This is a genomic window from Ruegeria sp. BJ6 (genome assembly GCF_056537885.1).
The window spans coordinates 57,672-114,369 of sequence record NZ_JBQFSG010000009.1 but is presented as its reverse complement, the minus strand read 5'-3'; the positions used below and the strand labels follow the sequence as shown (position 1 = coordinate 114,369).

Annotated in this window: 53 protein-coding genes and 2 tRNA genes (2 of these 55 only partly in view); 31 read left to right on the top strand and 24 right to left on the bottom strand. The window is 56.3% G+C overall.

What is annotated here, in order from left to right; genetic code table 11:
• A protein-coding gene (locus ACR0D6_RS17320) for an SDR family oxidoreductase (RefSeq protein ID WP_480766420.1) crosses the window boundary here: on the bottom strand, positions 1–447 show its 5' portion. 303 nt of this gene lie to the left of the window's left edge; 447 of the gene's 750 nt are visible here — the first part of the coding sequence; it begins with the start codon at positions 445–447; the stop codon falls past the left edge of the window.
• Positions 448–603: 156 nt separating this feature from the next.
• Here ACR0D6_RS17320 and ACR0D6_RS17315 point away from each other — a divergent pair, with 156 nt between their 5' ends.
• Positions 604–780: a LysR family transcriptional regulator gene (locus ACR0D6_RS17315; protein WP_480766419.1), complete on the top strand. Its 177-nt coding sequence runs from the start codon at positions 604–606 to the stop codon at positions 778–780.
• A 328-nt stretch (positions 781–1,108) separates the two neighbouring features.
• On the opposite strand, the gene ACR0D6_RS17310 is transcribed toward ACR0D6_RS17315, so the two are convergent.
• Complete coding sequence (locus tag ACR0D6_RS17310) at positions 1,109–1,831, bottom strand: GntR family transcriptional regulator (RefSeq protein ID WP_480766418.1); 723 nt, start codon at positions 1,829–1,831, stop codon at positions 1,109–1,111.
• A 132-nt stretch (positions 1,832–1,963) separates the two neighbouring features.
• Between ACR0D6_RS17310 and ACR0D6_RS17305 the strand changes: the two genes are divergently transcribed.
• From ACR0D6_RS17305 to ACR0D6_RS17295, 3 genes are read left to right on the top strand one after another with little or no spacing between them, the layout of a single operon-like run.
• Positions 1,964–3,049, top strand: coding sequence for a TRAP transporter substrate-binding protein (locus ACR0D6_RS17305; protein WP_170653031.1), 1,086 nt, complete (start codon positions 1,964–1,966; stop codon positions 3,047–3,049).
• Between the two features lie 52 nt (positions 3,050–3,101).
• A complete protein-coding gene (locus ACR0D6_RS17300; RefSeq protein ID WP_480731400.1) occupies positions 3,102–3,602 on the top strand; it encodes a TRAP transporter small permease subunit in 501 nt (166 codons plus the stop codon).
• On the top strand, positions 3,595–5,145 hold the full coding sequence (locus tag ACR0D6_RS17295; protein WP_480766417.1) for a TRAP transporter large permease: 1,551 nt from the start codon (positions 3,595–3,597) through the stop codon (positions 5,143–5,145). The genes ACR0D6_RS17300 and ACR0D6_RS17295 overlap by 8 nt, the downstream gene beginning before the upstream one ends.
• 188 nt (positions 5,146–5,333) lie before the next feature.
• Here the strand turns inward: ACR0D6_RS17295 and ACR0D6_RS17290 are convergent, their stop codons facing one another.
• Complete coding sequence (locus tag ACR0D6_RS17290; RefSeq protein WP_170653025.1) at positions 5,334–5,711, bottom strand: winged helix-turn-helix transcriptional regulator; 378 nt, start codon at positions 5,709–5,711, stop codon at positions 5,334–5,336.
• 180 nt (positions 5,712–5,891) lie between these two features.
• On the opposite strand from ACR0D6_RS17290, the gene ACR0D6_RS17285 reads away from it, so the two are divergent.
• Entirely contained in the window at positions 5,892–6,656 is a 765-nt protein-coding gene (locus tag ACR0D6_RS17285) for a nuclear transport factor 2 family protein (protein WP_480766416.1), read from the top strand.
• 252 nt (positions 6,657–6,908) lie between these two features.
• Here ACR0D6_RS17285 and ACR0D6_RS17280 read toward each other — a convergent pair whose 3' ends face one another.
• The 6 genes from ACR0D6_RS17280 to ACR0D6_RS17255 all read right to left on the bottom strand — a co-directional run bounded on the left by ACR0D6_RS17280 (position 6,909) and on the right by ACR0D6_RS17255 (position 16,258).
• Positions 6,909–8,402 carry an ABC transporter permease gene (locus ACR0D6_RS17280; protein WP_480766415.1) on the bottom strand — a complete coding sequence of 498 codons (1,494 nt, stop codon included), beginning with the start codon at positions 8,400–8,402 and terminating at the stop codon, positions 6,909–6,911.
• Positions 8,399–9,454: a quaternary amine ABC transporter ATP-binding protein gene (locus tag ACR0D6_RS17275; RefSeq protein ID WP_480766414.1), complete on the bottom strand. Its 1,056-nt coding sequence runs from the start codon at positions 9,452–9,454 to the stop codon at positions 8,399–8,401. Before ACR0D6_RS17275 ends, ACR0D6_RS17280 begins: the two co-directional genes overlap by 4 nt.
• A gap of 66 nt (positions 9,455–9,520) precedes the next feature.
• The gene (locus ACR0D6_RS17270; protein ID WP_480766413.1) at positions 9,521–10,480 is read right to left on the bottom strand and encodes an ABC transporter substrate-binding protein; all 960 of its coding nucleotides are present in this window, start codon (positions 10,478–10,480) and stop codon (positions 9,521–9,523) included.
• Between the two features lie 199 nt (positions 10,481–10,679).
• Positions 10,680–11,444: a sulfotransferase-like domain-containing protein gene (locus ACR0D6_RS17265; RefSeq protein WP_480766412.1), complete on the bottom strand. Its 765-nt coding sequence runs from the start codon at positions 11,442–11,444 to the stop codon at positions 10,680–10,682.
• A 9-nt stretch (positions 11,445–11,453) separates the two neighbouring features.
• Positions 11,454–13,868: a GcvT family protein gene (locus tag ACR0D6_RS17260; protein ID WP_480766411.1), complete on the bottom strand. Its 2,415-nt coding sequence runs from the start codon at positions 13,866–13,868 to the stop codon at positions 11,454–11,456.
• Entirely contained in the window at positions 13,865–16,258 is a 2,394-nt protein-coding gene (locus ACR0D6_RS17255) for a GcvT family protein (protein ID WP_480766410.1), read from the bottom strand. The genes ACR0D6_RS17260 and ACR0D6_RS17255 overlap by 4 nt, the downstream gene beginning before the upstream one ends.
• 162 nt (positions 16,259–16,420) lie before the next feature.
• Between ACR0D6_RS17255 and ACR0D6_RS17250 the strand changes: the two genes are divergently transcribed.
• From ACR0D6_RS17250 to ACR0D6_RS17240, 3 genes are all read left to right on the top strand, one after another.
• Positions 16,421–17,398 (top strand): LysR family transcriptional regulator, encoded by a 978-nt coding sequence (locus ACR0D6_RS17250; RefSeq protein WP_480766409.1) that lies wholly within the window; start codon positions 16,421–16,423, stop codon positions 17,396–17,398.
• Between the two features lie 110 nt (positions 17,399–17,508).
• Entirely contained in the window at positions 17,509–19,029 is a 1,521-nt protein-coding gene (locus ACR0D6_RS17245; RefSeq protein ID WP_170652998.1) for a trimethylamine methyltransferase family protein, read from the top strand.
• Positions 19,026–20,345, top strand: a complete 1,320-nt coding sequence (locus tag ACR0D6_RS17240; RefSeq protein ID WP_480766408.1) for an aspartate aminotransferase family protein — start codon at positions 19,026–19,028, stop codon at positions 20,343–20,345. The genes ACR0D6_RS17245 and ACR0D6_RS17240 overlap by 4 nt, the downstream gene beginning before the upstream one ends.
• A gap of 295 nt (positions 20,346–20,640) precedes the next feature.
• On the opposite strand, the gene ACR0D6_RS17235 is transcribed toward ACR0D6_RS17240, so the two are convergent.
• Together ACR0D6_RS17235 and ACR0D6_RS17230 are read right to left on the bottom strand one after the other, a co-directional pair.
• Positions 20,641–20,717, bottom strand: a tRNA-Pro gene (locus tag ACR0D6_RS17235).
• A 147-nt stretch (positions 20,718–20,864) separates the two neighbouring features.
• The gene (locus ACR0D6_RS17230; RefSeq protein ID WP_480766407.1) at positions 20,865–21,980 is read right to left on the bottom strand and encodes a THUMP domain-containing class I SAM-dependent RNA methyltransferase; all 1,116 of its coding nucleotides are present in this window, start codon (positions 21,978–21,980) and stop codon (positions 20,865–20,867) included.
• A gap of 300 nt (positions 21,981–22,280) precedes the next feature.
• Here ACR0D6_RS17230 and ACR0D6_RS17225 point away from each other — a divergent pair, with 300 nt between their 5' ends.
• From ACR0D6_RS17225 to nqrF, 6 genes are read left to right on the top strand one after another with little or no spacing between them, the layout of a single operon-like run.
• A complete protein-coding gene (locus ACR0D6_RS17225; protein ID WP_480766406.1) occupies positions 22,281–23,624 on the top strand; it encodes a Na(+)-translocating NADH-quinone reductase subunit A in 1,344 nt (447 codons plus the stop codon).
• Positions 23,625–23,629: 5 nt separating this feature from the next.
• On the top strand, positions 23,630–24,838 hold the full coding sequence (locus ACR0D6_RS17220) for an NADH:ubiquinone reductase (Na(+)-transporting) subunit B (RefSeq protein WP_480766405.1): 1,209 nt from the start codon (positions 23,630–23,632) through the stop codon (positions 24,836–24,838).
• Positions 24,831–25,646, top strand: coding sequence for a Na(+)-translocating NADH-quinone reductase subunit C (locus tag ACR0D6_RS17215; protein WP_480450317.1), 816 nt, complete (start codon positions 24,831–24,833; stop codon positions 25,644–25,646). Before ACR0D6_RS17220 ends, ACR0D6_RS17215 begins: the two co-directional genes overlap by 8 nt.
• Entirely contained in the window at positions 25,646–26,299 is a 654-nt protein-coding gene (locus tag ACR0D6_RS17210; RefSeq protein ID WP_170652958.1) for an NADH:ubiquinone reductase (Na(+)-transporting) subunit D, read from the top strand. Before ACR0D6_RS17215 ends, ACR0D6_RS17210 begins: the two co-directional genes overlap by 1 nt.
• On the top strand, positions 26,299–26,907 hold the full coding sequence (nqrE, locus tag ACR0D6_RS17205; protein WP_010441340.1) for an NADH:ubiquinone reductase (Na(+)-transporting) subunit E: 609 nt from the start codon (positions 26,299–26,301) through the stop codon (positions 26,905–26,907). Before ACR0D6_RS17210 ends, nqrE begins: the two co-directional genes overlap by 1 nt.
• Positions 26,908–26,917: 10 nt before the next feature.
• Positions 26,918–28,141 carry an NADH:ubiquinone reductase (Na(+)-transporting) subunit F gene (nqrF, locus tag ACR0D6_RS17200; protein ID WP_170652955.1) on the top strand — a complete coding sequence of 408 codons (1,224 nt, stop codon included), beginning with the start codon at positions 26,918–26,920 and terminating at the stop codon, positions 28,139–28,141.
• 40 nt (positions 28,142–28,181) lie between these two features.
• Here the strand turns inward: nqrF and ACR0D6_RS17195 are convergent, their stop codons facing one another.
• Together ACR0D6_RS17195 and ACR0D6_RS17190 are read right to left on the bottom strand one after the other, a co-directional pair.
• A complete protein-coding gene (locus tag ACR0D6_RS17195; RefSeq protein ID WP_480766404.1) occupies positions 28,182–29,204 on the bottom strand; it encodes an NAD-dependent epimerase/dehydratase family protein in 1,023 nt (340 codons plus the stop codon).
• A 130-nt stretch (positions 29,205–29,334) separates the two neighbouring features.
• Complete coding sequence (locus ACR0D6_RS17190) at positions 29,335–30,087, bottom strand: creatininase family protein (RefSeq protein ID WP_480766403.1); 753 nt, start codon at positions 30,085–30,087, stop codon at positions 29,335–29,337.
• A 78-nt stretch (positions 30,088–30,165) separates the two neighbouring features.
• Between ACR0D6_RS17190 and ACR0D6_RS17185 the strand changes: the two genes are divergently transcribed.
• A complete protein-coding gene (locus ACR0D6_RS17185; RefSeq protein ID WP_480766402.1) occupies positions 30,166–30,774 on the top strand; it encodes a helix-turn-helix domain-containing protein in 609 nt (202 codons plus the stop codon).
• 55 nt (positions 30,775–30,829) lie between these two features.
• On the opposite strand, the gene ACR0D6_RS17180 is transcribed toward ACR0D6_RS17185, so the two are convergent.
• Positions 30,830–31,600, bottom strand: coding sequence for a transporter substrate-binding domain-containing protein (locus ACR0D6_RS17180; RefSeq protein WP_170652946.1), 771 nt, complete (start codon positions 31,598–31,600; stop codon positions 30,830–30,832).
• A gap of 126 nt (positions 31,601–31,726) precedes the next feature.
• On the opposite strand from ACR0D6_RS17180, the gene ACR0D6_RS17175 reads away from it, so the two are divergent.
• The 4 genes from ACR0D6_RS17175 to ACR0D6_RS17160 are packed head-to-tail and all read left to right on the top strand — an operon-like array spanning position 31,727 to position 34,661.
• Positions 31,727–32,467, top strand: a complete 741-nt coding sequence (locus ACR0D6_RS17175; protein WP_170652944.1) for an amino acid ABC transporter ATP-binding protein — start codon at positions 31,727–31,729, stop codon at positions 32,465–32,467.
• A gap of 9 nt (positions 32,468–32,476) precedes the next feature.
• Positions 32,477–33,238 carry an amino acid ABC transporter permease gene (locus ACR0D6_RS17170; RefSeq protein WP_170652942.1) on the top strand — a complete coding sequence of 254 codons (762 nt, stop codon included), beginning with the start codon at positions 32,477–32,479 and terminating at the stop codon, positions 33,236–33,238.
• Between the two features lie 11 nt (positions 33,239–33,249).
• A complete protein-coding gene (locus ACR0D6_RS17165) occupies positions 33,250–33,591 on the top strand; it encodes a carboxymuconolactone decarboxylase family protein (protein WP_480450321.1) in 342 nt (113 codons plus the stop codon).
• A 2-nt stretch (positions 33,592–33,593) separates the two neighbouring features.
• Complete coding sequence (locus ACR0D6_RS17160; RefSeq protein WP_480766401.1) at positions 33,594–34,661, top strand: aromatic ring-hydroxylating dioxygenase subunit alpha; 1,068 nt, start codon at positions 33,594–33,596, stop codon at positions 34,659–34,661.
• A gap of 1 nt (position 34,662) precedes the next feature.
• Here the strand turns inward: ACR0D6_RS17160 and ACR0D6_RS17155 are convergent, their stop codons facing one another.
• Positions 34,663–35,769: a hypothetical protein gene (locus ACR0D6_RS17155; RefSeq protein WP_480766400.1), complete on the bottom strand. Its 1,107-nt coding sequence runs from the start codon at positions 35,767–35,769 to the stop codon at positions 34,663–34,665.
• 143 nt (positions 35,770–35,912) lie between these two features.
• On the opposite strand from ACR0D6_RS17155, the gene ACR0D6_RS17150 reads away from it, so the two are divergent.
• From ACR0D6_RS17150 to ACR0D6_RS17130, 5 genes are all read left to right on the top strand, one after another.
• Positions 35,913–36,494 carry a peroxidase-related enzyme gene (locus ACR0D6_RS17150; RefSeq protein ID WP_170652934.1) on the top strand — a complete coding sequence of 194 codons (582 nt, stop codon included), beginning with the start codon at positions 35,913–35,915 and terminating at the stop codon, positions 36,492–36,494.
• A 159-nt stretch (positions 36,495–36,653) separates the two neighbouring features.
• Positions 36,654–37,832, top strand: a complete 1,179-nt coding sequence (locus ACR0D6_RS17145) for a YcaO-like family protein (RefSeq protein WP_480766399.1) — start codon at positions 36,654–36,656, stop codon at positions 37,830–37,832.
• A complete protein-coding gene (locus ACR0D6_RS17140) occupies positions 37,829–39,175 on the top strand; it encodes a TfuA-like protein (RefSeq protein ID WP_480766398.1) in 1,347 nt (448 codons plus the stop codon). Before ACR0D6_RS17145 ends, ACR0D6_RS17140 begins: the two co-directional genes overlap by 4 nt.
• A 35-nt stretch (positions 39,176–39,210) precedes the next feature.
• Positions 39,211–40,506: a gluzincin family metallopeptidase gene (locus ACR0D6_RS17135; RefSeq protein ID WP_480766397.1), complete on the top strand. Its 1,296-nt coding sequence runs from the start codon at positions 39,211–39,213 to the stop codon at positions 40,504–40,506.
• A gap of 154 nt (positions 40,507–40,660) precedes the next feature.
• Complete coding sequence (locus ACR0D6_RS17130; protein WP_480766396.1) at positions 40,661–41,548, top strand: pentapeptide repeat-containing protein; 888 nt, start codon at positions 40,661–40,663, stop codon at positions 41,546–41,548.
• Positions 41,549–41,609: 61 nt separating this feature from the next.
• Here the strand turns inward: ACR0D6_RS17130 and ACR0D6_RS17125 are convergent, their stop codons facing one another.
• From ACR0D6_RS17125 to ACR0D6_RS17110, 4 genes are all read right to left on the bottom strand, one after another.
• Positions 41,610–43,373 (bottom strand): adenylate/guanylate cyclase domain-containing protein, encoded by a 1,764-nt coding sequence (locus tag ACR0D6_RS17125; protein WP_480766395.1) that lies wholly within the window; start codon positions 43,371–43,373, stop codon positions 41,610–41,612.
• 97 nt (positions 43,374–43,470) lie between these two features.
• Positions 43,471–44,115 carry a GNAT family N-acetyltransferase gene (locus tag ACR0D6_RS17120; protein ID WP_480766394.1) on the bottom strand — a complete coding sequence of 215 codons (645 nt, stop codon included), beginning with the start codon at positions 44,113–44,115 and terminating at the stop codon, positions 43,471–43,473.
• 289 nt (positions 44,116–44,404) lie between these two features.
• Positions 44,405–45,808, bottom strand: coding sequence for a sulfotransferase family protein (locus tag ACR0D6_RS17115; protein ID WP_480766393.1), 1,404 nt, complete (start codon positions 45,806–45,808; stop codon positions 44,405–44,407).
• 30 nt (positions 45,809–45,838) lie between these two features.
• Complete coding sequence (locus ACR0D6_RS17110) at positions 45,839–46,960, bottom strand: glycosyltransferase (protein ID WP_480766392.1); 1,122 nt, start codon at positions 46,958–46,960, stop codon at positions 45,839–45,841.
• A gap of 129 nt (positions 46,961–47,089) precedes the next feature.
• Here ACR0D6_RS17110 and ACR0D6_RS17105 point away from each other — a divergent pair, with 129 nt between their 5' ends.
• Positions 47,090–47,854 carry a metallophosphoesterase gene (locus ACR0D6_RS17105; RefSeq protein ID WP_480766391.1) on the top strand — a complete coding sequence of 255 codons (765 nt, stop codon included), beginning with the start codon at positions 47,090–47,092 and terminating at the stop codon, positions 47,852–47,854.
• Positions 47,855–47,893: 39 nt separating this feature from the next.
• Here ACR0D6_RS17105 and ACR0D6_RS17100 read toward each other — a convergent pair whose 3' ends face one another.
• Positions 47,894–48,418, bottom strand: coding sequence for a CBS domain-containing protein (locus ACR0D6_RS17100; RefSeq protein ID WP_170652916.1), 525 nt, complete (start codon positions 48,416–48,418; stop codon positions 47,894–47,896).
• Between the two features lie 123 nt (positions 48,419–48,541).
• On the opposite strand from ACR0D6_RS17100, the gene ACR0D6_RS17095 reads away from it, so the two are divergent.
• The 4 genes from ACR0D6_RS17095 to ACR0D6_RS17080 all read left to right on the top strand — a co-directional run bounded on the left by ACR0D6_RS17095 (position 48,542) and on the right by ACR0D6_RS17080 (position 51,824).
• Positions 48,542–48,727, top strand: coding sequence for a hypothetical protein (locus tag ACR0D6_RS17095; protein ID WP_170652914.1), 186 nt, complete (start codon positions 48,542–48,544; stop codon positions 48,725–48,727).
• 65 nt (positions 48,728–48,792) lie between these two features.
• Positions 48,793–49,818, top strand: coding sequence for an FAD:protein FMN transferase (locus ACR0D6_RS17090; RefSeq protein ID WP_480766390.1), 1,026 nt, complete (start codon positions 48,793–48,795; stop codon positions 49,816–49,818).
• A gap of 15 nt (positions 49,819–49,833) precedes the next feature.
• Positions 49,834–50,064, top strand: a complete 231-nt coding sequence (nqrM, locus tag ACR0D6_RS17085; RefSeq protein WP_480450345.1) for a (Na+)-NQR maturation NqrM — start codon at positions 49,834–49,836, stop codon at positions 50,062–50,064.
• Positions 50,065–50,150: 86 nt separating this feature from the next.
• Positions 50,151–51,824: a sulfatase-like hydrolase/transferase gene (locus ACR0D6_RS17080; RefSeq protein WP_480766389.1), complete on the top strand. Its 1,674-nt coding sequence runs from the start codon at positions 50,151–50,153 to the stop codon at positions 51,822–51,824.
• Positions 51,825–51,827: 3 nt separating this feature from the next.
• On the opposite strand, the gene ACR0D6_RS17075 is transcribed toward ACR0D6_RS17080, so the two are convergent.
• The 4 genes from ACR0D6_RS17075 to ACR0D6_RS17060 form a co-directional block, all read right to left on the bottom strand.
• A complete protein-coding gene (locus tag ACR0D6_RS17075) occupies positions 51,828–53,249 on the bottom strand; it encodes a pyridoxal phosphate-dependent decarboxylase family protein (protein WP_480766388.1) in 1,422 nt (473 codons plus the stop codon).
• Positions 53,250–53,252: 3 nt separating this feature from the next.
• Positions 53,253–54,392 (bottom strand): DUF819 family protein, encoded by a 1,140-nt coding sequence (locus ACR0D6_RS17070; protein ID WP_480766387.1) that lies wholly within the window; start codon positions 54,390–54,392, stop codon positions 53,253–53,255.
• Positions 54,393–54,525: 133 nt separating this feature from the next.
• Positions 54,526–55,140, bottom strand: coding sequence for a cupin domain-containing protein (locus ACR0D6_RS17065; RefSeq protein ID WP_170652901.1), 615 nt, complete (start codon positions 55,138–55,140; stop codon positions 54,526–54,528).
• A gap of 149 nt (positions 55,141–55,289) precedes the next feature.
• Positions 55,290–55,374: transfer RNA gene (locus ACR0D6_RS17060), tRNA-Leu, on the bottom strand.
• Between the two features lie 700 nt (positions 55,375–56,074).
• Between ACR0D6_RS17060 and ACR0D6_RS17055 the strand changes: the two genes are divergently transcribed.
• Both ACR0D6_RS17055 and ACR0D6_RS17050 read left to right on the top strand, forming a co-directional pair.
• Positions 56,075–56,590, top strand: a complete 516-nt coding sequence (locus tag ACR0D6_RS17055; RefSeq protein ID WP_480766386.1) for a hypothetical protein — start codon at positions 56,075–56,077, stop codon at positions 56,588–56,590.
• Between the two features lie 3 nt (positions 56,591–56,593).
• A protein-coding gene (locus ACR0D6_RS17050; protein ID WP_170652899.1) for a dynamin family protein crosses the window boundary here: on the top strand, positions 56,594–56,698 show its 5' end (the start). 1,908 nt of this gene lie beyond the right edge of the window; the window shows 105 of its 2,013 coding nt (coding positions 1–105); it begins with the start codon at positions 56,594–56,596; the stop codon falls past the right edge of the window.

The window sequence follows — 56,698 nt, the reverse complement described above, 5'->3', positions numbered from 1 at the left end:
GGATGAGATGTTGACGAATGCACCGCCGCCCTGTTCGATCAGGATCGGCGTGACAATGCGGGCGATCTTGACGACGTTCAGCACATACATGTCCAGACTTTCGTGCCAGAGCTCGTCGCTGAGTTCCAAAAGTGGCCCGTCAAAGTCAGGATCGAAGCCGACAGTTTTTATGGCTTCAGGTACCGTTCCTCCATGACCCATATTGCTGACGATTGCATCTATACGGCCATACTTGCTCATGGTGGCGTCGATCATCGCCTGCAGATCGCCAACATCCAGCACAGAGCCGCGGCGGCCAATACCCCCAAGCTCCTCCGCCAATTCCACAGACCGGTTGGAGGGGGACATCAGCGAGACCTTGTAGCCTGCTTTTGCCATCTCGATGGCACAGCCCCGGCCAATGCCTTGTCCGGTCCCCGTCATCAGCGCGACTTTAACTTCGGGCATGGTATGTCCTTTCTTTGGGCGGGTGGTGTGATGTTTCTTTGAGTTGGATCCAGTGTAGCTCCAGCCAATTGGTGGCACCTATCGAGTATTTTGGACATTGCTGTTAGTTTTTCTCACATGCCGGAAAACCTCAGACACCTTCGTGCCCTTTAGGTCTTGGATGAATCTGCAACCCACTCCAACCCGACCAAGGCAGCGGATGTCCCGAACGTCACCCACGGGGCAATCAGCCGGCAAATCAAGTTGCAGCAGCTGTATCCCGGCGTGACGCTTTTTCATCGGCGCCCCAATAGGGTGGAGCTGACCAAAGCTGGGCTGCTCAAGTCGGGCTGAACGTTGATCGGATCAATTCGCAGAGCATCAAGTATGTGGATAGTGCCGTTCTGCTGGAGGCGGCAATAGACGGACAAGGCGTGGCATTGGCAAGACAACTGCAGGGGGAGAGGGACTTGAAGCTTGGCCGGTTAATCCGCCTGGGTGAAAGCTGTGTTCCATTGGGTCGCGGTCTTTAATTCGTTTGTCGACTCGGCGACCAAGATCGGGTCACGGTGAGAATTTTCAAGAAGTGGCTCATGTCGATTGGAGCTTTGTGTCTTAGTCGAAACTGACTGTAGAGTGCATATTGGAGAATGCTATTACTACACTCTGTTGAACACTAAGTTCAATTTGCCTTCGCCACCAACTGATACCCGGGCTTTGCTATCGCTCGAACCATCGTAATCGGAGCGCCATTGATCCAGGTGGTTCGTTCCATGACAAACAGGGCTTCGTCGACGTCGGATGCCAATAGTTCAGCCTCTTGGTGGGTTGCTCTTTTGGCAAGGAAGCGAACTTCACAATCGCTGTAGGGACGGTTTCGGATCAACCATTCGTTCGCGCTTTCGCGGCTGAGATCAACATCCAGAATTTCTGGCGTGGTTTCATGGGCAATCCATCTGTCTTCGAAGATGTAAGGCTGTTTGTTGGCCATGTGCAAAGCCGTGACGTGCAGCATCTCTGTCGGTTCGGCCAGTCCGAATGACGAAGCAACGCGCGGGGGCGAAACGAGAATTTCACGAGATACCAGAAAGTAACTGTACTCATTTCCAGCCGCCTCGATTTCCAGCCGAGTTATCGGAATATCAAAGGTCGTGCGTGTAATCGGGTGAAGTGTGATCGTGGTGCCACCCTTGCGGCGTCGGTTTACGGTCCCGCTCTGAGCCAGATCAAGCATGGCACGTTGGACGGTCGTTCTTGAGCAATCAAATTCGACTGCAAGTTCCTGATCATTTGGCAGTTTTGCACCAGGCAAAAGTTCACGTTCCAGCACCCGCCGCCTGATTTCGTCTCGTATGTCTACCCAGTTTTTACCCATGGTCAGAACCCGTACTTTTTTCGCGTACACCTAATTTGGAAAGGAGGTCATGGCCAACGCACCAGTTCACCGCCATCCAAATTGATATTGACACCATTAATATGTGCATGCTTAAAAAGTTTTGGCAACGGCTTAATCCCGTTCGCTATTTGGGAGGATACAATGAAACGCAGAGAATTCGTGACAGCCGGCGTGCTTGGCGCAGCGGCGACTTCACTGGCAGCACCCGCAGTTGCTCAGGACATCCGGCAATGGAACATGGTAACCGCCTGGCCTAAAAACCTGCCCGGGCCCGGCGTGGCAGCGCAGATGCTGGCTGACAGGATCACCACCCTGTCGGGCGGGCGATTGGAGATTAAACTCCATGCCGCCGGAGAATTGGTGCCCGGACGAGGTGTCTTTGATGCGGTCTCCGAGGGAACGGCCGAACTTTATCATGCGGTTCCGGCCTATTGGGGTTCTAAGTCAAAAGGCATCCTGCTCTTTGGTTCGCAACCCTTTGGTCTGCGTGCGGATGAGCAGTTCGGATGGCTGTATCACGGAGGTGGGCAGGAACTGTATGATGAGATATACGCCCGTTTCAACCTGAAGCCATTCCTTTGCGGCAACTCCGGCCCGCAATGGCAGGGTTGGTTCCGCGACGAGATCAACTCGCTTGATGATCTGAAGGGGTTGAAATTCCGAACAACAGGTCTTGCTTCGCAGATGTGTTCAAAGATCGGCATGGCGGTTCAGGCCATGGGGCCGCGGGATATGTTCCAGGGGCTTCAGACAGGCGCGCTTGATGCTGGCGAATTTATCGGTCCCTGGACGGATAGTGCAGTGGGTTTCCAGCAGGTTGCCAAAAATTACTATTGGCCCGGGGTTGGCGAGCCATCTTCGGCTGAGGAATGCGCCGTAAACGCCAATGCCTATTCCGAATTGCCGGATGACCTCAAGCAGGCGGTCAGCTTTGCTTGCGAAAGCCTCTATAATCCGGTCTGGACCGAATATACGACCAAGCACGCGCAGGCCTTGGCCCATTTGGTCGCTGACGAGGGTGTCCAGGTCCGCAAATTGCCCGATGATGTCGTGCAGGCAATGGGCGCCGCAGCAGTCGAGATTATGGATGAGCTGGCACAGGATGAAGATGAGCTGGTTCGGCGGATCACCGAAAGCTTCCTGGCGTATCGGGATTCAGTCGGTCCCTATATGGTTTATGCAGACAATGGCCAGATGAACGCGCGTTCCAGCGTGTTGGGTTACTGATCCGCACATCCGGCGCGCGAAACCGTGCGCCGGATTACATTTGAGGCAAAACGTGCAGAAACTAGTTCAGACTTTGGATGGATTCAGCCAAGCGGTTGGATCAGTTGTTCGTTGGCTGGCGCTGGCTATGGTGCTGGTTCAGTTTATGGTTGTTGTCGCTCGGTACGTATTTGGGCTGAGCGATGTGGCAGTGAACGAATCCGTTCTGTACATGCACTCCACCCTGTTCATGCTGGGGGCCGGATACACGCTTTTGGTCAACGGGCATGTGCGCGTGGATATTTTTTATAACCGATTGGGTGATGCCGGCCGACGTCGGATAGATCTTTTTGGTCACCTGTTTCTGTTAATGCCGACCATGATCGCCGTGCTTTATTGGTCCTGGCCTGCCGTTGTGAATTCATGGAGCATTCTTGAAGGGCCGATTTCCGTTGGTGGGATCAAGGCGGTGTTTTTTCTGAAAACGCTGATTCCGGCCTTTTGCATACTTCTGCTGATGCAATCCGTATCGGAAGTGTTGCGTATTCTGATTGGGGGCGAGGCTCGTGACTGAATATCTCGACCTTCTGATGTTCGCGGCCCTGATGGCGGCAGTACTTTCAGGTTTCCCCGTGGCTTTCAGTATAGCGGGCACCGCAATAGCTTTCGCCTTTCTGGGGTGGTCACTCGGGGTGATGAACATCTCATTGCTGGGTGCAATGTCGCAACGCATATTCGGCCTTTTGACCAACGGTGTTCTGATTGCCATCCCGCTATTTGTGCTGATGGGCGCAGTGTTGGAAAAAAGTCGGATCGCCGAAGAGATGCTGGACAAGATGGGGAGGTCCTTTGGCAGCCTGCGTGGCGGGCTGGGGATTTCCGTTGTTCTTGTCGGCATGCTGCTTGCGGCCTCGACCGGCATCGTGGGTGCAACCGTTATCGCTATGGGCATGATCGCGCTGCCGACAATGTTGCGGTCAGGGTATGATCCGCGATTGGCCGCCGGAATTGTCTGTGCGTCCGGCACACTCGGCCAGATTATTCCGCCGTCCACGCTGCTGATCATTCTGTCAGATGTCGTTTCAAATGCCTATCAACAGGCGCAGTATGAGCAGGGGAAGTTTGCAATAGACACCATTTCGGTGGGGCAGATCTTTGCTGCCGCCTTGCTGCCCGGCCTAACGATGGTAGTTCTCTATATTCTGTACATTCTGATCCGGGGCTTTCTACGCCCCGCAGATGTTCCGGTTCTCAAAGATGCCGATGTCCGGTTGCCTTTGTCCGAGACGCTGTCGGCCATTGTACCGGCAATCCTGCTCATTCTGGCAGTGCTTGGCGCAATTCTGAGCGGAGTTGCCTCACCAACCGAGGCAGCCTCCGTTGGAGGGCTGGGGGCGGTCCTGATGGCGGCGATCAAGGTAGGAGAGTCACGAAAGTTCTTGCTTTTGGGCACCGCTTGCCTGGTGCTTTTGGCTATAGGGGCCAGTCTCTATCCGGTTCGTTTGCAGCGCAGCGATCTAAGCGCCTTCGATTACACCATGGGCGGGGGGTACATGGTGCTGACCCTGATCGGTGCAGTTGCCATTCTGCTCGCCGTTAAGCAGTTGATCTCGCAGAAAACGCTTCAACCGGCTCTGACCTCTACGCTGACAATGACGTCCATGATTTTCGCCACCATTTTGGCGGCCGGAATTTTCTCGCTGGTCTTCATCGGCCTTGGTGGCGAAGAGCGGGTGCATGAATTGTTGTCCGACCTACCGGGTGGTCCAACCGGCGCACTGCTCTTTTGTATGCTGTTCATCTTCTTTCTGGGTTTTTTCCTGGACTTCGTCGAGATCACGGTGATTGTTCTGCCTTTGGTCATGCCCACCCTCATCCTGATGGGACATGACCCGGTCTGGCTGTCGGTCCTGATTGCAATCAACCTGCAAACGTCCTTTCTGACGCCACCTTTCGGGTTCTCCCTGTTTTACCTGCGTGGTGTTGCCCCCAAGGAACTTAGCACCGGCCAAATCTATGCCGGTGTGGCTCCTTTCATTCTGATCCAGATACTCGCCGTAACCGTCATCTGGTTCCTGCCCGAGATCGCAACCCTGTTGCCTGCGCTTTTGTTCTGAGCTCGGTCAATCCAGCGTCGCTGGCAGAGGCCTGATTGAGAACCGCACTTTCCGGACGCTCAGGATCAGATGGCAAATGACGAAAGAGCGGGCATTGGACACAGGTGCAATATTTATTGGGCTGGCGAATTTACACTTCGCCGACAAAGCCGCCCGTTGAAGTTCTTAGTTCTAGGTCTGGCTTGAAGTCAACTCGCCTGCTCACGGTCGAATTGCATGCGAAATTGCCTGACTTCATCCATCTGTTCATGCGACCAGAAGACGAGTGGCTTCAACATCTCAAGTAAGCTTCGGCCCAAAGGCGTCAATTCATAGGATACAGCCACCGGCGGGCCGGGATCGACGGTGCGGGTCAAGTAACCGTCGCGCTGCAATCCACGCAGGTTCTCGGTAAGCACACTTTGCGTGATGTCTCCGATGCAGCGTTTGAGGTCGCCAAAGCGTTTCGGCTCATCCTCCAGCGCTAGGATGATGATCATCCGCCATTTGCCGGTCACATTGGATAGCACGGAGCGGATTGAGCAGTTGGAGGCTTCTGCTTTGTTGGCAACACCCACAGGTAGCATATCAGTCTCTGGTATTGTTTCGAAACTAGGGGACATCATAGCTATGCATCGTCTTTTGCACAACACCCTGAACTATATGGCAGTAGTGTTGAACGTACCAAGTCAGTTTAAAGTACGTAATTGCAATGTAGTATGTTTTTGCTACCACATATCGAGAGGATACGAATCAAGGAATATGCTATGTCTCCTAAAGAACTTGTAATCGCACTCTTTACCGCTGCCTTTGCCGATCACGACCCGGAAGCTGCACGGCAACTCGTTACCCCGGATTACATCCAACACAACCCACAGGTCCCGACCGGAGCCGACGGGTTAGTTGGCCTGATACCTTTGGTCGAACAATCCGGAATGACCGCAACCACGCATAGGGTCATCACCGAAGGCGATTTGGTGGTTCTGCACAGCACTTTTAATAAAGCAGACGCCTTTGGCGCGCCGACCCTTGCCGCGTTCGACATATTCCGGGTGGAGGATGGCAAAGTTGCAGAGCATTGGGACAATTTGCAGCCAGTTCCTGAAACGACAGTCTCTGGCCGTGGTATGACCGATGGAGCGACCGAGATCACCGATCTCGATAAAACTGAAGAGAACAAGGCGTTGGTTCTTGGATTTGTGCGCGACGTCTTAGGCGGTGGCGCGCCGGAAAAAGCCCCCATGTATTCTGAGGTCTACATGCAGCACAATCCAATGCTGGCCGATGGGATTGATGGCTTGATGGAGGGCACCAAAGCTTGGGCCGAACAAGGAAATGTCATTACCAAGTTCGAGCCGCAGATCGTGGTGGCAGAAGGAAACTTTGTCTTTGTAGCCTCGGATGCCACGGTTAGCGAGAAACCATGGGCTTTCTTCGACCTTTGGCGCGTTGAGGACGGCAAGATCGTCGAGCATTGGGACGTTGTTTCGCCCACCCCTGCAGAAATGGCGCACGAGAACGGTAAGTTCTGAGCCACAGGAAATTTGGCGGGCCGGAATTTGCAGGCCCGCCAATTTAAGAAACTGGGCCTTCGAACAGACCACAACAACAAGAACTCTGGGTTTGCTCGGAGCATACGCATCATGTTGAGGAAAAGCTCGCGTAACTTAGATGTGGGCGGTCCAAGTCTGCCTTTCAGCTTACCGCGCTACAAGGGCTGGTTTCATGTTTGCCTGTGCGTAAAAACCGAAACAGGCAAAGTAGTTCGCGAAGTGCTCTTCCCTTTAGCCTCGCCCCTGTACAATCCGATCCAGCACCATGGCACACATCAGAATTGCGAGCCCGGCCAGAATCCCTTGTCCCACGGCAGCATATTGCAACGCGCTCAGTACGTCTTCGCCCAGACCTTTGGCACCAATCAACGAGGCGATCACCACCATCGACAGGCACATCAGCAGCGTCTGATTCACACCGGTCATGATTGACGGCATGGCCAGCGGCAGATCTACTTTGAACAGCAGGAACCGCCTGGTGGCCCCATACGCAGTCGCTGCTTCGCGGATGTCATCCGGAACCCCGGCGATCCCCAGCGCGGTCAGACGGATGACAGGCGGCATCCCAAAGACCAATGTCGCGATAATTCCCGGAGGTTTACCGATGCCGAAGAAAGCGATGACCGGGATCAGATATACAAAGGCGGGCATGGTTTGCATGAAATCCAGTACCGGCCGAACATAGGCGTAAGCCTTCGGTTTGCGCCCGCACCAGATGCCAATAGGAATGCCGATTACGACGCAGAGAAAGGCCGCCGTGCCCAAAAGGGCAACTGTTGCCATGCTCTTTTCCCAAAAACCCAGAAACGCAAGATAGGCCAGTGCCGCGCCCGAGAAGATCGCCACGCGGCGGCCAGAGACCTGCCATGCAATGGCGAGAACAGCCATCATGACAATCGGCCATGGCGTCACGACCAGCGCGGTTTCCATGAGGCTCAAAGCTCCGTTAATCACGGCTGTAACGCCGGAAAACAACCAAGTCAGGTTATCGGCAATGGCGGCGACACCACCGTCAATCGCCTGAGACACCGCATTGCGGAAATCCGTGGCGGCGGGGAAAACCTCAAGCCATTTTGGCGTGTTGCTGGTGGAAAATCGGTAAACAGCAAGAGGATAGCAAATCACCACCAGAAAGGTCGCAAAGGCGATACGCAATGGTGGCAGTCCATGAGGCAACTCGGGCGCGCCACGCCATTGACGAAACCGCGCCGCCAAAGCCGCGTTGCCAAGCAACGCAATCGCCGTACGGACGGCAAGCAACAAAGCCAGACCACTAAAAATGTAAAGGGGCGCATCGGCGCGTGCGGCATCCGCCTCGCCCCGCGCTTTTTCAGCGGCTTCGGCAATGGCTTCAGCTGAAGCTTTCATGCTTTCCCCCAAGCTGTTGCCACTTGCAATCGCCGCTTCTGCCGCCGCCATGCGATCTGCCGCCTGAGCAGCCAGCCGATCCGCACGGGCAATGGCATCACCGCCCAGATCCCCAAACACACCCACTCCGATCAGCACCACGGCAAAAATCTCAATCACGAAGGCTGGCCAGAAAGCAGCCCAAAGTGCCCGAGCGCCCAGCCAGATCGGGCCCAGCAGACCAGCGTACAGGTTCGGGATCAGCGCCAGCCCCTGCGTGTCAGCCACCCGATTGAAGACATCGCCGTAGTAGGCACTGTTGCGGGCCGTGAAGGTGGCGACCAAAGTGGTGAAGTCATCCTGTTGCACCTTGCTCATCCCACTTCCCCCTTGATACCGCGCAAAAGCTGCGCCTGATCAATCACGCCCACGATTTTACCTTGCCCATCCCTGACTGCTGTTGGGCTGTTGGCGTCGACCGCTAGGTTGATCAGGTCCGATAGGGTCATTTCGGTCTTTGCAACCGGGAATTCTGTCACAGGGGGATGATCGGGATGGCGCGCGGACCATTCGTCGACCCGTTCCATTATCCTGTGCGCATGTACGACATTCAGGCGAGAGATATTGGCCACGAAATCAGCCACATAATCATCCTGCGGGTTGGCAACGATCTCCTCGGCAGTGCCGATTTGCACAACGGCCCCGTCCTTCATAATCGCAATCCGCGTTCCGATCCGGATCGCCTCATCCAGATCGTGGGTGATAAACATAGTGGTTTTGCCCATCTCACGGCTTAGATGCATGAACTGATCCTGCAATTGCCGCCGGATCAGCGGATCAAGCGCCGAGAACGGTTCGTCCATCAACAGGATCGGAGGATCAGCCGCCAACGCTCGGGCCAGCCCGACGCGCTGCTGCATACCGCCCGAGAGGCTGGAGGGCAGGCGATCCCCCCAACCTGACAGATCCACTTTGGCCAACGCTGCTTCGGCACTTTCATAGCGTTCATTCAGGGATGCCCCCTGAATTTCCAATGGTAGGGATACGTTTTCCCGCACCGAACGATGCGGCAACAGACCAAAATTCTGAAACACCATGCCTATATGGGTGGCCCGCATATCGCGCAGATCGGAATCGGACTTGGCCAGAATATCCTCACCCTCGATCCGCACCTCACCTGCAGTAGGTTCCAACAGCCGGTTCACGTGCCGGACCAAGGTTGATTTGCCCGATCCAGACAAGCCCATCACGCAAAAGATCTCGCCTCTTTGCACGCTCAGGCTGGCGTCGGACACGCCCAGCACACAACCATAGGAATTGAGGATTTCGGGCTTGGACATGCCATTACGTGCGGCCACCATAGCTTCGGCCGCCCGTTCCCCGAAAATCTTCCACACCCCGTTAAGTTCGATTACGGTGTCATCGGTCATGGCCATCCCTTCTACCTTACCGAATCCGCAGCCTGTGGGGCGGCTATGCGCCGCCCCATTTAAGGTTTAGTGGGCCATCCAGCCCGCGATCTTGGCGGTATTTTCCTTGGCCCAGGCCGAGGTGATATCGGCGGGTTCAGCCCCGTTCACAATTTCCAGAGACCAGGCATTCACATCCTCGGCGGACAGCTGAATGTTTTCCAGAAGTGGCACCAGCGCGGGCTGACGTTCAGCCAGGGTGGCGGACCAGCTGACATGCACCTTGGTGTCTGCATAGGCCGAGGCGACTTTGGACTTGGCCTGCCAGTCCGGGTCAACCGCCGGCTGAACCATCACGAACGCAGCCGGGTCGTGGGGCGGTTCTTCCAGCAGGCGGATATCATAGGTGGCAAAGTTCTGATGTGGCCCATAGCAATAGCCGACCCAGGGTTTGCCTGCTTTTGATGCTGCGTCCAGACCCGCAGTTGCGACGGCCTCGTCGGTGGATTGCAGCTCAAAGAAATCGGCAAAGCCGTAGTCCCGGGCGCGGATCGTTTCGGTATTGGTCGACTGCCACCCCTGCGGGCCGATCCAGATTTCGCCCTTGCCGTCACCATTGGTGTCAAACAAGGCGGCATTGGCCGGATTCGCCAGATCATAGACCGATTTGATTCCATGTTCATCCATGGTCTCGCCGGTTACACAATAGCCTTGCACCGCATCGAACGGATTGCCGGACAACACCACGGACTTCTCTCCTGTGATGTATTTCTCGGCCAGACCCGACTGGTTCGGAAGCCACGTTTCAGTCCAGATGTCTATTTCGCCGTTGCCGCGGGCCATCGCTTCCCAGATCACCGGGACGGCTGTGGTCGTGACCATTTCAACCTCAAGCCCCAAAGCCTCTTCGATGATCGCCTTGACGGCGTAGGCCGTGGCCCGGCCCGAGGCATAGTTGGGGTCCGGAATGACCACATCGGCGGCGGCGGCAGCCAGCGGAGCGAGCCCCAAAGCAGCGGCAGCAAAGGGCATAGCCTTGCGTTTCATGAGTTGGTTCCTCCTGTTTTGGATGGGGGGAGCCTTGATGAAAAACGCCGCTTTGTATCGTCCTTTCTTGCATGATTAGGGAAACTGATTGAGCCTATTAGTACAGGACACAAGCGATGGCGGACGGGCGGGTCAGTTGGGCAGGTCGCATACCGATAGACCCCGCTGAAGAACGGGTACCAAGTCAGCAAACCGGCCATTAATTGCTCAGCTTTTTCGCCATCAATGTCTGGTAATGCGGAAGGTGGTGATCGAAATATTTGCGTAACTGCGGCGCCGTTTTCGCCTGCGCTTCAAAGCGGTCGAGCTGCTGCTGGCGTTCATCCGCATCCATCGGGCGGATACCTTTCGCCTGGCTCACATCACCATGCCAGCCTTCGACCTGGCCCCAGTCACGCGGCACCTCTCTTTGCCAGTCAAACGCGTGATCCGCCGGGCTCAGACCCCACCTTTGCCAGAGTGCCCCCATCACACCGCGGGGATCAGCGCGCATATCTTCGGCCGAGATGACCGGCGGAGCTTGCCTGGTCGCCGCTACGATCCCGTCAAATAGACTCCGTTGCGCCTCCAGCCCGATTTCTTCGCAGGTCACCTCGGGATCAAGTCGGTGATAGGACGCTATTGAGGCCACCGGATCGCGCAGCAGAAACCCATGGGTCAGACGGTTGAGAAACTCTTCATCCTCAAGGATTCTGGGCAATACATAATAAGCCATGTCCTTATAAAAGACGGGCCGGGTTGAAGCGCGTGACAACAGCATGTCACGAATATCCTCGTACCGCGTAGGGTGGCCTTCCTGCACGTCGAAATGCGGCATCACCCTTATTTTGCGATGCACATAGTAGTCGTACATGAAAGGCTCATGAGCACAGTCCAGATCCCCCCGTTCCCGCATGATCCGCTCGGTCGCGGTGGACATGGAGCGGGGATGCGCCCAGAGCACGAAAATCGGATGTGCAGACATGGGCAGACCTCAGCTTTTCATACGGTTATTTCCCGGATCGTACGGCGGTTGGTCAAGGACCAAAGCACTACGACGCTGTCCCAGAACCTCGACGCTCAACCCGTCACGCGCGGATCGGTCGCGCAGATACGCCAGCGCAAGGGTGTTGCCGGTGCGATGCCCGAAACCTGCCGAGGTGACGATACCGACCACGCGATCTCCCTGATAGACGCCATGGGCGTAGTAGGGATCCACATCGGTAGTGTCCAAATCCAGCAGCACCATGTCCCAGCGATCCTCGGCCTTCATGCGTTCAGCCAGAGCGTTCTTTCCGATGAAGTCATGATCCATCTTGATCATGAAACCGGCACCGGTTTCCGCCGGGGTGCGCTCGGTTGTGAAATCCGCCCCCCAGGCACGGTAACCTTTTTCCAACCGCATCGCGTTCATCGAATAGGCTCCGAAAAAGCCCAGACCATGCGGTTGCCCGGCCTCTTCCAGCGCTTCAAACAGGGCAAGCATGTGTGCGGATTTCACATGCAATTCCCAGCCGAGCTCGCCGACATAAGACACTCTCAGTGCCCGAACCGGAATTCCGGCCACGTCGATTTCACGCACGGATAGCCATGGGAAACCGGCATCCAAATCAGCATCGGTAAGCCCGGAAAGAACGTCCCGCGATTTAGGCCCCATCAGGCCAAGCACCCCGAAATCCTTGGTCACGCGGCTGATGGTGACGTCAAAACCTTCGGCACGGGCGCGCAGAAGGTCGTCATCCATCTCTTCCGCCGCAGCGGCGGAAGTGAGGTAGATATGGTCCTCGGCCAGCACGCTGACAGTGAATTCCGATTGCGTCCCACCTGCCGGCGTAAGCGCATGAGTCAGGCCGATGCGCCCGGTTTTGGGCGCGCGGTTTGCGCCGATACTGTCCACAAAGGCGCGGGCATCCGGGCCGGTCACGTCGAATTTGGAGAAGACCGAAATGTCGGCCAGACCCACATTGTTGGCAACCGTCTCGCATTCCTGCGCCACGCGGTCGAACCAGTTCGAGCGGCGAAAGCTTGGCACCGCTTCGTCCCCGGTCTGCTCCGAGAACCAGTTGGGCCGCTCCCACCCATAGGCTGTGCCCATCACAGCGCCGCGTGCGACCATGCGATCATGGATTGGTGACAGGCGTTTGCCGCGTGCGGCGGGGCGTTCTTCGTGCGGGTAATGGACACCGAATTGCAGGCCGAAACACTCGATGGCTTTCTGCACACGATAGTCGCGGTCGGCCCAACTGCCGAACCGTCGGCTGTCCACTGCCAGCGCATCCATCGGTGGCGCGCCATGGGTCATCCAATGGGACAGGAACCAACCCGCACCACCGCCTTCCATCACGCCCATCGACGACCCGGTGAGCAGCCAGGCATTTGGCAGACCATGGGCGGGGCCAATCAGAGGGTTGGCGTCAGGCGTGAAGGTGATTGGGCCATTCACAACCGATTTCACTCCGCCTGTTTCCAGTGCCGGAATACGCGCCATCGCCATCATGATGATGTCTTCGACCCGATCCAGATCAGGAGGCATAAGGTCAGCCCCAAAATCAGGCGGGCACCCGTCGATCGACCAGGCCTCGGCGTTCTTTTCATAGGGGCCAAGGATCAGCCCGTCGCGCTCTTGCCGCACATACCAGCTTTCCTCGGGGTCACGGATCATCGGCAGTTCGGGCAAGCCAGCCGCGATACGATGAGCCACCGCGCTCACCGTATCGGTCACAAGATACTGGTGCAGAACAGGAACCGAGGGGATGTTCAGCCCCATCATATGCCCGATTTCCCACCCCCAGGTGCCCGCGGCATTGACCAGATGACGGGCGTGGATCGTGGTCTTTTCGGTTTCGACCACCCAAAGGTCGCCTTCGCGGCGGATCGAGGTCACCGGATTGTAGCGCAGGATCGTCGCCCCGTTTTTGCGCGCCACCTGTGCCATGGCGTTGGTGGCCAGCGACGGGTCCACATGCCCGTCATCGGGCTCGTAAATTCCGCCCAGCAGCCCTTCGGTCCGGGCCAACGGGTGCAGACGTTCCACGTCTTCGGGGGTCAACATCTGCAGGTCATAGCCAGTGAACCGGCTGAGCCCGGCAACATGGGCAAACTCGTCCATCCGATCCGGATTCGAGGTGATCCGTATCGCGCCCGAGCGGTGAAAGCCACAGGTGCCGCCGGTTTCTTCCGGCAGTATGTCTCGGTACAGCCGAACCGAGGTTGCGCGCAATTCCTGAATGGTCGGGTTATGGGCGAAATGCGTGCACAAGCCCGCCGCGTGCCATGTTGATCCGTGGGTGAGATCGTTCTTTTCCGTCAGCACCACGTCCAACCAACCCGCCTTGGTCAGGTGATACATCAGCGATACTCCCATAGCACCGCCGCCAATGATCAAGACCTGAGCTTGCGTGACTGTCATGATTTCATCCGTTCGTTCTTTGGGTCAAATGGCGGGCGCATTAGCGGGATCGCCGGATAGTGTGTGCCTGCCACATCAACAGTGAAGCTGCGGGTGCAAGTCTCGGACAGAGTTTCTCCGACGGCGATCTCGATCAGCCCCAGAGCATAGGTCTTGCGGGTGCGTGCCCCCCGCGCACCCGAGGTGGTCGCTCCGACCACCCGACCGTCTTCAATGATCAGTTCGTCATGCAGGATAAGTGGTTTGTCAGGCAGCTCGAAAATCACCGCGCGACGTCGAAGACCGTCTGCCTTCTGCCGGACCAGTGCCTCTTTGCCCAGAAAATCGGTCTCCCAGTCAACTGCAAATCCCAGCCCGGCTTCCAGCGGAGAGATATCTGGCCCGAGATCGTGACCCCAGTGCTTGAACCCTTTCTCGATCCGGCAGCCATCCAGCGCGAAATGACCCATCGGGCGCGCGCCTTGTGTTGTGAGCGCATCAAACACCGGCCCGCCCAGCTGTGCTGGAATGTAAAGTTCCCACCCCAGTTCGCCCACAAAACTTACCCGTTGTGCGCGACATTGCACGTCCGCCACTATGACATCCCGTGCGGTTGAAAACGGAAAGCTATGCCAATCCGCGTCAGACAGCGCCACCAGCGTGTCGCGAGACCCGGCACCCATGACGCCGATCACCACCTCATCTTCGGTCACGTCCCGGATCATCACATCTCGGCCCGAACCGTGCCGCCTGAGCCACGCCAAATCCTTTTGTCGGGTCGCCGCTCCGGACACCATGCGGAAGTGATCCGGCCCGAGCCGCAGCAATGTGACATCCGCCTCAACCCCGCCCCGCGCGTTCAGCAGCGGCGTATAGACCGCGCGTCCCGGTGCGACGTCCATATTCGCAGTGGCGAGATATTGTAAAAGCGCCAGCGCGTCCGGCCCGAAGATGTCGAATTTCCCGAACGGGGACAGGTCGAGCAGCGCCGTGCCATGCTCCATGATCGCAGCCTCGCGGTGGGCGATCTCCTGCCACGACTGTTCACCTGTGGAATAAGGCAGAGCACGTTCACTGTCGTCCTGCGCATACCACAGCCCGCGTTCCCAGCCTGCGGTCAGGCCGAATTCAGCCCCTTCGGCGGCCCATTTGTCGTGCAAGGCGGAACTGCGCAGGCCGCGCCCGGCTTTGGGTTGCTTGAAAGGCCAATGAAGGGCAAAGGCGTCGCTCACTGCTTCTTGCATGCGGGTTTTAATATGGCTGGCTGCGGCGGCCAATGGATCGACCCGCGCCACGTCGACCTCCCATAAGTCCATCGGTGCTTCGCCCTCGATCATCCAGTCGGCGAGGACCCGCCCGACGCCCGCCGAGGACATGACACCGACCGAATTCATACCGGCCGCAACGTACAACCCGTCCACTTCGGGTGTCTGGCCAATCAGAGGGCGAGTGTCATGGGTAAAGCTTTCCGGCCCGTTCATGAAGTGTTGGATGCCGGTTTCGGCCAATGCCGGGATCAACTCCAAAGCGCCTTCCATGAAAGGCATGAACTGATCCCAATCCTCGGGCATCTCCAGAAACGGGCGATCACCCTCGGGGCCAAAGGCATCCCAGCATTTCGCATTCGGTTCAAAACCGCCGATGACCAGCTTGCCCGCGTCCCCCTTGACGTAGAACCCACGGTCCAGATCGCGCAGTACCGGATAGGGATTGGGCAGCCCGGCCATCGGTTCGGTGACCACATACATATGCTCAACAGCCTGCAGCGGCAGAGCCACACCTGCCGCATCGGCAAGCTTCTTTGACCACGCTCCGGCACACAGCGCCACACTGTCGGCCAGCAATTCGGACCCGTCGGCCAGCGCAACGCCCTTGATCCGGCCTGCGTCAACCAACAGCCGGTCGACCTGCACGCCTTCGCGGATTTGCACCCCCTTGGCGCGCGCAGCTTTGGCATATGCCATGCACAGATCCACCGGGTTCACATTGGCGTCTTCCTCGACCCGCAAGGCACCCACCAGCCCATCGGGGTTGAGGCCGAGGACATCAACCTTATCCGGCCCCACGATTGCAGGGGTCAGACCGAGGTGACGGCCCAGCGATGCGATCCGATGCAACTCATCCATTCGGTTGAGATCGCGGGCCAGCCAATAACCACCGGTTTGGCGATAGCCGGTGGAAAGACCGCTTTCTTCTTCCAGCTTCGGAAACAGCGTACCGGCATACATGGCGAGATGGGTCATGTTCGGTGTGGCGCGCAGGGGGCCAACAATCCCGGCGGCATGCCAACTGGTCCCGGACGTCAGCTGGTTGCGCTCCAGCAATTGGACGTCGCTCGCTCCGGCTGAGGCCAGATGATAGGCCAGGCTCAGCCCGATTGCGCCGCCGCCGATGATGATGGTTCCTGCCATTCCCGGAACTCCTCCCTGTCGCCCGATCATGTTCTCTGCGATGAGGCCAGGATCAAGTACGACTAAACATCATAACCACAACTAATGATAAGCAGAGCTTGCGCCTGTTCAGCCCTGTGCGTTTCATGCGATTACAGCGGTCTATGGGGATTCGAGGGGCAAATGGCGCGCAACGAGGTGGAAATCAATCTGTTCCGGGCGATCGAAGTCTTCATGGCCGTCGCGGATATGCGCCATGTAACGGCGGCGGCAAATGCCCTTGGGATCACTCAATCGGCAGCTTCGCAGCATTTGAAAAACCTCGAAACCGCATTTGGTGTAACGCTGCTGGACCGTTCGCGCCGACCGTTGGGTCTGACCCATGCGGGAGAGGCTGTGCAACGGCACGGGTATCGCATTCTCAATGAGATCGACGATCTGAAATCCGACCTGCGCCACCTGAATGCAACCGCACTACCGATACTGCGAGTCGGTCTGCTGGCATCTACAGCAACGACGTTGACTCCGGGCCTTTTTGAATTTGTTGAGCATGAATTGCGGGTTCCTGAACTGATCCTTTCTGCAGGTCTTGCCAACGATCACCAAAGCGCGCTGAACGCTCGCAAAATCGACGTGGCCGTCACTTCGGAACTGTTCATGATGAGTGACGACTATGACACTTATCCTGTTCTGGAAGAACCGTTTTTCTTAGTTTTGCCAGAAGACTATGACGGGCCTGAAGATGACATCCACGCAATCTCGGAACACCTATCTCTGGTGCGTTTCGGAGCGCTGACCCCGGTGGGGCGACGCACGGATCAGCATCTGCAGCGCTGCCGCCTGCACCTGCCCCGCGCGATTGAGGCGGACAGGTCGTCAATGGTTGTGGCCGGAGTGGTGACGGGCAAGTGCTTTGCGATTCTAACGCCTTCGCTCTTGATAGATGGGGTCGCCGAAGGAATGCCGCTGCGCATTGTGCCATTGCCATTTTCCGGGTTCAAACGCGGTATCCAGGTTGTGTCGCGCAAAGGGGATCTGGGCGACATCCCGGCCCGTCTGGCCCATCAATGCGCCGATATTCTGCGCGAGCACTTTACTCGCCGATTTCCGGACATCGCGGATCAGATCACGTACCACACTGGTGCTAATCCCGATCATTAGGATTTCCGATCAAGCACCTCTCCCCCTGTTCGCGCCCCGTTTCCGGTGCATATTCACAGGACCGGCACGGGCATCTGTGCCATGTCCAACAGGAATTCGGGAGGCACAACATGTCACGTCGCTCAGGCCGCAAATCGCGCGTGCAGGCGAGGGCCGCCAAGGGGGCTATGTCTGCCCCCTACGTGATGCGCCGAATTGGATTGGTCAGTCTGATTGATGACGAAGCCATCGCCATCATCGAACGCAATGCCGACCGGATTCTGGATGAGATCGGTATGGAGTTTCGCGGCGACCCGGACACGCTGGACCTGTTCAAGGCACATGGTGCGCGGGTCGAGGGTGAGCGGGTACGGTTCGATCCTGGCTGGTGCCGCGACAAGATCAAAACCGCGCCGCCTGTCTTCACTCAACACGCCCGCAATCCGGACCGATCGATCCAGATCGGTGGGCAAGCTCAGGTCTATGCCCCAAGCTTCGGCCCGCCTTTCGTGCACGACATGGAAAATGGGCGGCGTTACGCCACGCTTGAGGACTTCCAGAATATTACCAAGCTGCACCATCAGTTGGGTGCCGTGAATCATTCCGGTGGCGTGGTGGTGGAGCCGGTTGATGTTCCCGTGCCCCTGCGCCATCTGCACATGGCCCACACCCATCTGACCATGAACGACAAACCTTTCATGGGGGCGGTGACCGCCCCCGAGCGTGCCCGTGACACGATCGAAATGTGCAAGATCGCCATGGGTTCCGATTTCGTCGATGAGAACTGCGTACTCTACTCCGTCGTTAATACAAACGCGCCTTTGGTGATGGATGAGACCATGCTGTGGGCGCTGAAGGAATACGCGCGGGCAGGGCAGTGCACGGTGGTCTCTCCGTTCGTGCTGGGTGGCGCGATGTCGCCGGTTTCCGTTGCCGCGACGCTCGCGCAGGTCCTGGCCGAGGTGATGGCCTCGGTCGCGCTGATCCAGATCATTCGCCCCGGTGCACCTGCCGCATTCGGCACGTTTTTCTCGCCCATCAGCCTCAAGACTGGTGCACCGACATTCGGCACGCCTGAAGGAACCCAGTTCCAGATGTGCGCCAAAACACTGGCGGATCGTCTGGGCCTGCCTTTCCACTCGGTCGGCGGGCTTACGGCATCCAAAGTGCCGGACGCGCAGGCGGGATATGAAAGTCAGGCCCAATTGATGGGGGCCGCATTGGCGGGGGTAAACTTCATCATCCACGCCACGGGCTGCCTCGAAGGGTTGCTGACCACCGGTTATGAAAAGATCGTCATGGACGCCGATCGCTGCGCGGCGATGCAGCGCTTTGTTCAGGGCGTCGACTTTTCGGAAAGCGCGCAGGCGATGGAGGCGTTTACCGAGGTGGAACCGGGTGGCCATTTCCTTGGCGCGCAGCACACACAAGACAATTTCGAAACTGCCTTCTGGATGGGCGACATGTCCGACAACGGCACCTACGAACAATGGGCTGCGGAAGGAGCCCATTGGCAGCACAAACGTGCCAGCGACCGTGTAAAGCAGCTGATCGAAGAATACCAAGCCCCGGCCATGGAGGCCGGAATCCGCGAAGCCCTTGATGAATTCGTCGCCCGCCGTAGCCGGGAAATCGAAGGAGAACAGCCATGAACAAGCAAACCGACTGGACCCTGAACGACACCGCCCGGCGGCGTGACACCTTCTATGCCGCAAGCCAACGCAAGTTCGTCCCCTTCAAAGAGCCAATGGTATTCAAGAAGGGGTCGATGCAGTACCTGTGGGATGTCGAAGGGCGCAAATACACCGACCTCCTGGGCATGAATGTTTGTATATCGGTTGGGCACAGCCATCCCAAAGTGGTCGCCGCAGCAATGGAACAGGCGCAGGAACTGACCCATTGTACCACGATGTTCTACCATCCGGTGCCCGCGCATTTTGCCGAGGAACTGGCTGCGACCATGCCCAACCCGAACGGTGACATCGAATGGGTGGTGCATTTCACCAATTCCGGATCAGAGGCGGTTGACCTAGCCATGACCATGGCGCGCAGCTATACAGGCAACCTTGATCTGCTGGCGCTGCGTTCCGCCTATCACGGCCCGACTGCCGCGGCCCAATCGATCACCGGAATTTCCGGCTGGCGCCATCCGGGGATGCCGGGCAACGTAGCCTTTGTGCCTGACCCGCATCAATATCGCGGCATCTTTGGCGAAAACGCGGGCGCACAGCCTTATCTGGATGAGATCGAGCGTACCATTCACGCTGCGACAACCGGCAGCGTCGCCGGAATTTTTGTGGAAAGCGTGCAGGGTTATGGTGGCATCGTCGAAATGCCCAAAGGGTATATGACCGGTGCCGCCGAACGGGTACGGGCGGCCGGGGGACTCTATATCGCTGATGAGGTGCAATCCGGGTTCGGGCGCATCGGTGACCACATGTGGGGTTTTGAGGCCGATGGCGTCATCCCGGATATCGTTGTCATGGCCAAGGGCATCGGCAATGGTTTTCCGCTGGGCGCGGTTGTTGCGCGTAAGGAAATCGCGGCGCCTATGGCCGAGAAATTCATGTTCCACACCTACGGTGCCAATCCGACCTCTTGCGCGGCAGGGCGGGCAGTTCTGCAAGTGATCAAAGAGGACAAAGTACGCGAAAACGCCCGCGACGTTGGGGCCGCTTTGCTGAAACGCCTGCACGTGCTGAAGGACAAGTACCCAGTCATCGGCGATGTGCGCGGACGCGGGCTGATGCTGGCCATCGAGATGGTCAAAGACCGCAAGACTAAAGAACCCGACCCGCAAACCACAGCCGCTGTCTTCGAGGCGACGCGAGAAAGCGGAATAATTCTTTCGAAATCGGGTGCATATCAATCCTGTCTGCGCATGGTGCCACCCATGTGCCTGTCGATAGACGATGTGGAACATGTGGCCGAAGGACTGGATCGCGCCTTTGCCATGGCTAATCACTGACGTGGTGTGTGCAGCACTCATCAAGTGCCGAAGGGCCAGCCGCGTGATTGGCCCATATAAAGGTGGTGAAAGCTGCTCGATCTTTCGACTGCGATGTAGTTCTGCGCAATAGTGCTGATCTCGGAGCAATCCTGCACGACGGTAGGTGTGCACCCAACGATCGTGTGTGGCCTATCGACATGGCACGCAAGTCGGGATTTGCAGTGGATATGCTGTCCCGGTGCTGCCCAATCGCAATACGCAGCTCGCACCGCCGAATGGCTAATGCATTAAGGTGTTGAAATTAGATGAAATTTGGTCGGAGTGAGAGGATTCGAACCTCCGACCCCTGCCTCCCGAAGACAGTGCTCTACCAGGCTGAGCTACACTCCGACCGTGGCGGGTGATCTATACCCGGCCGTTTGGATGCGCAAGAGGGATTCTGACATAATTGGGTGCAATATCGCGGCCCATAAGATCATCTGAATCAGCTTAGGAACGGGTGGATGCAGTGAAGCTGAAGCAGTACACGGGTTTCGCTCAGGGTAGGGGATCGGTTCTGAACAGCCGAACCTTTGTGCCGCCATGGTCGACCACAGGGCCGGTGGGCAAGAACGGCAGATTTGTCGCGCGAGCCAACCCCTGATTGCTGGTTATTATGCCCACGCGCCAGCCCGAGAAACGGTCGGTCAGTACCTTGCCAAGTGAGCCATAAAGTGAACGCAAACGCTTTTCATCGCCGATACGGGCCCCGTAAGGCGGATTGGCGATCACCAGACCTGCCGGGCCGGCCGGTGCTTTCAGATCGCTTACAGATCGTTGCTGAAAACGGGTTGCGGTTTCAATCCCCGCCCGGGTCGCGTTTGCGCGGCTTGATTCCACCGCACCTGCATTTCTGTCAGAACCACAGAAAATGTAATCTGTTTCACCTGCAGGCTCGCCTGTCCGCATCTTTTCCCAGATATCTGGGTCGAATGTCACCAGATTCTCAAACGCAAAACTGCGCGACCGGCCGGGGTTCAGCCTCAGAGCAATCTCGGCTGCTTCGATTATGAACGTGCCAGAGCCGCACATCGGGTCGAGCACAGGTTCCGCCCCGGTAAATCCGCATTCGCGCAGAAACATCGCGGCCATAGTGTCACGCATCGGGGCTTTGGCCACGGCTTCCTTGTGCCCGCGCTTGTGCAACAATTCGCCCGAGGTATCGATCGAAAATGTGCAGAGATCCTTTTCAATGCGCAACATAACCCTCAGCCCCGCATCCGACGAGACCGGCGTGCCAAGAGTTTCAGAGATTGCTTTCTCAATGCGCTGACGCGCGGCACCCGCATGATAGATGCGCGATTTGCGGCTGGTCGCCTCGATTTTGACAGGGATATCCGGACGCAGGAAATCGCCCCAGGGAAACTTGCGCGCTCTTTTGTCCAGCTGTGCCAGATGGACGGCCGGAAAACTGCCAATCCGCGCCAGCACCCGGTTTGCACCGCGCAGTTGCAGGTTGGCGCGCCAGACCTCGGGCCAGTTCCCGCGGCAGGACACGCCGCCCGGGATCAGACGCGCACCGGCAAAGTTCTTTTCCGTGGCCTCAGCTAAAAGAGGGGCTTCCAGTCCTGGGGTGGCTGCAAGAAAAATTTCAAGATCGTCTGAGCTGTTCATTCCCGCTGCTTACACTGGTTCTCTTATCCGTGCGAGCCGCAATTCTCATGCGACAAAGTTGACGTCGAATGCGCCACTATGGCTTAAACGGAACAGGATGTGCAGTTTTGGGCGGTAACAGGTTTGCCTTTGCGGCACGGGCCGCGTAAAGGGTCCGTGATTGGCGGTGCGCCTGCGGATTCCCGCCGGTTTCTGGCGCATTTCCCAGGGCATGGACCCGCGCGTCCGGGTAAGTGCAATGCTGAGGCAACGCGTCGGGATGATATGGCGCAGGAATGAGGCTTGGAAGAACGTAGCGACATGCAAACTTTCAAACTGAAAAAAGGGTTGGACCTGCCGGTTGAAGGCGCACCCGAACAGAAGATTAATCCGGGGCCTGAATACTCCACCGTTGGGGTGCTGGGAGGCGACTACATCGGCCTCAAGCCCCGTATGCTGGTGCAGGAAGGCGACGACGTTCAACGGGGCACACCGTTGTTCTGCCACAAGGACGCTCCGGATGCGATGATGGTTGCTCCGCTCAGCGGAAAGGTTGTGGCAATCAACCGCGGCGCGCGCCGCGTGCTGCAAAGCGTCGTGATCGAGGTTTCGGATGCCAATGACACTGGTCTGAGTTTCTCTGACGTGGGTGATGCTGATACAGCAGAGGGCGTGACTGCCCGCCTTTGCGCTGCGGGGCTGTGGACAGCGTTCCGCACACGGCCTTACTCGAAGATGCCCGAGCCTGGCACGGCACCGACCTCTATCTTCGTGACCGCAATAGACAGTGACCCGCTGGCCGGTGACGCTGCATTGATCATCGACGATGCCGGTGAGGCATTTGCCGCAGGCCTCGCGGCTGTGTCCAAGTTGACCGAGGGCAAGACGTATCTGTGTCAAAGAGAAGGTGACTCGATCCCGGGCACTGATCTGGCAGGTGTTGAAGCGGCGGCTTTTTCGGGTCCGCACCCGTCCGGACTGGCCGGTACGCATATTCATTTTCTGGAGCCGCTGGCCGGTGACAAACAGGTCTGGACCATCAGCTATCAGGATGTGATCTCCATTGGTCGCCTGATGCAGACCGGGCATCTGGACCCCAGTGTCGTGATCGCGCTGAGCGGCCCCGGCGCACGTCAACCCCGCCTGATCCGGACCGTCATGGGCGCATCGACCAACGATCTGACACGGGACGAGGTCAACGTTGACGGCTCGGCACGGATCATCTCGGGTTCGATCCTTTCGGGTCGGCACGCAGAAGGCCCGCACGCTTTCCTGAGCCGGTTTGCCCGTCAGATCACCATTATCCGCGAAGATGCTGACCAGATCCCGATGGGTTGGATTCGGCCGATGCCGTCGAAATATGCGGTGCAGCCGGTGCTGGGCTCGGCCTTTGCCAAAAAGCTCTTTGCTTTCACCTCGAACTTGAACGGTGGTCGCCGTGCGATGGTGCCGACCGGCATGTTCGAGGAACTGATGCCGCAGGACTATCTGCCAACTCAGTTGCTGCGTGCGCTATTGGTGATGGACACCGATACCGCTCAGGCGTTGGGTGCGTTGGAGCTGGACGAAGAGGATCTGGGCCTTGTCGGCTTTGCCTGTCCGGCGAAATATGAATACGGGCTGGCGCTGCGCGACTGCCTGACCAAAATTGAAAAGGAGGGCTGATCCGAATGGGTTTGCGCAACTTCTTTGACCGGATTGAGCCGAACTTTACCAAGGGCGGCAAATACGAAAAGCTCTTCCCGATCTACGAGATGGTCGAGAGTTTTATCTACACTCCGAAAACCGTAACCACTGTTGCACCTCATGCGCGGTCTTATGTGGATATGAAGCGGATCATGACCTATGTCGTGATCGCGACAATCCCATGTATCCTGTTCGGGATGTGGAACACCGGGTATCAGGCGAACTCGGCCATTGCCACTCTGGGCCCGGATGCGGCCACCGGCTGGCGGATCGCCCTTTTGCAGATGTTCGGAATATCGCTGGATCCGTCCAGCATCTTTGCCAACACAATGCACGGGCTGCTGTACTTTCTGCCGATCTACATCGTGACACTGGTCGCGGGTGGTATATTCGAGGTGATCTTTGCCACCGTGCGTGGTCACGAGGTGAATGAAGGTTTCCTTGTCACCTCAATGCTTTACACGCTGATCATGCCAGCAACCACGCCTTTGTGGCAGGTCGCTCTGGGCATCATTTTCGGCGTCGTGATCGGTAAGGAAGTGTTTGGCGGCACCGGCAAGAACTTCTTGAACCCTGCGCTTGTGGGTCGTGCATTCCTGTACTTCGCTTATCCGGCGCAGATGTCGGGCGACGCGGTCTGGACCCCGGTTGACGGGTTCTCAGGTGCGACCGCCTTGGCCGTGTCCGCTGCGGATGGCGTGCAAGCTCTGGCTGCGGAAGGCATCACTTGGTGGAGTGCCTTTTATGGCACCATTCAGGGCAGCTTTGGCGAAACCTCGACACTCGCCTGCATCATCGGTCTGGCATTCCTGTTGATGACCAAGATTGCAAACTATCGCCTGATCGTGGGCTGTCTGGCCGGAACAATCGTATTTACCTGGTTGCTGAACCTGATCGGATCGGACACCAATCCGATGTTCGCAATGCCTTGGTACTGGCATGTTGTGCTGGGCGGTTATGCCTTTGGTCTGGCCTTTATGGTGACCGAACCGGTTTCCGCAAGCCACACCAATGTCGGCCGCTATATCTATGGCGCGCTGATTGGTGTCATGGTTGTGTTGATCCGTGTGGTGAACCCGGCCTTCCCCGAAGGCATGATGCTGGCCATTCTGTTCGGTAACGTCTTTGCACCGCTGATCGACTATTTCGTCGTTCAAGCAAACATCAAACGGAGGGCGCGTCGCCATGTCTGATACGCAATCCCAAGAACCTAAGGGCGCGATTGCCAAGTTTCTGGCGGCCTCGCCGGATTCAGTCGGCAAAACCGTCTTTGTCGCTGTCGCAATCTGTCTGGTTGCCTCGATGGTCGTGTCGGCTGCCGCTGTCAGCCTGCGCCCGGTACAAGAGGCGAACAAGCTGAAGGACAGGCAGGTTAACGTTTTGCAAGTGGCTGGCGTCTATGAACCCGGCATCAACGTGACCGAAGCCTTTGCGGCGTTTGAACCGCATGTGCTGGAACTGGCGACTGGCGATTTCGTCGACGACCAGTTCGACCCAGCCACCTTTGACGATCTGGCCGCGGCCAGCGACCCCGAGCTGAGCGTTGCACTGGACGATGACCCGGCTGGTATTGGCCGCAAGGCGAAATACCGCGTCATTTACCTGCTGCGCGACGACGCCGGTGATTTGGACAAGGTGATCCTGCCACTGCACGGCTACGGTCTGTGGTCCACGCTCTATGGCTTTATCGCGCTGGAAAACAACGGCAACGATATCTTTGGCCTGCAGTTCTATCAGCACGGCGAGACCCCCGGCCTTGGCGCCGAGGTGGACAACCCGCGCTGGAAAGCACTGTGGAGCGGTAAGAAACTGCGCGACGATGCTGGTGATCTGCAGATCACAGTTGCCAAGACGCAACCCGCCGCTGGCCCCGATTTCTACGTTGACGCGCTGGCCGGTGCCACGCTGACGTCGGTCGGTGTCGATAATCTGGTGAAATTCTGGATGGGTGACGCGGGCTACGGCCCCTTCCTGGCCAAACTGCAAGCAGGAGAGTTCTGATGTCCCAGACAAAGAAAGAGCTGTTGGTCGACCCGCTTGTCGACAACAACCCGATCACCCTGCAGGTGCTGGGCATCTGTTCCGCGCTGGCGGTAACTTCGTCGCTGCAGGTGGCCTTTGTGATGGCGCTGGCGGTGACTTTCGTGACCGGCTTTGCGTCGATGTTCATCTCGATGCTGCGCAATCAGATTCCGGGTTCGATCCGGATCATCGTGCAGATGGTGATCATCGCCTCGCTGGTGATCCTGGTGGACCAAATCCTGAAGGCATACGCGTTCCAGATTTCGAAAACCCTGTCGGTTTTCGTCGGTCTGATCATCACCAACTGTATCGTGATGGGTCGCGCCGAAGCATTCGCCATGAAAAACCCGCCGATGGCCTCGTTCATCGACGGTGTAGGCAATGGGCTGGGCTATGGTCTTATCCTGCTGCTGGTCGGCTTTATCCGGGAACTGTTCGGCTCGGGTTCGCTGTTCGGCGTCACCATCCTGCAGACAGTGAACAATGGTGGCTGGTATGTGCCTAACGGCCTGCTGCTGCTACCGCCCTCGGCCTTCTTCGTGATTGGCCTGCTGATCTGGGCCTTCCGCACGTGGAAGCCGAACCAGGTCGAAGAACGTGAATATAAAATCCAGCAGGTAGAGGCGCACTGATGGAAGGGCTTATCTCTCTGGCCGTAAAGGCCATCTTTGTTGAAAACCTCGCGCTCAGCTTCTTTCTCGGCATGTGTACCTTCATCGCCGTATCAAAGAAGATTTCGACGGCGCTGGGTCTGGGCATCTCGGTTATGGTCGTACAGGCCATCACCGTTCCCACAAACAACCTGCTGCTCAGCTACCTGCTGAAACCGGGCGCGCTGGCATGGGCCGGGTTCCCGGATGTGGACCTGACCTTCCTCGGCCTGATCTCATATATCGGTGTGATCGCCGCGATGGTGCAGATTCTGGAAATGGTGCTCGATAAGTATTTCCCGCCGCTCTACAACGCGCTGGGGATCTTCCTGCCGCTGATCACGGTCAACTGCGCCATCCTTGGTGGTTCACTGTTCATGGTGGAGCGGGATTATAACTTTGCCGAAGCGGCGACTTATGGTCTGTCTTCCGGTTTCGGCTGGGCACTGGCGATCACTGCGATGGCTGGTGTGCGCGAAAAGCTGAAATATTCGGACATTCCGGATGGCCTTCAGGGTCTTGGCATCACCTTCATCACCGCGGGACTGATGGCCATGGCCTTCATGTCCTTCTCGGGCGTGAAACTGTAAGGAGGGGCCGATGGAAACTTTTAGCCTTGGCGTAATCCTTTTTACCCTGATTGTTCTTGCGCTAGTGGCCATCATCATGGCCGCGCGGTCCAAGCTGGTCTCGACCGGTGACGTGAACATCACCATCAACGGTGAAAAAACCATCTCGGTCCCTGCCGGGGGCAAGTTGTTGCAGACGCTGGCGGCCGAGAAGCTGTTCGTGCCGTCGGCCTGCGGCGGTGGCGGGACCTGTGCCCAATGCCGAGTCCGTGTGCATTCGGGTGGCGGGTCGATCCTGCCGACCGAGGAAAGCCATATCACCAAGCGCGAAGCCGCTTGTGGTGACCGTCTGTCCTGTCAGGTCGCGGTCAAGCAAGACATGGACATCGAGGTCCCCGAAGAGGTCTTTGGCGTCAAGAAGTGGGAATGCACCGTCCGTTCGAACGAGAATGTGGCGACCTTCATCAAGGCGCTGACGCTGGACCTGCCCGAAGGCGAGGATGTGAATTTCCGCGCTGGCGGCTATATCCAGATCGAAGCACCCGCGCACCAGCTCTCGTACACCGATTTCGATGTCGAAGAGGAGTATCGCGAAGATTGGGATCGCTTCAATCTGTGGCAGTACAAGTCCGTTGTGAGCGAGCCGATCGAACGGGCCTATTCGATGGCGAACTATCCGGACGAGAAAGGCATGATCATGCTGAACGTCCGGGTGGCCTCGCCGCCTCCGGGTTCGGAAGGTATCCCGCCGGGTCAGATGTCGTCTTACATCTTCAACCTGAAACCGGGTGACAAGGTGACGATCTCGGGCCCGTTCGGCGAATTCTTCGCCCGCGAGACCGAGAAAGAGATGGTGTTTATCGGCGGTGGCGCCGGTATGGCACCGATGCGCAGCCACATCTTCGATCAGCTCAAGCGTCTTGAAAACCGCAACCGCAAGATCAGCTTCTGGTACGGCGCCCGGTCCAAGAAAGAGATGTTCTTTGTTGAGGATTTCGACACGCTGGCCGAAGAGTTCGACAATTTCGAATGGCACGTCGCCCTGTCGGATGCCCAGCCCGAGGATGACTGGAAAGGCTACACCGGCTTTATTCACAACGTGTTGTTCGAGGAATACCTCAAGAACCACCCGGCGCCTGAGGATTGCGAGTTCTACATGTGTGGACCGCCAATCATGAACCAGTCGGTCATCAACATGCTGCTGGATCTGGGTGTGGACCGCGAAGACATCATGCTCGACGATTTCGGCGGGTAAGAAACGAAAAACCGGCGCCTACAGCGCCGGTTTTTTTCTGTCAGCCAGCTTCGACTTTGTAATAATCCCGATACCATTCCACAAATCTGGCAAGACCTGTACGGATGTCTGTCTTGGGTTGATACCCGGTAAGAGACTGCAACAGGCTGGTGTCTGCCCAGGTCGCAGGAACATCCCCCATCTGCATAGGCATATAGTTCCGTATCGCTTTTTTGCCGAGCGCGTCTTCGATTGCCTCAATAAAATCGAGAAGACGCACTTTGTCGGAATTGCCGATATTCACCACCCGATAGGGAGCCACCGGCGACAGGCTGTCACCTTTGGCGATTTCGCTTTTGGTTTCAGGCCGTATGGGAACGGCGTCAATTAGCAGACGAATGCCCCGGACAAGATCGTCCACATAAGTAAAGTCACGATACATGTCCCCGTTGTTGTAAATGTCGATGGGACGGTCGTTCAGAATGGCGTCAGTGAACTTGAAATAGGCCAGATCGGGCCGCCCCCACGTGCCATAAACCGTGAAAAAGCGGAACATCGTGGTCGGAATATTCCAGAGGTGGGCATAGGAATGCCCCATTGCTTCGTTCGCTTTTTTCGTCGCGGCATAGATCGTCAGTTGACTGTCAGCCTTGTCGGTTTCGGTAAAGGGCATATCCTCGTTCGCGCCGTAGATCGAGGATGTAGAGGCCATCAGCAGGTGATCGACATCATGCAGGCGGGCGACCTCCATCACATTGAAGGTGCCTGTGACGTTTGAATCTACATAGCTGCGCGGATTCTCCAGGCTGTATCGCACCCCGGCCTGCGCTGCCAGATGCACGATGATGTCCGGTTTGAACTCGTCTGCTACCTGCAGTAGGCGCTCGTGATTTTCCAGAATATCTTCGGTCGCAGAAAAACCCGGCGTTTGCAATAACATCTGATGGCGGCGTTGTTTGAGCGTGACGTCGTAGTAGTCCGTCATTCCGTCATAACCGTGGACGCGGAACCCTTCTGCCAACAGCAGCCGGGCAAGGTGAAATCCGATGAAACCCGCCGTACCCGTAACTAAAACCCGCTTCATGAAAACCCCCGAGTGCAGCGCATGTCCTGAAACCTGACGGGCCGCTTTCCCAACAAAGTTAAAGGACAAATTTCAAACATGGCACTCAATTGCAAGGTTTCGTTGGCCATCGTCACAATGTGCGATTTCCTCAGCTGCGCAAACGGGTGGCCATTTCTGTGAAAGCAACGAATTCGTTGGCGATTTCCCGTGCCGCCAGTTGTAATAGCCGCGCTCCGTGTTCCGGGCTCGCCAAGGCGGAATGAGAGCCGACGCGCCCATCGGGAAATGCCGCGCGGTGCTCGTCAGGTGGGCCATGCCGATCGCCGCTATGGGCTTTCAGATAATCGGCTGTCAGTTTTTGCGGCGGTTGTGAAGCATCCAGCGGGGGCAACACTCCTAAAAGATGCTGGGTGATTGCGATTTCCGATGGTGTCGCGTGCATGCCTTCCCAGTCACCGTACAACTCCTTCCGAAGTGCGTTGACAGAAGGGGGCTCCCACCAGCTGCGGACCCTGAGTGCACCTTCCGCAAGTGATGTTGCGATTTGGTGCAGAGGTTCAACATTCGCCCCGTGACCATTCACGACGAAGACGCCGAGAAATCCTTGCGCCAGACACCCTTCGATGACCTCTTTTGCAAGCAAACCAAAGGTTTTGGCAGATACGGAAACTGTCCCCGGAAAGGCGGTGTTGAACGGGGCAGGGGTATAGGCCAGGGGAGGCGCGACAATGGCATCGCACAGCGATGCGGCCCCCAGGGCCACTGCTTCGGCACACAGTGTATCGGTCCCGATCCGGCCCATTGGCCCATGCTGTTCGGTTGATCCGACGGGCAGCAAAATGGCCGATCCTTTGTCGATGCAGGATTCGACCTCGCGCCAGGTCATTTGTTCAAGTTTCATGCTGGCCTCCGTGAAATACGCGCCCAGAAACGCGCCGCTTCGCTTTCCCTTTGTGATTCGCCGCAGTACGTTAGGGGCATGGAAGATTCATTGCCCATCGAATTAACGAAACCCCCACTGGATCAGGTGGTTGGCGCAGCGGTCAAATCGCATCGCATGCTGGCAAACCTGACATTGTCCGAGCTTTCGGCGCAATCGGGTGTGTCCACTGCGATGATCTCCAAGATTGAACGAGGCCAGGTCTCTGCCTCTCTGGCCACGCTGGAGGCGCTGGCGCAGGGGATTGGAGTTCCACTGATCAACTTTTTCGCGGGCACCGTAGAACGTTCGGACGTTTCTTTTGTCGCTGCGGGTGAAGGTGTAACCGTTCAGAGGTTGGGAAGTGGGTTCGGCCACAGCTATAAGCTGATCGGACGGGCCGAAGGTACGCATGTCAGTTTTGAAAGCTTCAGTGTGACGCTTGAAGGCCCGCTTGCCCCGCGTCCGCTGTACCAGCATCAGGGGATCGAATTCATCCACGTCACTGATGGTGAAATGGTTTACCGTTGTGGGGACACAACCTATCACATGCGCCCCGGGGACAGTCTGAGCTTTGACTCCAATTCCGCACATGGGCCGATCGAGTTGAAGACGGATACCGTCAGTTTCGTCACAGTCGTGTCAAAGGCCGTATCCGGCCGCAACTGACCTTTGCGATTAGACAAGACCGGCCCCCTAAGGGGCCGATCTTGCTGAGTGGTGTTCAGAGGCCCCAGTTTTCTTTGTTCTTTTCAAAGAAACCTTGGGCTTTTTTGACGTTTACCCAGTTGTTTACATAGTTGATCCAGACCTGATCGGCCTGCGGCAGTAACATCGCAATAGGCGCGGGCGAACGTGGGCCGGCATTCTTTACACGCACGACCGGGAATTTCTCTTCCAGCGTCGCACCTTCGATGTTTGATGTGATGAAGACATCCGCGCGCCCTGCAATCACCTCCTGAAAACCACGGGCGGGGGCCTCGACCACCTTGATTTCCGCGTCCGGGAACCATTCACGGGCGTTTTTTTCGAACGTCGTTCCCAGCGTCGTTGCGACAACGACATCCGGCTTGTTGATCGAGTCATAACCGTCAAACCGGTCCGCCTTGTCTTTGGTTGTGTATGGATACAGCTCGACGGAAATATAGCTTTCCGAGAATCCGGCAACTTTCATGCGTGGCGGTGAAATCGATGCGGACCCGGTAATGTGGTACTTGCCCGAGACGACTCCGTTGACCAGCGTTTTCCAATCGGTCGGGACGTATTCGACTTCGACCCCAAGATCACTGGCAAGCTCGTTCATGATGTCGATGTCGAAGCCTTTGTAGGAATTGGTCGCCGGATCGCGCAGCGACATGGGGTTCCAGTCACCGGTGGTGCCGACCTTCAACACGCCCGAATCCAGAATCTCGTTCAGTGCGGACTGGGCCTGTGCCGCGGTGGACAGGGCAATCCCGACCGCCGCGACAGCTGCGATTTTCAAGAACTGTTTCATGTTTTTCTCCCGTTGGTGGCGCAGGCGTTATCTTCGCTGCCAGATTGTTTCTTGATTTAAGCGCAAAGACAAAGATAACCTCAAGAAATATTTTTACTGTGAAGAAAAGCGCGAACAGGAAATCAAATGCCACCAGCCGCGATTGAGCTAGAAGGCGTCAACAAATGGTTTGGCACATTTCACGTGCTGAAGGATATCAGCTTGACTGTTGGAACCGGTGAAAAAGTTGTGATCTGCGGTCCGTCAGGATCGGGGAAATCAACGGTTGTCCGCTGTATCAACAAACTTGAAGAACACCAGAAGGGAACAATCCGCGTTGACGGGACCGAATTGACGAATGATCCCAAATCGGTTGCGGCCATCCGGTCCGAGGTCGGGATGGTGTTCCAGCAATTCAACTTGTTCCCGCACCTGACCGTGTTGGAAAACCTGACCCTTGGCCCGATCAAGGCGCGTGGTCTCAGCCGGAAAGAGGCCGAGGAAAAGGCACGGCATTATCTTGAGCGGGTCCATATCCCTGATCAGGCAGACAAGCGGCCGGGGCAGTTGTCCGGGGGGCAGCAGCAACGGGTCGCAATCGCACGGTCCCTGTGCATGGAACCCAAGGTCCTGCTGTTTGATGAGCCGACCTCGGCACTTGATCCCGAAATGATTTCGGAAGTTCTGGATGTCATGGTCGAGCTTGCCGAAGAGGGCATGACAATGGTGGTTGTCACCCACGAGATGGGATTTGCCAGAAAAGTCGCCGACAACATGATCTTCATGGACGCCGGTGAGATTGTTGAACAGGGGCCACCCGAAACCTTCTTTGGCAGCCCCCGCTCCGAGCGCTGTCAGAAGTTCCTCAGCCAGATATTGCAGCACTGAGAGGTTATGATGAAAAAGCTATTCCTCTTTCTGGCGCTGCCACTTCTGCTGACTGGCTGCGCGTCGTCTGACATCTGGGGCTGGTACGTCATTGACCCAACTACAGCCAGCGGTTGGACCAATATCAAATTCCTGATCTCGGGCATGGGCGATACCATCCTGATTTCGGTAATCGCGGCTGCCATTTCGATTTTTGTGGGTTTGATTGTGGCCTTGCCGGGGTTGTCCGAAAGATGGGGCTGGCGTCTAGTGAACCGTGTCTACGTCGAACTTGTCAGGTCGATTCCCCTGCTGCCCATGCTGTTTTGGGTTTTTTACGGGTTACCGATCATCTTTCGGTCGATGGGCCTAAACATTCCGATCGATCCATTCTGGGGGGCGATCATAACGCTGGCGATTTCCGACAGTGCCTTCACCGCCGAAATCTATCGTGCGGGCATCCAGTCGATCGCCAAGGGACAACGCGAGGCCGCGCAAACAATTGGCCTGAACTATGCGCAAACCATGCGATACGTAATTCTGCCGCAGGCGATCCGGCGCATTCTGCCGCCGCTGGCCAATCAGTTCATCTACATCGTCAAGATGAGCGCCTTTGCTTCCGTCATCGGAATGCAGGAACTGACCCGGCGCGCGAACGAACTGGTCGTAACAGAATACCGACCGCTGGAAATCTATACATTGCTGATTTTTGAATATCTGGTTCTCGTGCTGATTATCAGCGCCTTTGTGCGCTGGCTGGAGCGGCGCATGGGATCGGACGAGCGCGGGTAAGGAGCTAACCGATGGACTGGAAAGAATTCATGGCAGAGACCGAGGCCAACATCGGAGCATTCTCAAAGGAGGTGCCGGAAACTGTCAAGGGCTTTGGCGTCATGGGCAAGGCTGCGAAAGCAGATGGCGCGCTGAGCGAAAAGACCAAAGAATTCATTGCTTTGGGAATAGCCGTGGCCACACGATGCGACAGCTGCATCGGATTTCACACCCGCTCTTTGGTTCGGCTTGGCGCCAGCCGAGAGGAAGTGTGCGAAGCGTTGTCAATGGCGACGTATATGGGTGGGGGACCATCTTTTGCCTACAGCGCCAAGGCGCTGAAAGCGTTCGACACCTTTTCTGAACAGGAGTAACCATGCGACCCGATCTGGCCGGGGCCAAAGGCTTTATCCGCAATTGCTGGTATGTCGCGGGCCGAAGCGAGGATTTTGACCGCGAACTAAGCGCGGTTCGGATGCTGAACGAAGACATCGTGATCTTTCGCGATACCAAAGGCGCGCCCATCGCGCTTGAAGACGCCTGTCCGCATCGCAAGTTACCCCTGTCTCGTGGCACCGTAGAGGGGGATAACGTTGTATGCGGTTATCATGGCCTGACCTTCGATTGTTCCGGTGAATGCGTGATTGCCCCAACGCAGCTGGACAATCCGCCTCGCCGTGCGGCAGTGCATTCTTATCCGGCAGAGGATCGCTGGGGATTCCTGTGGCTGTGGATGGGCGATTCGGCGCAGGCTGACCCGGCACAGATCATCGACATTCCGAACTTCGACAATCCATCTTGGGGGAAAACTCAAAAAGGTGCCATGGAAATGGCCTGCCATTACCTTTACATCACCGACAACCTGCTGGATCCCAGCCACGTGGCCTGGGTGCATCTGACCTCTTTCGCGGGGGCTGGAACGGACAATCAGCCGCTGGATCTGGAAGAAACCGATCAGGGTGTGATCGTGTCACGTTGGATACACGATCAGCCGCCTGCACCTTACTACAAGCCGATGTTGCCATTCGGGCCGAATTGCGACCGCAAGCAGCACTATGAATGCCGCCTGCCATCTACCGCCATCAACATGTCCGTCTATGCGCCGGTGGGCGAGGGTGGCCCGGACAAGCCACTGTCGCAGAACGCGCTTGTCAACATTTCCTACAATTTCATCACCCCGGTCGATGAAGAACGGTCACGCTATTTCTGGTTCCAGCATCGGAATATGCACGCCGAGGATGAGGCACTTTCCCAGCGAATGTTCGAAGGCGCGATAATGGCCTTTACCGAGGACAAGGAGGTTCTTGAACATGTTCAGACCGGAATGGCGCGCCGCAAATCGGCTTACCTGAATCTTGGGCTCGATGCCGGGGCGATGCGGTTCCGTTCGCGGGTTGCCAAGATGATTGCGGCCCAAGGCGACACCGAGGCACAGGCAAGCTAGGTCACCCTGCAGAAAGGCGGCCCTCCGGGCTTTGACCCACATCCTGCGCCGGATCGTCGAAAACGGCGCGGATACACGCATATTCAGTCAGAATTTCCGTTCCTCCGGGCACCGTCGCCGGGTCGAAAACGCCTTCTTTCCAAACCGCGACGCCATCCACAGTGACGGTGGGGTTCAGTACGTTCAGAGATATTTCCCCGGGTGCATAATGGCCGCAGGTGTGAAAATGCAAAAGACGGGGGTTGCCAAAGGCCGCGCCGCTCCAGCGTTCAAAATTCTTGTGGGCGGGCACCGGATAGGCACATCCAGGATGAATGCCGGCGTGCCAGGAGTGCATGGTAAACGCGTCCAGCCCGAACATCTGACCGACGTTCTCGTAGTGAGCTTGCGCGCGCTCAACATCTGTTTCGTGCCCGGTGAAATGGGTCAACCGGTTTTCCTCGAAGTGCACGATCAGGGGGTGCTGCAAGGCGCAGCCGTAAGGGTCGTAGAATTTGGAACCAGTCCCGACAAGGAAGCCGTCCTGAACCACAACACCCGAAAAACCCTTGGCGGGTACCGGGGCAAAAACCGACATCGGGAATCGGTCGACGCAAACATCCGCTGGTCCGGCCTTGGGATATGCCGCTCCGGGGCCGTGAAAGTCCGTACCCAATGGGCATGTCACCCGGATTTCAGTGGAATTCGCAAGCAGTGCGTTCACTGCGTTCTTCAACGCCACGAACCCCTGATAGTTCGCGCGCCCGAACCCCGAGGCCAGCATATCTGCGTCTAGCGCATATGACATGATGGGGCGAATACCTGCCATGGATGCGTCAAAACGAATCTGGTCGCCGCTGCGCGACAGAAAAAGTGTTCGGTCAGAGGCCTTCATCTCTTCGACCAATGCCTGGGGCAGGGCCGACCCCATCGGATCGAACGGCGCTGTTCGGACCAAAGCGTGGATGCCTAGTGTACGTGCACATTCGACGACTGCATCAACGATTTCCTGATCGTAGTAATCGTTGTCCGGGTCTTCGCGCAGGACCAGCAGCCGATCCCCGGCACCAAGACCGCCGCAGGTCGACAAAAGGTTTGTTGCTCCGCTGTGCAGGTTCGTTTGTTGCATATTCGCGCATCCAGAATTCGTCGGCCGAGTTTAACGCGATCACGTCCGCGTGATCCATCAAAATTTCCTGGTGGTGGAATTTTCTACTGGCAATATTCTGCTGCTTTGGTCTTTATACCTTGCACGCGAACAGGGAGGGTTGGATGAGCGCTTGGATCGAAATGGTGTCCGATGAACATGCGGATGGTCGTCTAAAAGAGTTGCTGGATCGCGCACGTACGCCCCATGGGACAGTAGATACTGTCATGCGGGTCCATTCGCTGCGCCCCGAAACGATGAACGGTCATGTCACGCTGTACCGCTCTGTGCTGCATTCGGACGACAACAACCTGCCATTCTGGTTTCTGGAAGTGGTAGCCAGTTACACGTCGATCCTGAACGATTGCACCTATTCCCTGACCCACCATTTCATGAACGTGCGCAATCTGATCAAGGATCAACCTCGCAGTGACCGTATATTCACGGCGCTCAAGGCGCACCGGCCCGAAGACGAGTTCGAAGGGAAAGAGCTTGCGTTGTTGCGCTATGCCGCCAAGCTGACCACGGATGTGGGAAAAATGGTGAAATCGGACTTTGAGGCCCTGAAGATTGCGGGATGTGATGATGGTGAAATTCTCGAGGTCAATCAGGTCTGCGCCTATTTCAACTATTCCAACCGGCTGTTGAATGGTCTGGGCGCGACCACTGAGAATGATGTGATCGGGTATTACAAAGGTGACGAATAGCGCCCCGCGTGGGACACTCCGGCTCAAAAAGTTGACCGCAACTATCGTATAGACCATTCTGGGAGTTGTTAAATTTCCATTCGGCTTTCCGCGAACTGTCGGAAGGCCGCTGTTGTTTGTGAGATAAACCGCATGCTTGATGCGTCGCGGAAGCGGTATTTGACAGATACGCACCGGATGAGAGAGCCGGTGGAAACCCTTGCCGTCGTGCGGGAACATCTGCCCCGGATGGGTATCACCCGTATCGCAAATCTGACCGGGTTGGACCGGATTGGGCTGCCGACAGTGATGGTGACCCGCCCAAATTCACGTTCGGTCGCGGTTGCATTGGGCAAAGGATTGTCGCTTGAGGCAGCCGAAGCGTCCGGTGTCATGGAAGCGATCGAAACTTGGCATGCGGAACATATCATTTTGCCGGTCCGACTGGCGACTTATACGAATATCCGCGACGACGTTCGACTGGTTGACATCGACCGGTTGCCCAAAGTGACAGGCGCGCGGTTTGACCCGGATGCAAGGATGCTGTGGATCGAAGGAACCGATCTGACTGACGGAGCCTCGCGCTGGGTTCCGTATGAAATGGTCGATACCGACTATACCGCCGAGCCGCTGGTGGGGCGGCACATTTTTCCTCGCTCTACCAATGGTCTGGCCTCGGGTAATGTGACTCTCGAGGCTACCTGCCACGCGATCTGCGAACTGATCGAACGGGACGCAACGACGCTGTGGCATCGGGGACCGGAAACCGCGCGCATTGATCCATCGACGATTGACGACCCGCGCTGCCTCGAGGCGCTTGGCCGGTTTACGGCTGCGGATATCGATGTGGGAATTTGGGAAACAACCTCGGATATTGGTGTTCCCAGTTTCCGCTGCACGATATGCGAAACCGGGGATCGGCCAAGCCATATCGGGATCGGCGATGGCTGCCACCCGGATCGCGCGATCGCCTTGCTGCGGGCCTTGACCGAGGCCGCGCAGACTCGGCTGACATATATCTCGGGTGCGCGCGATGACCTTATGCCGAATGAATTCACGGCATCGGCCCTGCGGGACAAATGGACCTTTATCCGAAGCATGACAGACCGTTGCGCACCCACCCTGCGCTTTTCCAATGGTCCGAACCGATCAACAGGATCGTTCGAGGACGATCTGGACTGGTTGCTGGCGCGGCTGGCCTCGGCGGGGCTTGATCAGGTCGTCGCCGTCGATCTGTCACGGAAGGATATTGATATCTCGGTCGTTCGGGTTGTCATCCCGGGCCTTGAGGCTCCGCATGACGATGCGGATTACGTTCCCGGCCCAAGGGCGCTTGCTGTGTCGGAGAGATCGGCATGAGCGCCGTCGTCTTTGTCGGACCGACGCTGGACGCGGCCTCGGTCGCCGGGATTCTGAATGCCGAGGTTTTTCCACCCGTAAAACAAGGCGATGTTTACCGCGCAGCCACGAACCGCCCCCGTGCCATTGGCATAATCGACGGGTATTTCGAAGGTGTTCCATCGGTATGGCACAAGGAAATCCTTTGGGCGATTGAACAGGGGATCACCGTCTTTGGAAGTGCCAGCATGGGGGCGCTACGTGCCTCGGAACTTTCTGATTTCGGCATGATCGGCGTGGGAGGCATATACGAAGCGTATTCAAGGGGACAGATAAAGGATGACGACGAAGTTGCCGTCCTGCACGGTCCCGCGGAATTGGGGTTTCCAACCTTAAGTGAGCCGATGGTTTCCATACGTGAGACCGTCAGGCGGGCCGTTGAAGCTGGTATTCTGGGGGCGGAGGCGGCAGAAATCGTACTCGGCACCGCGAAGTCGTTGTACTACCACGACCGGACATGGAAGGCTGTTCAATCCAGGGTTGGGTCAGAACTGGGCGGACATCGGTTTTTCGATTGGCTTCAGGATGGTCGGGTCGACGCCAAGCGCGATGATGCCTGCAAAATGCTGAAGGCTATGCGGGTGTTCCTGCAGAAAGATGACCAACCGCAGCCCTCTGTTCAAAGGGTCGAACGCACGCTGGTCTGGGATGGTCTTGTTCGCCGGGTCGGCGCTGAAACACAGGCTCACCCTGTGGATCAAGGCGTTTTGAATGAGCTCAGGCTTGATCCGGACCGATTTTTCGACACACGGGAACGTGCCGCGCTGCGTATGTTCGCGCGGCAGGATGCCGGTCGTAGCGGCGCGCAAGCTGATCGTTCGGCATTGCTGGAACAGATGTCGTTGCATCGTGCGCGGCATGGTTTGGCGCGGCGGAGTGACATACTGGCATGGTTGGAACGGAATGATCTGGATGAGGCCGGATACGAAGATTTGCTGAACGGTTCGGCCTGCAAAAAGTCATTGCTAGAGCGCAAGAGCACTGACCTGATACCTCATATTCTGGCTGAGCTTCGGTGGGAGGGCACCTATTCCGAACTCAAGGCAAGAGCGAATGCCAAAGACAGGATGATCGAGGTAAACGATGGGCGCGATCGTGAACATTCGGGTGCAGACAAGGTGCGGATGCTGATCTGGTATTTCGAAACCGTTCTGGAATCCGCAGTGCCCGAGGACCTTGATGCCTATGCGCAATCTCTGGGCCTTGCTGGGCGCGAGGACCTTCATGAACTGATCGCTGGCGAATTTCTGTATTGTATGGGCGCAGGCGGATCGGGTCAGACTGCCGGGAAAGGCCCGGGCTAAACCGATCGCCGCGGTGACAAAAACTGGAGGGATACATGTACGGACCCGATACCGACGAGGGCGAAGCCCCCGGCACGCGGTTTCTGATCTTTCCGCAGTCTCCGTTTTTGGCGGGTAATGCCGAACCCGAAATGGTCGAGATATCCGCCCCCCCGGGTTCTATTGGACCGGGCCCGTCCGGGCCGCGCATGTACACGGTCAACCCGGTTGGCAAGACAGCGCACTATGGTGCCAATGTGCAGGGGCCGGAGGGGCCACACATGTACCTGCCGCCATGGAATGGCCCGGTTCACCCACATCCTGAACCGGACGAGTTTGGTAATTTCATACACATAGACCCGTCCAGCCCGTCCTTCGAGGCCGCGCATCTGTTCGGGTCCGCACATTTTACGATGGATGTCTGGGAGGGCTATTTCGGGCGTCCAATCCCTTGGCACTTTGCCCGCGACTATGATCGTCTCGAATTGTCCCTTCTACCGAATCTGGACAATGCCCATATCGGCTGGGGTTTTCTGGAAACCGGTGGCTCGCGCGAGCATGGCAATGAATATAGGCCCTACAGCCTGAATTTTGACGTTGTCGCACATGAGATCGGGCACGCAATCATCTACAGTGTGATCGGTATGCCGGGGTCGGAACAAACGTCAGGCGAGTATTACGGTTTTCATGAATCCGCCGCCGATCTGGTGGCTTTGCTGGCGTCACTGCACTTTGGCTCTGTTGTGGACGATTTGCTCGAAAACACGCGGGGCAACCTGTACACCTACAACCGGCTCAGTCGCTTTGCCGAACTTTCGGATAACGCTCAGATCAGGATGGCGACGAACGAACGCTCGATGCGGGAATTCGCAGATGGATGGTCCAGCGAGCATGACCTGTCCGAACCCCTGACAGGTGCCATGTTCGACATTTTCATAGACATCTACCACGAACGCCTGCTGGTGCATGATCTGATTACCCCGGAAGTCGAAAACCTGTCCGACCAGCTTGAGGGCTCACCAGACTATGTCAGTGTCATGCAGGGCTTTTTTGACGAGGAATACGCCCGTAATCCCGAAGGTTTCCGAATTGCCCTGCTCGAGGCACGGGATTTTCTGGGTACATACCTTGCGGACGCTTGGGAGATGCTGGACGCCGATATGCTGAGCTATTTCGGCGTGGAAAAAGCGATGCTGGCGGTTGATCGTGAAATCACCGGTGGTGCCTTTGCAAACATCATCGAAGGTAACTTCCGTATGCGCGATATCGGTCTGGCAACGGCCGGACCACGTCTTGCCGAACCGGATGCCGAGAGCCATGCCGTATCGGTACGTACCAGGGTGCCAAGGTGACAGGCCGTAAATGTCTTTGTTTTAGCCGCGTTATGTGGCATTTTGCGCCGGGGTGATTTTTGAAGAATATTTTGGTCTGGGCTTTGGCACGGACCGCAATGAGGGTGAGATGAAGTTTCTGGCATCGTCGATCCCGCAATAGGGAGAAAGAACAATGTCTGAGTCTTTGCTCAGTTTTTCCGAAGTGTTGTTGTTTGGACGTCTCGTCGAAGATCTTGCGGTCAGGAAAGGTTATAAGACCGTTCGTCTGGCGTTGGTCGATGACAACAGCGATACCCTGCCGGCGCTGACCGACAAAATCGACGATGTTCCGATAGCTGATGGTGACAAGGTTCTGGTGCAAGTGTCGAAAGACAGTGAGCCTAACAATGTGTCCGGTTTGTACAAGATAAAAGAAGACGCTGCTAACCCAGGCAGTTTTTCCTTGGAGGGTCTTAGAAGAATTCGGAACGGGAAGTTCGTATTTGTTCAGGAAGGCAAGCAACACGCCAAGACATTCTGGAAACAGAAAGCCCGGAAAAAGCAGGACCTTCAGTATTTCATTGACCGGGGCAAACGGAGAAAGGGCTGGGGTGCAAACAACTTTGTTGGCGAGCAGTTCGAGAAAGACCCAAGTCTCGCCCGCATCTATGGGTTCGCATATGACGGGACATATTACGAGCTGCCGGAGCCAACGATTTTCCTTGTGCATGGCGAGGGCGAAAGCGCCACAGATCACAATATTCCAGACAATCAGGCAGGCAGAGCGCCGTTGTCACCGTCGGAATCGGGTGTTGCTTCAGCGGATTATCAAATGTCCAACGACATCCGTGTATGGGACTATGACAAAGCTGACTACACAATCCGGATGGATGTGCTGACCGGACAATTCGAGCAGGTTTTGCTTGATCTCTTCTTCGGCTCTGACGGGGCGTCAATGAGTGGCGCGCGAGTCAGCGGGGCCCGCGTGAGCGGCGCGCGGGTCAGTGGAGCTCGTGTCAGTGGTGCCAGAGTAAGCGGAGCCCGTGTCAGCGGTGCGCGGGCGCGCGGATCTGAGGATTAATAATCCTGCCGATTCCTTGCCCAAAACTTCGGGGTCTTCCGTATCGGAAGGCCCCTTTGCTTTAGAATCCGGCTATTTTCAGGCTTTCCACAAAATGTTGCGTATCTTCGGGGCGTCGGTCCGGCTGGACACGGCCCCAGCGTTGCAATGAGAAATTCGGATGCACTTTGCGGTGCCTGTCCGCTATTTCGCGGGCAACGTCGAGCTTGCCCAATTTCACAAAGCTCGCCGCAAGGAGTCTTTGCCCCTCGGCAGGGTTGTTCATTTTGTTAATCCATCGGATGGTATCGTCATATTCACCCAGATTGAAATAGGCACCGGCGATGTGCCAGAGATACTGATCCGGAAAATATGGATTCAACCGCATCGCCCGTTTCAGATACTCAATTGCCGCTTCGTTGTCGCCTGAATGGGCCAGGGTATCGGCAAAGTCGGACAGAAGGTCTGCGTCATTTGGATTGAGCATCAAGGCACGGCGATAAGCGCCGATCGCAGCGTCGTGTTCCTTGCGGTAAAGATGGACGAAACCCAGCTCGCCAAATCCTCGGGCATCCGTCGGATCCAGTTCAATGGAACGCTGCGCCAGTGCCAGCGCCGTGTCCAATGCCTGATCCTGATCGGTTGCCCAGGAATAACGCCAATCTATATTCATCGTGCGGGACAGGGCAGCAGAGGCGCGGGCATATGATCCGTCGCGCTCCAACGCACGTGCATACAGTTCGTGCGCTTCGTGATTGTCCTGCCGGGTATATTTATAGATATGTTGCTGTCCGCGCAGGACAAACCCGTAAGCGGCCAGATCAGATGGTACTGACTGGACCATACGTTGCCGCTCCTGAGCTTCGATCAGCACGGCTGCGGCAGCCACAATGGATTCTGTCACTTCGTCCAGAATATCAAAGATATCGTCAATTTCCCGATCGTATCTTTCACCCCACAGTGTTCTCTCGGAATCCGCATCAATCAGCTCAACAGAAATTCTAACTCTGGACTTGCTCCTCCGAACGCTACCCCGTGCGACATAGCGCACCCCAAGTTCACGCGCGGCCTGACGGGGCGACATGGATTGAGCTTTGAAGAAATAAGCGGAATTCCGGGCAATGATGAACAGGTTCTTGAACTTGGAAAGATTGAGGATGACGTCGTCGGTCAATCCTTCTGCGAACCAGTCGTCGGACGGATCACCGCCCAGATTGCTGAAGGGCAGTACGGCAACGGATGGAATGTCCGGTCGTTCCCTCTCAATCAAGCTTGTGTCCGGTCGCAAGGTTGACGCCATCGTGGCGCCTTCGGCCTCGCTGCGAACGCAATAGGTTGGAACCGGGTCCAGAATGTTCTTCAGCTGCTGGGGTCCAAGAAATTCATAGCCATAGCGCAGGTGGTTGCGGATTTGCTCATATACCGTTGCACTTATGTTGACACGACCAGGTTCGGCTATACTCTGCAGACGGGCGGCGATGTTAACGTTTGCGCCGTGAATTCCGCGGTCATCTTCAAGCAGTTCGCCCATGTGCACGCCAACACGAAAGCGTATACGTCTTTCTTCCGGCTGGGTTGGATTGCTGGCCTCGGCTATCTGATGCAGTTTCACACCGTACCGGACGGCGTCGGTCGCAGTATCAAAGACGGCCAATACACCGTCTCCGCGAACCTCGACGATACTTCCACCGTATTGCGCGCAGGCTGTGTCCAGCTGAGCCAGAACAGTTTTGAGCGAGTTATACGTGTCGATTTCGTCTTCGCCCATAAGGCGCGAAAACCCGACCACGTCTGCAAACAGGACGGCACCAAGCCTTCGCCTGTAAGATTTGTCGGTACTACTCACATTAACGCCTCGTAACACTAATTCCGCTACAGTTTCTATACCCACCAGATCGTGCTCGAATTTTGATTGCGATTCCGGATGGCCGTTTGAAAAGTCTTTAGATTTCCGTTCCCTTTTGTGGTGGCCACTTCCAACCGCTTGCCGCGTGGCACCCCAGTGCGACAATGGTATTGTCACTCAGTTCCCGGGCCAGCACTTCACGCTGCTTTGCCCATTCGTCGCGCAGCATGCCGACCACGATCATATCGAAAAACCGGCCTTCGGCATACCACGCCTGCCGCATGCGACCCTCGACCTCGACACCCAATCGGGCCATCAGGTCGGCGCTTCGGCGGTTATCTTCGCGATAATAGGACGTAATTCGATTTAACCCAAATTGTTTGAAGGCGAGGTCCAGTATCAGAGCCACTGCGCGGATGCCAACTCCGTTGCGTCTGGACTCGTGGTCTACGAACAAGGCCACGACCGCATCGCGGTTCACCAAGTTCAAACTGTCCAAACCAACCATGGCAACAACTTTTTCATCGTTGTTTTCTACCACGAACCAGTAACTTCCTGTATTTGCAGGTTCTTCTATCGATGCCCGCCAGATTTTTTCTGCCGCGTCCAGACTAAGTGGTGCGCGCCAGGACCGGTCAAATGTTGCCAGATCGTTTACATCGCGAAACCATCCCGCCGTGTCGGCCAGATCGCCTTTTTCCAGTGGTCTCAGCATAAACTGCTGTTTGAGTTGGTCTGACATTGACCGCCCTCTTGTCTGGATTTGTTGCCGATTGAAGTTCCGGCTTACGTTTCTGAAATTTAGTTTAGTATTTTTAAGCAGTTAGCCTTATTTGCGCCTATTGAGCAGCATCAGGCCTGAGTTATGTGACTATTATTCAGCGAAATGTGGATCGTTAGCAACAAGTAGGAATTGGCCTTTGATAAATTTAATCCAAGGCGGCGTCAATCCAGCGACATGTCGACTGTATGTCGACCAGAAACAATCGCCGGCGAACTCAGAGGAACCTGACAACCGGAATCGTCATTTATTAACTGAAAATATCGAATTTCCGGACCCGCACCTGGGATTTCATCATGAACCCGAATGAAAACAGCATGCGGTGCAACAGTGGTCCGTTCCGTTTGAGCCAAAGCTGTTTTTCCGTATCCGGCAAAATCTCAGCTTCGAAATATGCCTCAGGCAAGAACATTGCGCCAGCTACGCATTTTATAAACAGGCCTAAACGACGGAAAGGGTTGGCGGTCTTCCAGTACAGCTTTTCCGGCAGCTTCAGTTGGGTTTCCGGACTGATCGGGCGCAGAAGCCTGATCTTCTCAGGACTGAGCGGCAATCCCAGAGAAACCTTTGCTGCTGTGGTAATTCTGTGAACAAGCGATCCGTTGACTTTCAGACACGCGGTGCTATCAGGTTCTGACCAGGGATTGGATTGTATGAGAGCGGTTTTTTCAGCCAGCAGCTTTCGCAAAACCGTTGATGTCACTTCGGGATCTACCTGATCAAACGTCTTTTGTTCGGTCAGCCCCTTTAGCCAGCCTTTATCAAACGAATTCCGTGGCACCAGATCCTTGACGTTAACCCCTGCCTGACAAGCAGGAAGAAGCGTAGCAAAATACCAATCGAGTTCACGGTTAAAGGCTCGATAGTCTGGAATGGCAAGATTTTTGAAGTTGTAGCTCAGTGGGTGGATTGCTTCGTCACCAACAAATGATCGAACCAATTCGTCGCTTGCCTGCCCTTGTTCGAAACAGAATTCCATTATTTTACCAAGGGTTTGTGCCGGTTCGGCAATCAGCGCCTCGTGCGAGATGGGCAGAATGCGATCAGGATGTGCCTGACACGCTGCAAGCGCAGCCTCATTCATGGTGCGCCAGTACACTAGCTGCTTTTGGGAATAGGACAGGTCAAAAAATTTAGCCGTGTCCATTCCAGTTTCTTTTGCAAAGCGGTAAGTATCAGACGGATGAAATTCACCGCCAAAAAAATCGAACGCGGGCAGTACGGAATCGATGACTGAACAGGGATTCCTGAAAACAAAGACAAATTTTGCATTCGGCCAAACATTCAAAAAATACTCGATCCGCCCGCAGGCCCGATCGAATTTTATAAGTGACGGAGAAGTCCCGATATCAAGATCTGCCACGAAATTGTTCAGCGCCGGGTCGTCATGTGCCCGGGTAAACATGGGCGCGCGCGTGTGTGCGTAAATACCGGCGGGTGAAAGCTGCGTGGTTCTTTGGACGGTATCTTCGTTATAGTCGCTGATTGAGTTTCGCAGAAAGGGTTCAAAGAAAATTCCCGGCTCAGCATCAAAACGCTCGTATGCCTTGGCCATGAACCGGAACAATGCAGTAGTACCCGAGCACCCCACACCAAAGATCACGACGTCCGCGCCACTCTGCTTTGCTGGATTACTCACTATTTGATTTTCCATTTGCTGACCGTCGCCTGTATTTGCAGTGTGTCAAACATTCAAATCGGGACGGCTGACAAATTCCATTAGGAACGTGTTTTGGAGCGCCGGATGTGGGAAACGTTCTGCGGCAAGCGACATCCGTTCCAGGAACTGCCGCATCGCGTTACTGGTTGAAAAGCCGCCGGGCTCGATCACCGAGATAGTTTCCGGAAGCCGATGGAAGATTGCACCATTGAGATAAAGTTCCTGATTCAATCCAAGATCAGCCATCTGCAGACTTGTATCAAACGGAAACCGACGGAGCCATTCTGTTCGTGCATATTCAGATTGATGGCAAAATGTCATGCCACGAGAAATCTGTGTGCGATGGGTATGGGGTCGGGTTTCATTCATGTACCGGGCATCGCCATAGACGACGTCGTGCAGCCCGAGGGATTGTTTGACAAGGCCAAGTGTATTTTCATCAGAAAACGTATCCCCCGAATTCAGAAACACCACGTATTCCTGCGAGGCTTGCGCGACCCCCAGATTCATCGCATCGAACAGGCCCTTGTCCTGCCCGATTATGGAAATGTCGGGCTTGCGACTGGATTGTTCGGCCAATTCCAGTGAGCCGTCGGTGGAGCCGCCATCGACAAAAATCCATTGAAAATCAGTCATGGTCTGCGAACTGATCGACCGAATGGTTCGTTCCAGGCCGGCACAGTTGTTCAGATTGATCGTAATGATCGTCACGGTCCCGGCGCCCATTGCAGAACTGGACTGTCGTTGAAAATCGGACACAAGGCTGTCATTCAGCAGATCTTTCAACGCCACCTTCTTGGAAAAGATATCGGATTGGCGCGCTGACAAAAAACCGGCGATGCAAATCTCGGCGTTGGGATTGCATCCAACTTGCCAGCCGTGTTCCAGAAAATCGTACAGGGTCAAATGACTCCCGACACCGTAGCGTTTCTTGTAATGGTCGACGTCAAAATATGAATTCGGCGCGATCGGTCTTTCTTTGACCAGCTCGCACCATCGCGAAATTGACGTGACACGAGAGATTCCGGTCCAGCCAAGCTGTGCATTTACATGACCGTCATCATAGTGCTCGCACTTGTCATAGTAGAGGATCAGCTCTTCCATTTCAGGCGGAGGTAGCGGATTTTCCATGGGCTTGGCTGGCATCACGGTCTTACCTGTCAGAAAGAAAGCGCTTTTTATTACGCGCCATGACGATGGGCCGCGTGTATACATATGACGGAAGACTTGCAATCCTTCTGGCCAAAGCCATCGGTTTTGGAGGAAACTGTTGCCATGATTTCAAAATGGCTCAGGGGAGTGGTGGGTAAGCCACTTACGGGAACGCGGCGTCATCCGTTTCCCGCAATTGTGCCCGAGCGGCCATTCTATGCCATCGGAGATGTGCATGGTCGGTTGGATCTGCTGCAACAATTGCTTACGCGTCTTGAGCCCTCTCATCCATTGGTCTTTGTCGGTGATTATATCGACCGAGGGGATTATGGCGCCCAGGTTCTGCGTCATCTTCAATATCTTGACGAAAAAAGCAGTCGCACAGTGTTTTGTCTGATGGGAAATCATGAGGACATGCTGCTACGATTTCTGGATGAGCCCCAACAGAACGCTCAGTCTTGGATGTGGAATGGTGGCTTTGAGACCCTGACGTCCTTCGGGGTCAAGTGCACTCCGAGCGAATTGACAGGTGAGAAGGCAAGGCGTGTTGCCGGGCAGCTGCGCGATGCGATGGGAGAAACTCTGTTAGAGTGGGTACGCGCGCGTCCGCTGATATGGAGCAGCGGCAATGTAACCGCCGTGCATGCGGCCCTTGATCCGACCCGGCCAGTTTCCGCGCAGGAGCGGCAGGTTTGTCTTTGGGGGCGCGGAGACGGGTTTCGGCGGCCACGACAAGACGGGCAGTGGGTTATTCACGGCCACACGATTGTTGACGATCCGAGTTTCGGCGACGGGATCATTTCCATTGACACCGGCGCTTTTGCAACCGGCAGGTTGACCGCCGCCGAAATTTTCGACGGCGGTGTTCGCTTCGTAACGACAGACTAGCGAACCAGAGCGGCGTGATCGATTGGTGTCAGCGCCGCCTTATCCGACGATCATCTGCTTCATGCGCAGGGCTTCGTATTCCAGCTCGTTCAGCCGGAATTGCACCACATCGCCGATCGTGACGACACCGCTGAGGTTGCCGTCTTTCACAACAGGCATGTGGCGGAAACGCCCCTCTGTCATACGCTTGAGGATATCCATCAGCAGGTCATCCGGCGCGCAGGTGTGCACATCCCGCGTCATCAGATCCTCGACCGACTGGGGCAGGGTTTGACCCGGTGTATCCGCCATGCGCCGCACGATGTCACGTTCGGACAAAATTCCCTGCAGCGCCCCGTTTTGATCCGTGACGACAACGGCGCCAATATGCTTTTCCTTCAAGATCTCGACGACGGAGTGAATGGTGTCGTTCGGACGGACGGCAAACACCGCATCTCCCTTGCCTTCCAGCAGTTTTGCCACGGTGGTCTGTGTGTGCGACAAATTCGAGTCGGTCGACTGGCTGTAGGTCGTCGTCTCGGCCTTGTCGCCCCGCATGGGTGACTGGTAAGAGCTTGGGGCCATGGGCGGTCTCCTCCTTTACCGGATATGGCTTTCCCTTCTACCTTAACGCAGGTAACTGGCCTGTATAGTGCGCAAATGCGCCACCCCGGCAACTAAACCCGCAATGCGAGGAAACTCAGTATCTTGGACGGCCTGTTTCTGACACCTCTGACCGGCGCGCTGATTGTGTTTGTGGTCGTTGTCTGCGGCCACCGTTTCCGCCTGACTTGGAAAGAACAGACGCCCGGCTGGCAAAGACGCGCCTGGATATTCGGAGTGCCAGCTGCAATCGGCCTTTTGGCGCTGGCGTTTCTGCCTTTGAAGTATTGATGTCGGTTTGACTCCGGGCAGAGGCGCTGGCATACGCCGCACACAGTATTCCCGGAGGTCGCCTGATGCGCAAACTGCCAGTTCTGGCCCTGATCCTGTTCGTTTCCGGCTGTCTTTTCGACGAAGAGCCCGAGGTCGTTCGCCTGTCGGGCGAGACGATGGGAACCACCTACAATATCACTGCGATTGGTACGGACCTGGACGCTGAAGCGCTGGGTCAGGCAGTCGAGGATACACTCGCCTCAGTTAATGCAAAAATGTCGAACTGGGACCCGAATTCCGAAGTTTCGACCTTTTCCGCCAGCACCCAGACAACTCCAGTACAGGTGTCTGATGAATTCGCACTGGTAATGGATGCCGCCAATAAGGTGCATGACAAAAGCGCTGGCACATTCGACGTAACCCTGGGACCGCTGATCGAGCTGTGGGGATTCGGGCCGCGTGAACCTGATGATCCGGTGCCGGCAGATGCGGATATCGCCGCAGCGTTGGAGCGTGTGGGGCAAAGCAGGCTGCTATCGCTCGACAAAGATGCCGGAACGCTGGCGAAATCCGATGCCGGGGTTGGTATTAACCTGTCGGCCATCGCCAAGGGGTACGGAATTGACGCCATTGCAGGTACGCTGCAGGCGGCGGGGATCGAAGATTATCTGGTCGAAATTGGCGGTGATCTGGTAGCGCACGGCGAGAACGACAAGGGTGAAAACTGGCGGATCGGAATTGAAAAGCCCGAAACCGGCTCGCAAACCCTGCAACTCATCATTTCGCTTGATGACATCGCCATGGCGACCTCGGGCGATTACAAGAACTTCTTCGAACAGGATGGCATTCGCTATTCGCATATCATCGACCCGACCACCGGTAGGCCGATCACGCATCGCACAACCTCTGTCACGGTTCTGGCCGACAGTGCCATGATGGCGGATGCCTGGGCCACGGCCATGCTGGCCCTTGGTCAGGAAGAGGGGATGAAGGTGGCGGAAGAGAATAAACTTGCCGTGTTCTTCATCTCTCGGGATGTGACAGGCGGAGAAGATGCCTATATCACCGTACACAGCAGCGCGTTCAAGGATGCGCTTGGAACCAACTGACAGGTAGGAACCGGGATGAGCACGTTTCTTTTGGCATTTGTACTGTTGCTGATCATTGTGGTTGGAATGTCATTGGGTGTCATGCTGATGGGCAAGACGATCAAGGGCAGCTGCGGCGGTCTGAATGCGATTTCGGGCGCCGATAAATGCGTGGTCTGCCAAAAGGATATCGACCCTGACAGCCCATTGCGTGACAAACTGCAATGTCCGCGCGCGAAGAAGATGATGCAGCAAATGGAAAGTTGAATCCGCTCCCTGCAAATTGAGGCTTCGCTGCCCGGGAATTTCCCGATAAGTTAGCATGTGAAGGAAATTTGCAAGGGTCCGGGACTATGGCCAAAACCAGGAATATCCTGTTCATCATGTTCGACCAGCTTCGCTGGGACTACCTGAGTTGCTACGGCCATCCGAATCTTCATACCCCAAATATCGATCGCTTGGCGGCCAGGGGGGTTCGGTTCAACAGGGCGTATATACAGTCACCGATCTGCGGCAGTTCGCGCATGTCCACCTATACCGGTCGGTATGTGCATTCCCATGGGGCGTCATGGAACGGGATTCCGCTGAAGGTTGGCGAAACGACCATGGGGGACCATCTGCGCAAGGCCGGGATGGGGTGCTGGCTGGTCGGCAAGACCCATATGCGCGCCGATGCCGAAGGTATGGAGAGGCTAGGATTGGAACCCGACAGCCTGATCGGCGCCCGCGTGGCGGAATGCGGCTTTGACGTGTTTGAACGCGATGATGGCATGCTGCCCGAAGGTCCGGATGGGTATTATGACCCGGATGGCGCCAAGGAATACAACAAATACCTGAAAGCCAAGGGGTATGAGAGCGACAATCCCTGGCACGACTTTGCCAACTCTGGTCTGGATAAGGATGGGAATGTTCTGTCGGGTTGGTTCCTAAAAAACTCGCACGAGCCCGCGAATATCGCGGAAGAGGATAGTGAAACACCTTATCTGACCAGTCGCGGGATGGCCTTTATGGAGCAACACGAGGGGCCGTGGTGCTGTCACCTGAGCTATATCAAACCCCACTGGCCCTATATTGTACCAGAACCTTATGCGTCGATGTACGGTCCGGAACATGTGCTTCCAGTCGTCCGTTCGGAAGCCGAGCGGGATCAGGCACACCCGGTTTTAAAGGCGTTCATGGACACCAAGGTTGGTCAGGCGTTTTCGCGGCAGGACGTGCGCGAGGCGGTGATCCCTGCCTATATGGGCCTGATCAAGCAGGCCGATGACCAGATGGGCCGTTTGTTTGACTGGATGGAAAAAACGGGCCGGATGGATGACACGATGATCGTGCTTACGTCTGATCACGGCGACTTTCTGGGCGATCACTGGTTGGGGGAAAAGACGTTCTTTCACGACTCCTCGACCAAAGTGCCTCTGATCATCTATGATCCGTCGCCCGAGGCTGATGCGACCCGAGGCACCGTCTGCGATGCACTTGTCGAATCCATTGATCTGGTGCCCACATTTGTCGACGCTGCAGAGGGTGAAGTTGCCAACCATGTTCTGGAAGGGCATTCCCTGCAGCCAATCCTGCACGGAAACGCAGATGCGACTCCCCGCGACTATGTGATTTGTGAATATGACTATTCGGCCTCTCCGGTGGCCGACATGCTGGATGCCTCGGTCCGGGATGCGGTGATGTTTATGGTCGCCAACAAGAAATGGAAGCTGATCCATTGCGAAGGCGGGCATCGTCCCATCCTGTTCGATCTGGAAAACGACCCCGATGAGCTAACCGATCTGGGCGAAAGCCACGGGCATTCTGATGTTATTGCAGAGATGTATGAGCACCTGTTCGAATGGACGCGCCGCCAGTCACAACGCACGACCCGGTCCGAGCAACAACTGATCGAGATGCGAACCAAAAGCCGGGGCAGGGGCGTTGTCGTGGGTGTTTACGACGAAAATGACGCGCCACTTGAGTTGACCGTCAAGTATCGCAATCGCACCGCGCGCGCCTATCGGGACATCCTTGACAATGGCTGAGTTTCAGCTGCGGCGCGCCTTCCATTGGACATACCGCGCCATGCCACGTTCCAGCAGGCCGGGTGGTTTTCCCTCGTCCAGTTGAAGTTTGCCGCCGCCGGCACGGTACATCTCGGCAAATATGTCCAGAACTTTGGATTTGACCATGCCGCGCAGCGGAACATGGGCCATCATGCCATATGTTGCGGCACCGCCGGATTTTGCAAGCGACGGATCGGCGCGAACCGCTTGAACCGCATTGGCCAGGTCGATCAGATATTCGTCCACTACTTCCAGATGTTTGGCGGTGACCATGCAGTGAATGCCGTCGGGATTCTGTACACGGTTTACGTTCCAGCCAAAGTTCTCAAGCTGATCGGCCACCGCGTAGATACTTAGTCTTTGATCCGTTGAGCCATAGGCCAGCAGCGGTCCCTGGGGGTTTCCGAGAACTTTCAGCCCGTTGATGCCAGCAATCCCGGCCTTCAGTTTTTCCACGGCTTCTGTCGTGTCGCGCGCCAGTTTTCGATACCCGTCTTCGCCAAATTTCTGCATCACCGCCCAGGCTGCGGCGTAAGCTCCACCGGGTCGCGTACCCAGTAGGGCAGGTGAGGCGAAAACGCCCCCCGGCCAGTCCTGATGGACAAACATCTGGTTTTTCAACAAGTCGAGATGGCGATAAAGGATCGTTGATGCCCCCTTGGCCGCGTAGCCGTATTTGTGCAGGTCGGCCGATATCGACGTGACACCGGGCACGCGGAAGTCCCAGTCAGGCAGATCAACGCCGTTTTTCTCCATGAAGGGCAGGATCAGCCCGCCCACACAGGCATCCACGTGCAACGGGATGCCCTTGGACTGTGCGATCTGCCCCATGGCCGCAATCGGATCTATGGTGCCATGGGGATATTCAGGGGCTGAGCCCAGTATCATCACCGTACCCGCATTGATCATGCGCCCGAGCTTGGAGATATCGGTGGCGCAGTTTTCGTCCATCGGCAACAATCGCGCCTTGACGCCGAAATATTCAGCAGCCTTGAACCAGGCGACATGCGCTGTCTTCGGGATGATCATGTTGGGCTTTGTGACCTTGCGCGTCTTCCGCGCCATGTCTCGATAAGCCTTGACGGCCATCAGACAGCTTTCAGTGCCGCCTGCCGTGACAACTCCGCAGGTGTCCGGCCCGCCATGCAACAACCCGGCCATGGTCGAAATAATCTCTGTCTCCATGCGCTTCAAACTTTGAAACGCGGCCGGGTTCAACCCGTTGGCAGATGAGTAGGTACTGTATGCCTTTGCGGTAAAAGCATCGTGTTCATCATTCAGGTGATAGACAAGGCTCCACGTTCGGCCCGCCTTATAGTTCGGATCATCCTCGGCAAAGGTTTGCAGATGTTCCAGAATCTCGTCTTCGGGGCATCCATGTTCGGGAAGTTTCAGGTGGCTCATATCCTATCCTTTCCCCGCCAGCATCAGGGCAAGCGATATTCCCAGGTAGTTTCCGATCGCAAATCCCAGAATTCCGGTTGCCATGCCCGACATCAGAACAGCAGGGTTTTTTAGGCTTCGCGATACCATCGGCACAAAAGCCGGTGACATGACGGCCGCCACGGAAGTGATTAGAAACGTATCCCGATCAATCCGCGCCAACCTCGCCAGCAGCATGTGCAGGCCGAAGCTGCCAAAAGTCGCGGCAAGCACAAAGATCAGGACAGACAGATTGACGTTCATCAATGCTGTCAGATCCATGGATGCAGCCACACAGAACGAAAACACGTAGATCAGGTACATTCCCATATGAGGCGCCGCGCGATTCAGACGCAGAATCGGAAGGAATGATCCGCAAATGCCCAGCGTCGTCAGCAGTACGATGGTCAAAATCTGAGGGTTGCCAAAGGGCAGGACAGGGGCAAGAGCGACAGAGATTCCGACACAGACAGCAGCCGCAATCAGGGCGATCACGCCCTGGACAACCAAGTTACCGGATTGAGGGGATACAGAATCCGATTGTTGTATTTGTTCCGCCGCGCCCTCGGAGAACGGTGCGAAAAACCGGCTCAACATGGTTGGTAAAACGGTCAGGACAAGCAGCAAATAAACCGTACCGACAACGGTATCGACTGTTGCGAACAATAAATATCGGGCTTCGGGAATGCCGAGCGCCAGCTTGATTGCACCCATATTGGCGATGCCGCCCGTGTACATGCCAACGGCCATTCCTGACAGTTGTTCGGCATCCGCCAAACCCTGAGTCCTGAACAGGTAGAACAAAAGAGCGGCGACGCAAATAACTGACACGACCGCCAGCGCCATGGAAACCATGGCCGAGCCCGCTACGCGCGTCCATGCCCTTACATCGACCCCAAACAGAAGCAGTGGCAACGCAAGTCCCAGGCTAGCCTCCATCACCGAGTTGCGAATGTCCTGAGCGCTTTCAGGTATCAGCCCCGACAAACCCAGTAGCAGTCCGATTGCATAGCACAGGACAATTGGCCCCAGCTTTGCCGCAAATGAAGAGCGCAGGGTCAGAAAAACCAGCGCTGCCGGCGCAGCCAGGAAAAACAGAGCGAAGATGATTTGAACCGACGGCAAGTCTGGCCCCTCCCTGAGAGCCGAGACTAATCGCCGCTGTCATGATGGCGCAAGACAGCCTGACGTGAGGTTTTGATGCTGAATCGCGCAGCATGCGGTCGGGAATTCCTGACCTTTGAAGGCTATGATGACCTCAGTCCGCAAGCGACACCCACAGCACACGGGCGTCTTCTTCGCTGGTGGAAACGCATCCGTGGCCCATCCCGCTGTCGTAATAGACCGAATCCCCCGCTTTCATCGGAAGCGGGCGATAATGCTCGGTGTAGAGCGTAAGTTCACCGCTGATTACAAACATGAACTCTTCGCCCTTGTGCCGGACCCAACTGTCAAATTCCGTCACATCTCGTGATTTGATCGTGCTGATATAGGGCAGCATCCGCTTGCTGGTCAGTTCGTTGCACAGCAGTTCGTGATCATAGGTCCGCGTGACCTGATGTTCACCTTCACCTGAGCGGGTATAGTCGCGGCGCCCTGAAATATCGCTTTTTGCCGATTGAACAAACAGCTGAGGGGTCTCCAGTTCCAGCGTCTGCATCAGTCGGCGGATGATTTCAAAACTTGGACGCGTCTGATTGTTTTCGATCTTTGACAGAGTAGAGCGCCCGATCGCCGCCGCCTTGGCCGTCTCTTCCAGCGTCAGGCCTTTTTCCCGACGTGCATCGCGGATCATCTTGCCCAGAACCTCACCGTCCGGTGCCTCAGCTGTTTCTGATGCAAGACCTGCGTCTTCAATCTGAACGGGTTCCATTTTGAATAATCTCCTGACTTTCAGGCAGAATAGCTTTGTTCCCTATTGTGGTCAAAGTTTCCTTTCGGGACGAGCCTGCGCGAACTAGGGGAATGTCGCGTGCGTTTCGGCAGCCATTCCCAAGTCGCCATTGGCATCGCAAGAAAGCTTGGTGCGGGTGGAGGGACTTGAACCCCCACGCCTTGCGGCGCCAGAACCTAAATCTGGTGCGTCTACCAATTTCGCCACACCCGCATCGCAATGCCGCGCTGAATAGCAAAGCTTGTGTAGGAGTGCGAGAGGAAATTAGGCGCTGTACAGAATATTTTTGACACTCAGATTTTTCCCCTTCGACGTTGGTTGCAGTACTTTCATCACACCTTCCATTCTACACTGCTGGCTTGAGGTAATTTTGCCTGTGGTTGACAAAAGCCGCGCCACCAAACTGTCAGTAATGTTGGCCTACTGCATTGCTGATTTACTACACCACGATGTCCTGCTTTCTCCGGCTCTAACCTGCTTGCCCAATTTCAGGGAAATCGGAGCGGGAACGTGGCATTGATCGACAACTTTCCTGCTCGCTTACGTTGAGTTAACGGACTTTGCAGCGAAGTCCGTGTAGCAAGATGCGGGGTGCATTTCATATCCTCGAAATTGCGATCTGCCTTGCAGGCCGTTCTACGACTTCCGGGCCGGGCGGGGTCAATCGGTCGCTTCGGGTTGTGTATTGCCAATAAAATATGGCGATTCATTCGTTCGCGCCTGTTTCCAAAAGGCAGAGGGACACTATCATCATGCCGGAGAATTTTTTGGTTTAACGGTAAGGGTGTATGGGGCGGTCAGCGTGATTTCTCCTCAAGGTTGAGGCAATTTTAAGCAGGCCGATTCACAGTTCCGCCACAATTCCAACGCCAAAAAATCTTATTCAGGTCAAATTAACACCGCCTTGAGGGTAATGCTGTTCAGCAAGGAGTTAATGAGTCTTTTTGCCACTTTGGCGACGTACCAGTTTCTGCTCAACTCCGGAAAAAAGGTTCTCATCGTGACCGAACAACTCAAAACTGCTGCTTCGGAGCAAGAGTCCGTCTTTCTTGCCCGCGAGAGCTTCATTGGTGAGCTCAAAACCCTGAACAAACGCTATCCGAACACTGGGTTCGGCGTTTCGCTCAGAACACATTCAGGCGAACATTATTTGTTGGCAAACACACGGATGCCGTTGCCCGCCAACAAAGCCGAAGGTTTTCCGACCGGACGCCGTGTTGCTTGCCTGGAAAACGGTGACAGGTTTCATTCCATAGAGGTGCTGGCAGACTCCGGCGCCTACGAGTCGATCTCTCCGCGCACCGAAGCTGCTATACTCAGCAACGCGCTGGAACTGATCGCGAAAATCGATACCTCATCCAGCGTCCCGGCCGGGCGCCTGGAAACGCAGTTCGCGTCTCAGAACGCGGCTACAGGCACCGGAGGGTAAATTATGGCGCGCAATGATCACCTGCTGTCCGTCGGCAACGAGGCGCTTGCGCCCATGACATCGTCCATGTCGGCGCTGACCGCGCAGATCGACCAATTGACAGAGGTG

What these genes read in the sequence shown, in the direction of transcription:
- ACR0D6_RS17305 (WP_170653031.1), top strand. Translation starts at nt 1,964, where the DNA reads ATGAAACGCAGAGAATTCGTGACAGCCGGCGTGCTTGGCGCAGCGGCG.
- ACR0D6_RS17290 (WP_170653025.1), bottom strand. Translation starts at nt 5,711, where the DNA reads ATGCTACCTGTGGGTGTTGCCAACAAAGCAGAAGCCTCCAACTGCTCA.
- ACR0D6_RS17285 (WP_480766416.1), top strand. Translation starts at nt 5,892, where the DNA reads ATGTCTCCTAAAGAACTTGTAATCGCACTCTTTACCGCTGCCTTTGCC.
- ACR0D6_RS17280 (WP_480766415.1), bottom strand. Translation starts at nt 8,402, where the DNA reads ATGAGCAAGGTGCAACAGGATGACTTCACCACTTTGGTCGCCACCTTC.
- ACR0D6_RS17275 (WP_480766414.1), bottom strand. Translation starts at nt 9,454, where the DNA reads ATGACCGATGACACCGTAATCGAACTTAACGGGGTGTGGAAGATTTTC.
- ACR0D6_RS17270 (WP_480766413.1), bottom strand. Translation starts at nt 10,480, where the DNA reads ATGAAACGCAAGGCTATGCCCTTTGCTGCCGCTGCTTTGGGGCTCGCT.
- ACR0D6_RS17265 (WP_480766412.1), bottom strand. Translation starts at nt 11,444, where the DNA reads ATGTCTGCACATCCGATTTTCGTGCTCTGGGCGCATCCCCGCTCCATG.
- ACR0D6_RS17260 (WP_480766411.1), bottom strand. Translation starts at nt 13,868, where the DNA reads ATGACAGTCACGCAAGCTCAGGTCTTGATCATTGGCGGCGGTGCTATG.
- ACR0D6_RS17255 (WP_480766410.1), bottom strand. Translation starts at nt 16,258, where the DNA reads ATGGCAGGAACCATCATCATCGGCGGCGGCGCAATCGGGCTGAGCCTG.
- ACR0D6_RS17250 (WP_480766409.1), top strand. Translation starts at nt 16,421, where the DNA reads ATGGCGCGCAACGAGGTGGAAATCAATCTGTTCCGGGCGATCGAAGTC.
- ACR0D6_RS17245 (WP_170652998.1), top strand. Translation starts at nt 17,509, where the DNA reads ATGTCACGTCGCTCAGGCCGCAAATCGCGCGTGCAGGCGAGGGCCGCC.
- ACR0D6_RS17240 (WP_480766408.1), top strand. Translation starts at nt 19,026, where the DNA reads ATGAACAAGCAAACCGACTGGACCCTGAACGACACCGCCCGGCGGCGT.
- ACR0D6_RS17230 (WP_480766407.1), bottom strand. Translation starts at nt 21,980, where the DNA reads ATGAACAGCTCAGACGATCTTGAAATTTTTCTTGCAGCCACCCCAGGA.
- ACR0D6_RS17225 (WP_480766406.1), top strand. Translation starts at nt 22,281, where the DNA reads ATGCAAACTTTCAAACTGAAAAAAGGGTTGGACCTGCCGGTTGAAGGC.
- ACR0D6_RS17220 (WP_480766405.1), top strand. Translation starts at nt 23,630, where the DNA reads ATGGGTTTGCGCAACTTCTTTGACCGGATTGAGCCGAACTTTACCAAG.
- ACR0D6_RS17215 (WP_480450317.1), top strand. Translation starts at nt 24,831, where the DNA reads ATGTCTGATACGCAATCCCAAGAACCTAAGGGCGCGATTGCCAAGTTT.
- ACR0D6_RS17210 (WP_170652958.1), top strand. Translation starts at nt 25,646, where the DNA reads ATGTCCCAGACAAAGAAAGAGCTGTTGGTCGACCCGCTTGTCGACAAC.
- nqrE (WP_010441340.1), top strand. Translation starts at nt 26,299, where the DNA reads ATGGAAGGGCTTATCTCTCTGGCCGTAAAGGCCATCTTTGTTGAAAAC.
- nqrF (WP_170652955.1), top strand. Translation starts at nt 26,918, where the DNA reads ATGGAAACTTTTAGCCTTGGCGTAATCCTTTTTACCCTGATTGTTCTT.
- ACR0D6_RS17195 (WP_480766404.1), bottom strand. Translation starts at nt 29,204, where the DNA reads ATGAAGCGGGTTTTAGTTACGGGTACGGCGGGTTTCATCGGATTTCAC.
- ACR0D6_RS17190 (WP_480766403.1), bottom strand. Translation starts at nt 30,087, where the DNA reads ATGAAACTTGAACAAATGACCTGGCGCGAGGTCGAATCCTGCATCGAC.
- ACR0D6_RS17185 (WP_480766402.1), top strand. Translation starts at nt 30,166, where the DNA reads ATGGAAGATTCATTGCCCATCGAATTAACGAAACCCCCACTGGATCAG.
- ACR0D6_RS17180 (WP_170652946.1), bottom strand. Translation starts at nt 31,600, where the DNA reads ATGAAACAGTTCTTGAAAATCGCAGCTGTCGCGGCGGTCGGGATTGCC.
- ACR0D6_RS17175 (WP_170652944.1), top strand. Translation starts at nt 31,727, where the DNA reads ATGCCACCAGCCGCGATTGAGCTAGAAGGCGTCAACAAATGGTTTGGC.
- ACR0D6_RS17170 (WP_170652942.1), top strand. Translation starts at nt 32,477, where the DNA reads ATGAAAAAGCTATTCCTCTTTCTGGCGCTGCCACTTCTGCTGACTGGC.
- ACR0D6_RS17165 (WP_480450321.1), top strand. Translation starts at nt 33,250, where the DNA reads ATGGACTGGAAAGAATTCATGGCAGAGACCGAGGCCAACATCGGAGCA.
- ACR0D6_RS17160 (WP_480766401.1), top strand. Translation starts at nt 33,594, where the DNA reads ATGCGACCCGATCTGGCCGGGGCCAAAGGCTTTATCCGCAATTGCTGG.
- ACR0D6_RS17155 (WP_480766400.1), bottom strand. Translation starts at nt 35,769, where the DNA reads ATGCAACAAACGAACCTGCACAGCGGAGCAACAAACCTTTTGTCGACC.
- ACR0D6_RS17150 (WP_170652934.1), top strand. Translation starts at nt 35,913, where the DNA reads ATGAGCGCTTGGATCGAAATGGTGTCCGATGAACATGCGGATGGTCGT.
- ACR0D6_RS17140 (WP_480766398.1), top strand. Translation starts at nt 37,829, where the DNA reads ATGAGCGCCGTCGTCTTTGTCGGACCGACGCTGGACGCGGCCTCGGTC.
- ACR0D6_RS17135 (WP_480766397.1), top strand. Translation starts at nt 39,211, where the DNA reads ATGTACGGACCCGATACCGACGAGGGCGAAGCCCCCGGCACGCGGTTT.
- ACR0D6_RS17130 (WP_480766396.1), top strand. Translation starts at nt 40,661, where the DNA reads ATGTCTGAGTCTTTGCTCAGTTTTTCCGAAGTGTTGTTGTTTGGACGT.
- ACR0D6_RS17120 (WP_480766394.1), bottom strand. Translation starts at nt 44,115, where the DNA reads ATGTCAGACCAACTCAAACAGCAGTTTATGCTGAGACCACTGGAAAAA.
- ACR0D6_RS17115 (WP_480766393.1), bottom strand. Translation starts at nt 45,808, where the DNA reads ATGGAAAATCAAATAGTGAGTAATCCAGCAAAGCAGAGTGGCGCGGAC.
- ACR0D6_RS17110 (WP_480766392.1), bottom strand. Translation starts at nt 46,960, where the DNA reads ATGCCAGCCAAGCCCATGGAAAATCCGCTACCTCCGCCTGAAATGGAA.
- ACR0D6_RS17105 (WP_480766391.1), top strand. Translation starts at nt 47,090, where the DNA reads ATGATTTCAAAATGGCTCAGGGGAGTGGTGGGTAAGCCACTTACGGGA.
- ACR0D6_RS17100 (WP_170652916.1), bottom strand. Translation starts at nt 48,418, where the DNA reads ATGGCCCCAAGCTCTTACCAGTCACCCATGCGGGGCGACAAGGCCGAG.
- ACR0D6_RS17090 (WP_480766390.1), top strand. Translation starts at nt 48,793, where the DNA reads ATGCGCAAACTGCCAGTTCTGGCCCTGATCCTGTTCGTTTCCGGCTGT.
- nqrM (WP_480450345.1), top strand. Translation starts at nt 49,834, where the DNA reads ATGAGCACGTTTCTTTTGGCATTTGTACTGTTGCTGATCATTGTGGTT.
- ACR0D6_RS17080 (WP_480766389.1), top strand. Translation starts at nt 50,151, where the DNA reads ATGGCCAAAACCAGGAATATCCTGTTCATCATGTTCGACCAGCTTCGC.
- ACR0D6_RS17075 (WP_480766388.1), bottom strand. Translation starts at nt 53,249, where the DNA reads ATGAGCCACCTGAAACTTCCCGAACATGGATGCCCCGAAGACGAGATT.
- ACR0D6_RS17065 (WP_170652901.1), bottom strand. Translation starts at nt 55,140, where the DNA reads ATGGAACCCGTTCAGATTGAAGACGCAGGTCTTGCATCAGAAACAGCT.
- ACR0D6_RS17055 (WP_480766386.1), top strand. Translation starts at nt 56,075, where the DNA reads ATGCTGTTCAGCAAGGAGTTAATGAGTCTTTTTGCCACTTTGGCGACG.